Genomic DNA, 57,671 nt, shown 5'->3' with positions numbered 1-57,671 from the left:
TACATCGACATCTACCAGCGTGCGGGCAAGTATCCCTTGCCGTCGCCCACGGGGCTGGGCCACGAAGCCGCCGGCGTGGTCGAGGCCGTGGGCGAGGGCGTGACCGGCCTGCGCGAAGGCGACCGCGTGGTCTACATGCATGCCGGCATCGGCGCCTATGCCGACCGGCGCAACGTGCCGGCCGACAAGCTGGTCAAGTTGCCCGACGGCATTGACGACGTCACGGCGGCGGCAGTCTTCTTCAAGGCAATGACAGCGCAATACCTCGTCAGGAAGACGCATCGCGTGGCGGCCGGCGACATCGTGCTGGTGCATGCCGCCGCGGGTGGCGTGGGGCAGATTCTCAGCAGCTGGGCCAAGGCGCTCGGCGCCACGGTGATCGGCACCGCGGGCTCGCCGGCAAAATGCGAAGTCGCGCTGGCGGCAGGGTGCGATATCGCCATCGACTATTCGCAGCCGGACTGGGTGCGCCAGGTGATTGACGCCAGCGGCGGACGCAAGGCGCGCGTGGTCTACGACTCCGTGGGCAAGCACACCTTCATGGGTTCGCTGGACTGCGCGGCGCCGTTCGGACTGGTGGCGCTGTATGGCGCGGCCTCGGGGCCGGCGCCGGCCATCGAGCCCGAACTGCTCAACAAGAAGGGCTGCCTGTTCCTGACGCGGCCGTCGGTGTTCCCGCACAACGCCGATGCGCAGACCTTCCGCGCCAACGCGGCGGACGTATTCCAGGCCATCGGGCAGGGTGCGATCCGGGCAGCCGTCGGCGCGCGGTATCCGCTTGGGCAGGTGGCCGAAGCGCACCGTGCAGCGGAGGCGCGTGCTACCACCGGCGCTATCGTATTGCTGCCCTGATATTCGTGTCACGGCAGCAAGAAGGCCCCGACTCGCGGGGCCTTCTTGCTGCCGGCGGCCACGGCCGCCGGCGATTCCACTGCTATTTCTTCTTGTCGAACTCGAACTGCGGTGCGGCGGGTTCGCTCTCGGCCGGTGCTGCCGGCAACTCCAGCGTGCCACTGCCAGGACTGCGGGCAGGCAATGGCGCCGAGGCTGGCCCGCTACTCTCACCGCCCAGCGGGATCGTGACCTCCGCCGCGTTGGTATGGTGCAGCGACCCCTTGTCGAGGAACATCGTCACCATGCCCGGCCAGAACATCACCAGCGCCACCATGATCATCTGCAGGCCGACCCAGGGCAGCGCGCCCCAGTAGATGTCGGAGCTCTTCACTTCCTTGGGCGCGATGCCACGCAGGTAGAACAGCGCGAAACCGAAGGGCGGGTGCATGAAGGAGGTCTGCATGTTCACGCACAGCATCACGCCGAACCACACCAGCGCCGCGGTGGCCGCCGCTTCCGGGTTGCCGCCCATCGAGTCGGCGACGACCGGGGCCAGTACCTTGACCGCAACCGGCGCCAGCATCGGCACCACGATGAATGCGATCTCGAAGAAGTCCAGGAAGAAGGCCAGGAAGAAGATGAACAGGTTGACCACCAGGAGGAAGCCGATCCAGCCACCGGGCAGCGAGGTGAACATATGCTCCACCCAGGCGCCGCCGTCCACGCCCTGGAACACCACGGAGAAGCAGGTGGAGCCGATCAGGATGAACACCACCATGGCCGTGATGCGCGCCGTGGACTGGTAGGCATCGATGATCAGCGCGCGCAGCGCGCTTAGTTGTCCGGCACGCAGCAGCAGCCAGGCAATCACCAGGTAGACCACCGCCAGCGGGATGCGGAAGGCGTGCGAGCCAAAGGCGACGGTGCCGACGATGATGGCCACGCCGGTGGCGGCAAGGCCGATGCGGTAGATGGTGCGGTCGAGCTTGCCGAAACCGGGGTCGCGCAGCACCGCCAGCACCAGCGCGCCGACCGCGCCCATGGCGCCGGATTCGGTCGGCGTGGCGATGCCCAGCATGATCGTGCCCAGCACCAGGAAGATCAGCACCGCGCAGGGGATGATGCCGCGCAGGCATTTGCGCCACAGGGGCCAGCCGCGCAGCGTGCGTTCTTCCACCGGCACTGGCGGCAGCCAGTCAGGCTTGATGCGGGTCAGCACGAAGGTGTAGAGCGCGAACAGCGCGATCTGGATCACCGACGGGCCCCAGGCGCCAAGGTACATGCTGCCCACGTCGGCGCTGCCCATCGGGGTCTTGAGCTGGTCGGCCAGCACCACCAGCACCAGCGACGGCGGCACCAGCTGCGTGATGGTGCCCGACGCCGCCAGCACGCCGGTGGCGTACTTCATGTTGTAGCGGTAGCGCATCATCACCGGCAGCGAGATCATTGCCATGGCGATCACCTGGGCCGCCACGGTGCCGGTAATGGCTCCGAGGATAAAGCCCACGATGATGACCGAGTAGCCCAGGCCGCCGCGCACCGGGCCGAACAACTGGCCCATGGAGTCGAGCATATCCTCGGCCAGCCCGCACTTCTCCAGGATCGCCCCCATGAAGGTGAAGAACGGGATGGCCAGCAGCAGCTCGTTGGCCAGCACGCTGCCGAACACGCGGCTCGGCACCGCCTGCAGGAAGCTGACCGGGAAGTAACCAAACTGGATGGACAGGATGCCGAAGGCAAGACCCACGGCCGACAGCGAAAATGCGACCGGGAAACCGATCAGCATGAATACCACCAGGCCGCCGAACATCAGCGGCGGCATATATTCCAATGGAATCATTGCACCGGCCTCTCGTATTTCGATTCGATGCGCACCAGGCCCTTGAGGGCGGCAACGCGCTTGATCAGCTCGGATACGCCCTGCAAGGCAAGCAGGCCGAAGCCGAGGGGCACCACCAGCTTGATCGGGTAACGCGGCAGACCGCCGGAATTACCGGATTGCTCGAGGATGCGCCACGAGGGCAGGAACAGCGATTCCCACGACAGCCACATGAACAGCACGCAGGAAGGCAGCAGGAAGAAAATAATGCCGAAGATATCGATCCAGTGTTGCGCGCGCTCCGATACGTTGCCGTAGATCAGGTCCACGCGCACATGCTCGTTGCGCTGGAAGGTATAGGAGGCGCCGAACATCACCGCGATGGCGAACATATACCACTGCAGTTCAAGCGGCCAGTTGTCACTAAGGTTGAAGCCGTAACGCAGCAGGGCGTTGCCTGCGCTGATCAGGCACGACAGCAGGATCATGATGTTTGCAAGCCTGCCCGTGTGCTGATTCAACCTGTCGATCTGTCGTGACAGACCAAGCAAGTAATACATGGGTTGTCTCCCCTGTTTTTGCGGCAATTAGTTTATCTGTAACAATATGCTTCGGCGCTTGGGGCTAATACCTACCGCATTGCGCAAAAATAGAACCAGATAAAAAAAAGCCACCGGGCATGCGCCCTGGCGGCTTTTTTTCAAAGCATTACTTACGTGAAACTTACATTGGCATGCTGCGCTGCAGTGTCGCCAGTGCGTCCGCTTAAAGCGTCGCGCGTACAGCGGCAATGGCTGCGCGAACCTGCGCCGGCGCGGTGCCGCCGATGTGGTTGCGTGCCGCGACCGAGCCTTCCAGCGTCAGCACCTCGTGCACGTCGTCGCCGATCAGCGCCGCCTTGTCGCCCAGGCCGGTGACTTCGCGCAGCTCGGTCACGGTGAGGTCGGCCAGGTCGCAGCGGCGGTCGTCGCAGGCGCGCACCGCGTGGGCCACGGCTTCGTGGGCATCGCGGAAGGGCAGGCCGCGCTTGACCAGGTAGTCGGCCAGGTCCGTGGCGGTGGCGTAGCCCTGCAGCGCGGCGGCGCGCATGGCTTCCGGCTTGACGGAGATGCCCGGCACCATGTCGGCGAAGATGCGCAGCGTGTCGGCCACGGTGTCCACCGTGTCGAACAGCGGCTCCTTGTCTTCCTGGTTATCCTTGTTGTAGGCCAGCGGCTGGCCTTTCATCAGGGTCAGCAGGCCGATCAGGTGGCCGTTGACGCGGCCGGTCTTGCCGCGCGCCAGCTCGGGCACGTCCGGGTTCTTCTTCTGCGGCATGATCGAGCTGCCGGTGCAGAAGCGGTCGGCGATGTCGATAAAGCCCACGCGCGGGCTCATCCAGATCACCAGCTCCTCGGAGAAGCGCGAGATGTGGGTCATCACCAGCGCGGCGGCGGCGCAGAACTCGATGGCGAAGTCGCGGTCGGAGACGGCGTCCAGCGAGTTGCGGCATACGCCGTCGAAACCGAGCTGCTGCGCGACGAATTCACGGTCGATCGGGTAGCTGGTGCCGGCCAGCGCGGCGGCGCCCAGCGGCAGGCGGTTGACGCGGCGGCGGCAGTCGGCCATGCGCTCTGCGTCGCGCGTGAACATTTCCACGTAAGCCAGCAGATGGTGGCCGAAGGTGACCGGCTGGGCCACCTGCAGGTGGGTGAAGCCCGGCAGGATGGTGTCGGCGTTCTTCTCGGCCAGGTCCAGCAGCGCGCCGCGCAGCGCGCCCAGCAGGCCGATGATGGTATCGATTTCGCTGCGCAGCCACAGGCGGATATCGGTGGCGACCTGGTCGTTGCGCGAGCGGCCGGTGTGCAGGCGCTTGCCGGCGTCGCCGACCAGGGCGGTCAGGCGCGCTTCGATATTCAGGTGGACGTCTTCCAGGTCGAGCTTCCACTCGAAGTTGCCCGCCTCGATCTCGCCGCGGATCTGCGTCATGCCGCGCTCGATCTCGGCGCGGTCGGCTTCGGCGATGATCCCTTGCTTGGCCAGCATGGCGGCGTGCGCCAGAGAGCCCTGGATATCGAACAGGGCCAGGCGCTTGTCGAAGAACACCGAAGCGGTGTAGCGCTTCACCAGGTCGGACATCGGTTCGGAGAAGCGGGCGGACCAGGCTTCGCCTTTCTTGGCAAGTTGGGAGGTCATGGGCGGTAAGGCTGGGTTGGCTCGCAAGCCGGCGGCAGGCCGCGGGGCAAACGAGAAAAATCGGCGAAACCGGGATTATATCGCTGCCGGGCGTCTCCCAGCCTTGCCTAAAGCGTGTTGTCGATGACGCGGCCCTTGAATACCACGGGCCCGGTCGGCCCGTTGGGGTCGGGCGAGCCACCCGGCGGCTCCACGCTGATGGCCAGCGCCGGCACCTTGCCCACCGCCTGCGCCACCGCGAGGCGCAATTGCCGCTGGTGTCCGAGCACGCCGAGGGATTGCGGCTTGCCACCGTCCGGCAAGGCCCAGAGCTGCAATACCTGCTCGTCGCTCAGCGGCAGGTGATCCAGGCGGCGCAACGTCAGCGAATGCGAGCGGGCATCCCACGTCACAAGCACGGCGGCTTCGGCGCGGTCGTCGTTCAGCACGGCCACGGCGTTGACCAGGGGCGTGGTATCCAGCTGGCGCGCCATGCGCATATTGAGCCCGATCGCCACCGCGGCCACGGCAGCCGTCGCCAGGGTGACGCCGCGCCAGAAGCCTGGCACGTTCCACAGGCGCCGCCACCAGTGCTCCGGTATGCCAGCCTTGGCGGCCGCGTCGGGCATGGGCTGCCAGCCCAGCCGCTGCTCGATGCCGCACCACACCTTGTCGACCGGTTCGGCGGCGGGCTGCAGCTCCGCGATGCCGGACAGCCGCGCCTGCCAGTGCCCGATCGCGTCGCGGATGGCGGGTTCCTGCCGCGCCAGTTGCTCGAGCCGGCGGCGCGCGCCGCCGCGCAACACGCCCAGCGCGTACTGCGCGGCGAGGCGGTCGATCAGGTCGGGGTGGCGGCTGAGATTCATGACAGGCTTTCCAGGCACATGCGCAGCCGTTCCAGGCCGCGCCGTATCCATGACTTGATGGTGCCCAGCGGTACCTGCAACTGTTCGGACAGTTCGCTATGGCTCATGTCCTTCAGGTAGGCCAGCGAGATCGCCTGCCGTTGCGGCTGCTCCAGCCGTTGCAGGCACTGGTTCAACGCCCGCGCTTCCTGGCTGGCGAGCGCCAGTTCGGCCGGGCCGGCCGCATCGTCGGCCATCCACTCGCCCAGGCTGTCGTCCAGTTCCACGGTCTGGCTGGCGCGCGCTGCCGCCTGCCGGCGCAGGCAGTCCAGCGCCCGGTTGCGTACGATGGCCGTCATCCAGGTCATCGGGGCAGCCAGGTGCGGCCGGTAATCGCCGGCGTGATGCCAGATGCTGACGAAACTCTCTTGCACTACGTCCTCGGCCCAGTCATGTCTGTTGGTGATACGCAGCGCGAGGCCAAACAGTTTCGTGGCTGTTTCGTCGTAGAGCTGGCGCAGGGCTTGCCGGTCGCCCAGTGCCGCGGCTTGCAGCAAGGCAGCGAGCCGGTCGGCATCGGCCGGCCTGGGGGCAAAGGACGCGTTGGCGGAGGAGGACACCGTGGGGGATCCCTGGTGAAAAGAGGCAAGTGACGTTTCCGGATTATAGGCACGGCTTGCCGGCGGCATGGCATCGATCGCACCGGTTGTTGCATCCGATCGCGATGCCAGTGCGTAGAAGTGAAAGGCGCCGGCATTTCAACGGATTGCCCTTCGATAACGCAACGCAATCGAGGCGCCACTTCACCCCAAGACAGGAGAACACCATGGAACGCATGCAGTCGATGACCGAGGCGGCGAAGCGCCAGGCAAGCGAGGACACGGAGAGCCGCATCCTTGTTGCGCCGGATGCGCGCCGGCGCGGCCTGCTCAAAGTCCCCGGCCTATTTGCGCTTGGATCGCTGGCGGTGATGAGCCTGGGCGAGTCGATGCCCGCCTGGGCACAGGCCCAGTCCGGCAGCACCAAGGACGATATCGCCATTCTGAATGTAGCCCTCGGGCTGGAATACCAGGCCATCGCGGCTTATCAGGTCGGCGCGGAGAGCGGCCTGCTGCAAAAGCCGGTGCTGGATACCGCGGTCAAGTTCCAGACGCACCACAAGGCGCACGCGCAAGTGCTGGCGGGCACCGTGTCCAAGCTGGGCGGCAGCCCGGTGATGGCGAAGAAGCCGGCCGAGTACAGCTTCCCGACCGACCAGCTCAAGACGCAGGCCGATGTGCTGCGCTTTGCCGCCGGGCTGGAAAAAGGTGCCACCGCGGCTTATCTGGGCGTGCTGCCAAATTTCCATAACCGCGAGCTGACCAAGGCCGCGGGCAGCATCCTGGGCGATGAGGCGATGCATTGGGCGGTGCTGCTGTCCGTGCTCGGCGAAGATCCGGTGCCGGGCGCGTTCGTTGGCTGAGCCGCAGGCGGGGGGTGTGGGCTCGCTTGCCGCCCTGGCCGGGAGATAAGCTGCTGTAAGGCAAGCCATGCTCTGCGCCGTCCGGCCTGCGGGCCGGACGGGTTCTCCCGCCATGGTGCCAGTCACCATGGCGGGACTTTTTTGCAACGCCAGGGCGTCGCCTTGCTTCAGCCGCTGTTGCGCAGGCCCGCGGCCACGCCGTTGATGGTCAGGTGGATGCCGCGCCGCACGCGGATGTCGTCGCCATCCTTGCCCGAGCGGTAGCGCTTGAGCAATTCAACCTGCAAGTGGTTGAGCGGGTCCAGGTAGGCGAAGCGGTTCTTGATCGAGCGGGCCAGCAGCGGGTTGTCGGCCAGGCGCTCATGACGGCCGGTGATCAGCGCCAGCATCTCGCAGGTCAGGTGCCACTCGGCGCTGATGCGCGCGAACACGCTCTTGCGCAGCGCGGGATCCTCGCAAAGCTGCGCGTAGCGCGAGGCCACGGCCAGGTCGGTCTTGGCCAGCACCATGTCCATATTGGACAGCAGCGTGGAGAAGAACGGCCAGCTCTTGACCATGCGGCGCAGCGTGGCGACGGCCGCCTTGTGCGCCTTCTCGTCCAGCGCCTCGTCCAGCAGCGCCTTGACCGCGCTGCCGAAACCGTACCAGCCCGGCAGCAGCAGGCGGCACTGGCCCCAGGAAAAGCCCCAGGGAATCGCGCGCAGGTCTTCGATGCGGCGCTGCTTCTTGTCCATCAGCTTGCGCGAAGCCGGACGCGAACCCAGGTTCAGGTCGGCGATCTCGGTGATCGGCGTGGTGGCGAAGAAGTAGTCCTTGAAGCCCGGGGTCTCGTAGACGAGGGCGCGATAGGAGCTGAAAGCGCGATCGGAGAGCTGTTGCATCACCGCTTCGAACGTGACGAGGTCCTTGGGCGCGTTCTGCGTCGGCAGCAGGGAGGCTTCCAGCGTGGCGGCGATCACCGTTTCCAGGTTGCGCCGGCCGATCTCGGCGTTGGCGAACTTGCTGTTGATGATCTCGCCCTGCTCGGTCAGGCGGATCTGCCCGTTGACCGTGCCAGGCGGCTGCGAGAGGATGGCCTGGTAGGTCGGGCCACCGCCACGGCCGACGGTGCCGCCGCGGCCGTGGAACAGGCGCAGCTTGACGCGCCGCGCCTCGAACACCTGCACCAGCGCCAGCTCGGCCTTGTACAGCTCCCAGTTGGAGGTGAGGAAGCCGCCGTCCTTGTTGGAGTCGGAGTAGCCCAGCATCACTTCCTGCTCGCCGCCGTGATGGGCGATCACCGAGGCGAAGCCCGGCAACTCCAGCAGCGACTGCATGATGCCGGCGGCGTTGCGCAGATCCTCGATGGTCTCGAACAGCGGGATCACCATCAGTTCCGGGCGTGCCGGGTCGGTCTTGCTGCCCAGCGTGCCGCGCAGCATGCCGGCTTCCTTCTGCAGCAGCATCACTTCGACCAGGTCCGACAGCGTCTCGGTGTGCGAGATGATGTAGTTGCGGGCCACGCGCGCGCCGTAGCGGGCGCGTAGCTCGCGGGCCATGTTCAGGATGGCCAGCTCGCTGCGGGTCTGCTCGGAATAGGTATGCCAGGGCAGGGTCAGCAGGCGCGGCTGGCGCAGCTCGGCCAGCAGCAGCTCCAGCTTGCGCGCTTCCGTCAGGGCGGCATAGTTGGCCTCCACACCAGCGGCGGCGAACAGTTCCGTGATCACGGCCTCGTGCACGTCGGACACCTGGCGCATGTCGATCGACGCCAGGTGGAAGCCGAACACGGCGATGGCCTTGGCCAGCGCGTCGATGCGGGTGCGTGCCAGCGCCTCGCCGTGGTGGGCGCGCAGCGAGTCGATCACGACCTGCACGTCGGCGCCGAAGGACTGCGCGTCGGCATAGGGCGCGGCGTCGGCCACCGGGTGGCGCGGCGCGGCCTGCCCGGTGACGGCCAGGCAGGTTGCCGCCAGGCGCGCATAGATGCCGATCAGGGCGCGGCGGTACGGCTCGTCGGCGCGGTGCTCGGAATGGTCGGGCGAGGCTTCGGCCAGCGCCAGCAGTGCCGGGCTCGCTTCCACCATCAGGCTCGACATCGACAGCTCCGCGCCCAGCACGTGGACTTCGTCCAGGTACCACTCCAGGATCAGCGCGGACTGCTTGCTGGCAGCCTGCTCCAGCGTGTCGGCGGTGACGTTGGGGTTGCCGTCGCGGTCGCCGCCGATCCACGAGCCCATCTGGAAGAAGGGCGCGAGCTGGGTCGAGGCGGCCGGCGCGGCCTTGTTCTTGCGCGTGGCGGGGAACACCGCGGCGATGTCCTCTTCCAGTTCGCTCATCAGCTGCGGGATGCCGCGCAGGAAACAGGTACGGTAGTAGGACAGTGCGTTCTCGATCTCGTCAACCACCATCAGCCGCGTATTGCGCAGCATGCGGGTCTGCCACAGCGTGGTGACGCGGGCGCGCAGCAGTGCGGTGTTGTGGTCGCGCTCGCGCGCGGTCATCGGCAGATCGCGCTCGGCCAGCAGGCGGGCGATCTCGCGCTCGGCGTCGAGAATACTCTTGCGCTGGACTTCGGTCGGGTGGGCGGTCAGCACCGGCACGATCAGCGCTTCGTCGAAGAACTTGCGCAGCGTCTTGCCGGTCACGCCGGCCGCGTCGATGGCCTGCAGCGCGTGCGCCAGGCTGCCCGGCTGCGGCGGCGAGCCGGCCAGTGCGTGCACGCGCCGGCGGCGGTTGTGGTGCTGGTCCTCGGCGATATTGGCCAGGTGCGAGAAATAGCTGAAGGCACGCACCACCGAGTTGGTCTGGTCGCGCGACAGGCGCTTGAGCAGCCGGTCCAGCTCGGCGCCGGCGGCGCGGTCGTTCTCGCGGCGAAAGCGCACGGCGGTCTGGCGGATGGTCTCGACCACCTCGAAGGCGGCGTCGCCTTCCTGCTCGCGCAGGCACTCACCCAGCAAGCGGCCCAGGAAGCGGATGTCCTCGCGCAGGGGGACGTCCTTGTCACTGGCGCGCCGCGCCGGGGCGCTTGCCGCAGGCTTCGCGACGGCGGTGCGCTTGCGGCCGGCGGTCTTGGCAGATGGAGTGGCTGGGGTACTTGCGGGAACCAAAGCGGAAGCTACTACGGTATCGGGGGCGTCTGCCCGGCTGGCGGTTGGCTTACGCCGGCCGGCGGGGCGCGCAGCTTGCTGCGTCATGCAATCTCCTGTCGTCTCTTATTTAATGTGTGCTGTCTATTGGCCCGGAGCCGCTTGGGGTGCGTGCTAACATTCGCGGATGCAAGCATCCGTTCCCCCGTCTTCCTCCAGCGCCGCACCGCGCAAGCTAGTCATCGCCTCCCGCGAAAGCCGTCTGGCTATGTGGCAGGCCGAGCATGTGCGTGCTGCGTTGCAACAATACTATCCCGCGTGCGATGTGTCCATTCTCGGAATGACTACGCGCGGAGATCAGATTCTAGACCGTACCTTGTCCAAAGTCGGCGGCAAGGGCCTGTTCGTAAAGGAACTCGAGATCGCGATGGCCGAAGGCCGCGCCGACCTCGCCGTGCACTCCCTGAAAGATGTGCCGATGGAGTTACCTGAAGGCTTTGCCCTGGCCGCCATCATGGAACGCGAGGATCCGCGCGACGCGCTGGTTTCGGCCCGCTTCGGCTCGCTCGAAGCCATGCCAGCGGGTACCGTGGTCGGCACTTCCAGCCTGCGCCGCGAGGCCGCGCTGCGCACCCGCTACCCGCATCTTGTGATCCAGCCGCTGCGTGGCAATCTCGACACCCGGCTCGGCAAGCTCGATCGCGGCGATTATGGGGCCATCATCCTGGCCGCCGCCGGCCTCAAGCGCCTGGGCCTGGGCGATCGCATCCGCGCCGTGCTCGATCCCGTCAGTTCGCTGCCGGCCGCCGGGCAGGGGGCACTTGGCATCGAGATTCCGGCCGGGCGTCCCGAGCTGGCCGCCTGGCTGGCGCCACTCAACCATGCGCCCAGCGCGCTGGCCGTTACCGCCGAGCGCGCCGTGTCGCGCATGCTGGGCGGTTCCTGCCAGGTGCCGTTGGCAGCCCACGCAAGCTGGGATGGCGCAACGCTGAAGATCGAGGCCTTCGTGGCGTTGCCCGACGGCAGCCGCTGCGTGCGGGCCCGGTCCGAAGCGGTGGTCGAGGGTGCCGATGCACCCCACCAGGCGGAAGCGCTCGGCAAGGCCGTCGCCCAGGATCTGCTGGGACAAGGCGCAGCCGAGATCCTGGCGACGCTGGCGGATCCCGCCTCCCATCAAGCTCCTCCTGCCTGAGACCGGCCCATGCCCCGCCCGACTGTCGTTGTAACACGACCCGCCGGGCAGTCCCGGCAACTCACCGAGGCCTTGTCGGCCGCGGGCCTGGACGTGCTTGGCTTTCCCCTGCTGGCGATCGGCCCCGCGGCCGACGATGCACCCTTGCGCGCGGCGCTGGCGCAACTGGCGGACTTTGCGCTGGTGGTCTTCGTCAGCCCCAATGCGGTGGCTTTCGCGCTCGACGCGCTGGCCCAGATTCAGGACAAGCCCGTACCGCAATGGCCTGAATCCGTGCCGGTGGCCGTGGTCGGCCCAGCCAGCGTGGCCGCACTGGCCGAGCGTGGCATTGCCGCGCCTGCCTGCCGGGTGATCGCGCCCGCCGGCTGCACGACCGGCCATGAGGCCGACAACGGTGATGCCGCCAATGGTGGCGAAGGCGCCGAAGCCCGCTTCGATTCCGAGGCGCTGTGGCAGCAACTCGAGGCCCAGCTTGACGCCGGCGCCCTGCAAGGGCGCCAGGTCTTGATCATCCGTGGCAACGGGGGACGCGACTGGCTGGCCGAACGCCTGCGCGGCGCGGGCGCCGAGGTGCGCGCGGTCGAGGCCTACCAGCGCTCCGTCCCCACGCCCGGCAGCATGCAATGGCAGGCCGTGCGCGACGGCCTCAAGCCGGGCGCGCCGCCGCAGGCGTGGCTGCTGACCAGTTCCGAGGCGGTGCGCAATCTCGATGAAATGGCGCGCCAGGCACTGAGCCCGCAAGAACTGGCTTGCCTGCGCCAGGTGCAGTGCATCGCGCCCCATGCGAGAATCGCCGAACAGGCCCAGGCCCTGGGGTTCTCGCACCTGCTGCGCGCGGCGCCGGGGGACGATGGTCTGCTGGCGGCTTGCCGCCAGTGGGCGCAGGCGCATGCCGGTCCGCCGGAGCCGATGCCCGCGCCACCGGTCGCCCCGGCGCCAGTCCCGGCCGTGGCACCGCCGCCGGTGCTTGCGCCGGACCCGCAAATCAATCCACCGCCCGCAACGTCAACGAAGGTCGATCGCGTGACGCAAGACAATACCGCTCCTCCCGCCTCCAGTCCGCCCCCCGCGGCTGGCGCCCCGCTGCCCGTCCGCGGCACGCCTCGCATCAACCCGTGGTGGGTGCTGCTGCTCCTGTTGATCCTCGCCATTGGTGGCGGGTTCTGGTGGTTGCAGCAGCGCGTCGACCACCTGACCCAGGAGTTGGCGCGGCGCCAGCAGAGCAACGATGCGCTGGTGCAGGAAACCCGCGTGCTGTCGCGCAATGCGCAGGAAACCGTGAAGGAGTTGCAGGCCAAGGTTGGCGCGCTGGACGGGCAGGTGGGCGAGGCGCGCGACAAGCAAGCCGCGCTGGAGCAGGTCTACCAGGACCTGATGCGCAACCGTGACGATTGGGAGATCGCGGAGATCCAGCAACTGCTGACCAACGCGGGCCAGCAACTGCAGCTGACAGGCAATGTGCAGGTCGCGCTGGCGGCGCTGCAAAGCGCCGATACGCGCCTGGCGCGCACTGACAAGCCGCAATACAATCTGCTGCGCCGGGCCATCGCACGCGATGTGGCGCGCATGAAAGCCGTGCCGGATACCGACCTGACTGGCGCCGCCATCAAGCTCGACGAAGCCATCAACCAGATCGACACGCTGCCACTGCTGTCGAGCGAGCGCATGCTCGAGCGCAGCGAAGCCGATGCGCGCAAATCGGACGCAAAGGCGGAGGTGGCCGAAAAAGCGGAAAAAACCGATAAGGCCGATACGGCCGCAAAGCCAGCCACCGGCAAGGGCGCCAGGAATGCCGCCAAGGCCGAGCCGGCACCGGCCGGCAACACGGTCGGCAAATGGTTTGGCGGCCTGTGGGCCAGCGTGCGCGACGAGTTGATGCAGGTTATCCGCATCCGGCGCGTGGACGATGCCCAGGCCTTGCTGCTGACCGGCGACCAGGGCTGGTTCCTGCGCGAGAACGTCAAGCTGCGCCTGCTCAATGCGAGGCTGGCGCTGCTGTCGCGCAACGAACCGGTGTTCCGCAATGACCTGGCGGCCGCGCAAGCCATGCTGGGGCGCTATTTCGACACCAAGTCGCGCCGCGTTCAGGCCGCGCTGACCCTGCTCAAGCAGGCCCAGGCTGGTGCCGTCACGGTGCAGTTGCCGACCATGGCGGAAAGCCTCGGCGCGCTGCAGGCGCTCAAGAAGGAGTAGCGCATGCGGCTTCTTTTCTGGGTGGCTATCCTGTTTGGCGGCGCGGTCGGGCTGGCGCTATTCACGCAATTCAACCAAAGCAACGTGGTCCTGTTCTACCCGCCTTACCGGGTCGAACTCTCGCTGAACCTGGCACTGGCGCTGCTGCTGCTGACGTTCTTCGTGGTCTGGACCATCCTCACCACCGTGCGGCACCTGTCCGAGATGCCGGCGCGCGCCGCCGCGTATCGCGAGCGCAGCCGCATGAACCGGGCGCAGGCCGCCTTGCGCGAGGCGATCGAGAACCTCTTCGCCGGCCGTTTCGCCCGCGCCGAACGCACCGCGCGTGAAGCCCAGGCCTGGCCCGAGCAGGCCCAGACCGCGGCGCTGATCGGCGCGCGCGCGGCACACCGCATGCAGGAAACCGAGCGGCGCGATGCCTGGATGGCGCAGGTGACCGATCCCGAGCGCGAACAGGCGCGGCTGGTGTCGATGGCCGAGTTGTTGGTCGACGCGCGCGATGCCGACGGCGCGCTGGAAACCATCGCCCAACTGCAGGCGCAGGGCGCGCGCCAGATCCACGTGCAGCGTATCGCGCTGCGGGCTCACCAGCACCTGAAGAACTGGACCGAAGTCCTGCGCCTGGCGCGCTCGCTGGAAAAGCGCAATGCGCTGCATCCGGTGCTGGCGCTGCGTCTCAAGCAGATGGCCTGCGAAGCCCTGTTGGAAGAGCGCCGCCACGACGGCGACGCGCTGCATGATTTCTGGCGCTCGTTATCGACCGACGAACGGCGTGCGGCCCGCATCGCCGAACCCGCGGCGCGCTATTTCGCTGCGCTGGGCCGGCAGGATGAGGCGCGCAAGATTGTGGAGGATGCGCTCAAGGCCAACTGGGATAGCCGGCTGGTATTGCGCTACGCGGAGTGCGCCGAGCCGGGACGTGCGCTGCCGCAGATCCAGCAGGCGGAGAAATGGCTGGCGCAGCATCCGGTTGATGCGGACCTTTACTTCACGCTGGGTGTGCTTTGCCTTGGAGAGAAGCTGTGGGGCAAGGCGCAGTCGAGTTTTGAGCGGGCCTTGCGCTATGCGGATGTGGATTCGCAGCGCCGGCTGCGGGTCCGGGCGCATCTGGCGCTGGCCAAGATGTTTGAGGAAACCGAGCGGCCCGACGAGGCGCAGAAGCACTATCGGGAGAGTGCGATTCTGGCGGCGTGAGGGTTGGGTTGGGGGTGTTCCTCCCCTCTCCCTGAGGGGAGAGGGAGAGACCGCCGTCGTCATGGCAGATGGTTTTGGCCCAGCCAGTCGGCTTCGTTCCGCGTCGCGGGTTTTTCAGGCCGTCCCAATCCTGGCCTTTTCCTTCACCACCGCATACCGCGCCAATGTCTCCTTCCGGGCAACGTCATGCTGGACGATGGGCCGCGGGTAGTGTTCCCCGAGCCTGACACCGGCCGCCAGCAGCACGTCCTCCGAAGCCGTCCACGGCGCATGTATGTACTTGTCCGGCAATCGCGCCAGTTGCGGCAGGTACTTCCGGATGAACCGTCCCTGCGGATCGAACTTTTCCGATTGCGTGGTCGGGTTGAAGATCCGGAAGTAGGGCTGGGCATCGCAGCCCGTGGACGCGGCCCATTGCCAGCCGCCGTTGTTCGCCGAGAAATCGAAGTCGTTCAGCTGGTCGGCAAAGTACTGCTCCCCTCGCCGCCAGTCCACACCCAGATCCTTGACCAGGAAACTCGCCGCCACCATCCGCAGCCGGTTGTGCATGTAACCGCTTTGCCGGATCTGCAGCATGGCCGCATCCACCAGCGGATAGCCGGTCCGCGCGTCGCACCAGGCCTGGAAATAGCGCTCGCCGGTCTCGCCGCCGAGCCAGCGGATGGCGTCATAGGGTGCGTGGAAGGCATGGCCCGCGGCAACGCGCGGATGGTGGTGCAGGATCATGAAATAAAAATCCCGCCAGATCAGTTCCGATAGCCAGGTAGCGGCGCCCGCGCTTTCCGCGCCGCCGCGCAGCGTGGCAGCGTGGGCGGCGCGGGCCAGCGTCCGGATCGACAGGGTGCCAAAGCGCAGGTGGACCGACAGGTAGCTCGGGCCGCGCAGGGCGGGGAAGTCGCGCCGGCGCGCGTAGTCGCCCATGCGGCCGCAGAACTCGTCGAATAGCGCGTGGGCGCCGGCGCTGCCGGCGGGCATGGCGATCTCGGCGAGGTTGGAGGGAGCGAATCCCAGTGACGCCAGTGCAGGCAGCGGCCGCGCATACGGCCGGGGTACGGGAGCCAGCGTTTTCAGATATGGCTCGACCGGATAGGGCTTGAGGTCGAACGGCAGCAGCGCCTTGAGCCAGGCGTTCTTATAGGGCGTGAATACCGAGAACGGCTTGCCCTGGCCGGTCAGGATCTCATCCCGCTCGAAGATCACCTGGTCCTTGAAGGTGAAGAAGGCGCAGGACTGGTCCGCGAGCGTTTGCCGCACCTCGGCATCGCGGGCCTGCGCGGCGGGTTCGTAGTCGTGGTTGGCGAACACGGCTTCGGCGCCCAGTTCGGCCGCCAGCGCGGGAACGGCCTTGCGCGCGTGGTCGTGCAGCACGATCAGGCCGCCGCCAGCGGCGCGCAGGGCGGCATCGAGGGGTGCCAGCGAGGCGAGGATGAATGCCACCCGGCGGTCGGCGGCCAGGCCGCGTGCCAGCAGCGGATCCAGGATCTCGCGGTCGAATACGAACACGCACCATACCTGGCGGCAGTGCTTGAGGGCATAATGCAGCGCCGCGTGATCGTCGGCGCGCAGGTCGCGCCGGAACCAGGCCAGCCCGCGCGCGAACCGCCGGTCGATCCGGTAGGGCTGGCGCATATCGGCGGTGGGCGAGGGCAAGATCGGACGCTCCGGAAACGGGTGGAAGAAGCCTGTTACCCTACCATACCGGCAGGGGTGCGCCGCACCGCGGACAGCCCCCCGGCAAACCGGGCAGAGGCGCCGTTCCGGCGGCGCCGCACCAGTAATCCAGAATTCAGATATCAAGAAGCAAGCCATGGCCATGACACTCGACCGCATCCTTCAATCCCAGGGCTTCGGGACCCGCCGCTATTGCGGCGACCTGATCGGCGCCGGCCTGGTGGAGGTCGACGGCGTCCTGTGCGAGGATCCGGCCGCAAAGTTCGAAGTCGACGGACTGCGCCTGACCGTGGACGGCGAGGAGTGGATCGGCCACACCAAGGCCTATCTGCTGCTGAACAAGCCGGTGGGCTACGAATGCTCGCAACGGCCGCGCCACCATCCCAGCGTGTATAACCTGCTGCCGGTGCCGTTGCGCCAGCGCGAGGTGCAGGCGGTGGGGCGGCTGGACCAGGACACCACCGGCCTGCTGCTGCTGTCGGACGACGGCCAGTTCATCCATGCCCAGACTTCGCCCAAGAAGAAGGTACCCAAGGTCTACGAAGTGACAACAGCCGAGCCGGTCACCCAGGCGCAGGTCGATGCCCTGCTGGCGGGCGTGAAGCTGGACGACGAACCCGTGTCGATCGCTGCCGCCGCCTGCGAGGCCACCAGCGAGCGCAGCCTGCGCCTCAGCCTGACCGAAGGCAAATACCATCAGGTCAAGCGGATGGTGGCCGCGGCCGGCAACCATGTGGAAGCCCTGCACCGCAGCGCCATCGGCGGGCTCGTGCTGGAGCCGACGCTGGCGCTGGGCGAGTGGCGCTGGCTCACGCAGGAAGACCTGGCCGCGCTCACGCGCAAGGAGTAGGGAACAGGGCCGGCAGGAAAGCGCACCGGGAAGCGTCGGGATGCTGCAATGCGGCATCCGCGAATCTTTTCCGGAAGGATGGCAACGATTTGATAAAATGCAGGGATGGCGACGCTGGAAGCCCCAATCAATCTCACCAATCAGTTCCTGATTGCCATGCCCGGCATGGCAGACCCGACTTTTTCGGGTTCCGTCGTCTACTTGTGCGAGCACAATGACCGCGGCGCGCTGGGCCTGGTGATCAATCGGCCTATCGATATCGATATGGCCACCTTGTTCGACAAGATCGACCTCAAGCTGGAGATCCAGCCGGTGGCGCAGCAGCCCGTCTACTTCGGCGGGCCGGTGCAGACCGAGCGGGGCTTCGTGCTGCACGATCCGGTCGGCATCTACGTCTCGTCCCTGGCCGTGCCGGGCGGACTGGAGATGACCACCTCAAAGGACGTGCTGGAGGCCGTGGCCAACGGCAGCGGCCCGCACCGCTTCCTGCTCACGCTCGGCTATGCCGGCTGGGGCGCGGGGCAGCTCGAGGAAGAACTCAGCCGCAACGGCTGGCTGACTGTCCAGGCCGATCCCGAAATCATCTTCAGCGTGCCGCCCGAGGAACGCTTTGCCGCCGCCATCCGCCTGCTGGGCATCGATTTCACCATGCTCTCGGGCGAGGCCGGGCATGCCTGAGGCGGGGGCGGCGCCAGCGCCGCGCCCGCTGCCCACCGACGGCACCGTCCTGGCATTCGATTACGGCGAAAAAAAGATCGGCGTCGCGCTTGGCAACTTTGTCACGCGCGAGGCCCGTGCGCTTGTCATCATCCCCAACATCACCGTGGAAGGCCGCTTCGAGGCCGTGACCGCGCTCGTCAAGGAATGGGCGCCGGTGCAACTGGTGGTGGGCATGCCGGTCAACCCGGACGGCACCGAGCAGCCATCGATGCGGCTCGCGCGCCGCTTTGGCAATCAGCTGCACGGCCGCTTCGGGCTGCCGGTGGAGTGGGTGGACGAGCGCTACACGTCGATCGCCGCCGAGATGGCCGGCGCCCGCAAGGGCGCGCTCGACGCCGAAGCCGCCAGCATCATCCTGCAACAGTACTTCGACCAGCATCCGCTATGACCCAGACTTCCTCTCCCGACGCCGAGGCGCTCTACCATGCGCTGCGTGACCAGGTGCAGGCCGCGCTGCCCGCCGCCGAACGCGCGCAATGGTCGGTAGCCGGCATCTACTCCGGCGGCGCCTGGATTGCCGAGCGGCTCGCCGCGGACCTGCAACTGGCGGCCCACGGCGTCATTAACGTCGCCTTCCACCGCGACGACTATGCCAAGAAGGGCCTGCATAGCCAGGCCCAGCCGACCACGCTGCCCTTCGACGTGCAGGACCGCAAGATCCTGCTGATCGACGATGTGCTGGCCACCGGCCGCACCATCCGCGCCGCCGTCAACGAATTGTTCGACTATGGCCGCCCCGCGCGCGTGGCGCTGGCGGTACTGGTCGATCGCGGCGGGCGCGAGCTGCCGGCGGCCGCCGATTTCGTCGCCGCGCACGTCGACCTGCCGCCCGGGACCACGCTGGTCCTGTCGCACGAGGGTACCGGCGCGGACATGCGCTTTGCCTTTGCCAACGAGGCCACCGGCAACTAAGCCTGCCCAGCCAGACACGCGCCCGGCGCCCCGGTAACGGGGCGCCAGAAACACACGCTCCAGACCAGTCAATCGCCACCGCCCGGCCCTTTCTACCTGCCATGATCAAGACGTTCCGCAACCCGCAACTGACCAAGAACGGCGAGCTCAAGCATTTGCTTTCGATCGAGGGCTTGTCGCGCGAGATGGTCGCGCACATCCTCGACACTGCCAGCCAGTTCGTCTCGCTGTCCGACTCGGACCGCGATGTGAAGAAGGTGCCGCTGTTGCGCGGCAAAAGCGTGTTCAACCTGTTCTTCGAGAACTCCACACGCACCCGCACCACCTTCGAGATCGCCGCCAAGCGGCTATCGGCGGACGTGCTGAACCTGAACATCAACGCCTCGTCCACCAGCAAGGGCGAATCGCTGCTCGACACCATCAACAACCTGTCGGCGATGTCGGCCGACATGTTCGTGGTGCGCCACGCCAGTTCCGGCGCACCCTACCTGATCGCCGAGCATGTCGCGCCGCATGTGCATGTCATCAACGCCGGCGACGGCCGTCACGCGCACCCCACGCAGGGGCTGCTCGACATGTACACCATCCGCCATTACAAGAAGGACTTCACCAACCTGACGGTCGCGATCGTGGGAGACATCCTGCACTCCCGCGTGGCGCGCTCCGACATCCATGCGCTGACCACGCTGGGCGTGCCTGAAGTGCGCGCCATCGGCCCGCGCACGCTGCTGCCCTCGGGGCTGGAGCAGATGGGTGTGCGCGTCTTCCACAATATGGAAGAGGGGCTCAAGGGCGTGGACGTGGTGATCATGCTGCGCCTGCAGAACGAGCGCATGAGCGGGGCGCTGCTGCCGTCGGCGCAGGAGTACTTCAAGGCCTACGGCCTGACGCCGGAGCGCCTGGCGCGGGCGAAGCCCGACGCCATCGTGATGCACCCGGGCCCGATGAACCGCGGCGTGGAGATCGACTCCGCCGTGGCGGACGGCCCGCAATCCGTGATTCTCAACCAGGTGACCTTCGGCATTGCGGTACGCATGGCCGTGATGGGCATCGTGGCCGGAAACCACGACTGATAGCGAGCGCCCGGCCGACAAGGTCCAGGCAAGCCAGAACAACCGAATACAAGCCAAGCAAGCGACACGATATGAAGATCCACATCAAGGGCGGCCGCCTGATCGACCCGGCCGCGAACGTCGATGCGCAGCAAGACCTTTACATCGCCGCCGGCAAGGTCGTCGGCGTGGGCAGCGCGCCGGCGGATTTCCATGCCAACAAGACCATCGACGCGACCGGGCTGATCGTCTGCCCCGGCCTGGTCGACCTCTCCGCGCGCCTGCGCGAGCCCGGCTATGAATACAAGGCCACGCTGGAATCCGAAGTGGCGGCAGCCACCGCCGGCGGCGTGACCAGCCTGGTCTGCCCGCCCGATACCGACCCCGTGCTCGACGAGCCCGGCCTGGTCGAAATGCTCAAGTACCGCGCCCGCACGCTCAACCAGACCCACGTCTACCCGCTGGGCGCGCTGACGCTGGGCCTGAAGGGCGAGACGCTGACCGAGATGTCGCAACTGACCGAGGCCGGCTGCATCGGCTTCTCGCAGGCCGAGGCGCCGATCCGGAATACCCAGGTGCTGCTGCGCGCGCTGCAGTACGCGCAGACCTTCGGCTTCTCGGTATGGCTGCGCCCGGAAGATCCCTACCTCGGGGGCGGCGTGGCCGCCAGCGGCGCGGTGGCATCGCGCCTGGGCCTGTCCGGCATGTCGGTGATTGCCGAGACAGTGCGCCTGCACACCATCTTCGAGCTGATGCGCAGCAGTGGCGCGCGCGTGCACCTGTGCCGGCTGTCCTCGGCCGCCGGCATCGAACTGGTGCGCCAGGCCAAGCGCGAAGGCCTCGCGGTGAGTTGCGACGTCAACATCCATCACGTGTCGCTGACCGACATGGATATCGGCTACTTCAACTCGCAGATGCGCTTCTCGCCGCCGCTGCGCAGCGCGCGTGATCGCGACGCCATCGTGGCAGGTCTTGCCGACGGCACCATCGACGCCCTGTGCTCGGACCACACCCCGGTGGACGACGATGAAAAACTGCTGCCCTTCGCCGAGGCCTCCCCCGGCGCCACCGGGCTGGAGCTGCTGCTGCCACTGACGCTGCGCTGGGCCGAGGAGCACAAGGTCCCGCTGTCCAAGGCGCTGGCCCGCATCACCGCCGAACCGGCCCGCGTGCTGGGCCTGGCGGCCGGCACGCTGAGCGCGGGCAGCGCTGCCGATATCTGCATCTTCCATCCCGAGCAGGAGTGGAAGGTCGAGCGGCGCGCTCTCAAGAGCCAGGGCAAGAATTCGCCGTGGCTGGGCTACGAGATGCGCGGCCGCGTGCGTGCCACGCTGGTCGGCGGCCACGTCGTCTACGAACTGCACTGAGCGTCATGCCGGGCCGAGTGGACACGGGCAAGACGATTCACGCAGGCCCGCCGGCGGGGATTGCATGATCTGGCTACGGAAAACCGCTTTGATCCTGCACCTGCTGCGCGGCCTGGTCACCTGCGCCGTGCTGTTCCCGTGGCTGGGTGTCGAGTCGCGCCAGTGGCATATCCGGCGCTGGTCGCGCCGGCTGCTGGGGATCTGCGGGATCACGGTCGAGGTGCAGGGGCTGCAGCCTGGGCAGGCGCCGCCGCATGGCGCCATGGTGGTTTGCAACCACATTTCGTGGCTGGACATCTACGTCATCAACAGCTGGCAGCCCGTGCGCTTCGTGGCCAAATCGGAGATCCGCGACTGGCCCGTGATCGGCTGGCTGTGCGCGCAGACCGGCACCATCTTTATCGAACGTGCGCGCAAGCGCGATGCGCACCGCGTACTGCATGCGATTACCGACGTGATGCTGCAGGGCGACCTGGTTTGCGTGTTTCCCGAGGGGACGACCACGGATGGCGCCAGCGTGCTGCCCTTCCACGCCAACCTGATGCAGGCGCCGATCTCGGGTGGGCTGCCCGTGCAGCCGGTCGGGTTGGCCTACCTGGATGCCGCGACCGGCCAGCCGACCACCGCACCGGCATATATCGGCGACCTGACCCTGCTGCAGACACTTGACGCCATCTTGCGGGCGCCGCCGATCATCGCCAGGCTGTGCTTCGCGCCAGCCCTGACCGCCACCAGCGCCAGCCGGCGCGAGCTGGCCGAGGCCGCCCGGGAAGTGGTAACCCACCTGAGTCAGGGTGCGCAACAACATGCCGCCGAGCTGGCGGGGCAGGTCAATGGCGGCGCTGGCAACAAACGTGCCTTCGGTGAAGTGGGTGAGGGGGCGGGTTCACCCGAGCCGGCTGCCACGCCGTAAGCCAGCCCGTGCGCGGCCGCTGGCTCAGGCGAGCGGATCGCAGTATTGCGGGCAGTCCACCTGGATCAGCGAGCGCTGCGCCGGATCCGTCGCCAGCCGCGCCGCCGTGAGCTTGCCGCCCCAGACGCAGCCCGTGTCCAGCGCCATGAGGTTGGGGCGCATCACCAGCCCAAGCGTGGACCAGTGTCCGCAAACCACGGTGGTGTCTTCGGTCAGGCGGCCGGGGACGTCGAACCAGGGCATATGGCCCGTGGGCGTGCCGCCGGGACCTTCCTTGCTCTTCAGGTCCATCACCCCTTCCGCGCTGCAGAAGCGCAGGCGGGTGAGGGCATTGACCACGACGCGGTGACGTTCGATGCCGCGCAGGCCTGCATCCCATCGAACTGCCGCGTTCCCGAAGATGTCGGCCAGGAAAGCCTTCCAGTTGGGACCGCGCAGCGCTTGCTCCACTTCGGACGCCAGCTCCATGGTCTGCTCGGCCGTCCACTGCGGCAGTACGCCGGCGTGCACAAGCAGGAAACCGTTTTCACGGATGGCCAATGGGCGGTGCCTTAGCCATGTGAGCAATTCATCGCAATCCGGGGCTTCAAGAATGTCGTCCAGGGTGTCGCTGCGGCCGCGCTTGCGTACACCGGCGGCCACGGCCAGCAGGTGGATATCATGATTGCCGAGCACGGATTCGGCGCGCTCGCCAAGCTGACGGACCAGGCGCAGCGTGCGCGCCGAGGCCGGGCCGCGGTTGACCAGGTCGCCTACGAAGCGGAGCTGGCTGTCGGCCGGCAAGCGCTGAAAAAGGAGTTCGTCAAGCGAACCCGCGCAACCCTGGAGGTCGCCTACAGCAAAATGATGCGTATTGTTCACAAAAATAAATTGCCTGAATGATCACACATGTAAACTGATCCGAATTGGCAACATTGTGCGGAAATTTTCGATGGGACGTTACAACAGGCTACAAAAAGATGCCTGTTCCGGGTAAGGCCCTGCCCCCGGTCGGATAGAATACCGCCACTTCTGCAGGTACTTAAGATCCCGCCGTCCCCACAATGGACCAAGGCGGGCGCTCGGCATTGGTCGGGTCCTCGAAATATATCGATAGGCAGGGAGCACAACTTTTGTCTCATATTCTTGTTACGGGCGGTGCGGGGTTCATCGGTGCCAACTTTGTTCTGAACTGGTTCGGCACCGGGGCTACCGACGGCATTGTCAATGTCGACAAGCTCACCTACGCAGGCAACCGCAAGACGCTTGCCTCGCTGGATGGCGACGCTCGCCATGTCTTCTCGCAGACGGATATCTGCGACCGCGCCGCGCTCGACCAGTTGCTGACGACCTACAAGCCCCGTGCCGTGGTGCATTTTGCCGCCGAGAGCCATGTCGACCGCTCCATCTATGGTCCCGGCGAGTTCATCCAGACCAATATTGTCGGCACCTTCACCCTGCTCGAAGCCGTGCGCGCCTACTGGAGCGCGCTCGATGACGAAGCCAGGGCATCCTTCCGCTTCCTGCACGTCTCCACCGACGAGGTCTTCGGTTCCCTCGAAGCCGGCGATCCGCAATTCTCCGAGACCACGGCCTACGCGCCCAACAGCCCCTATTCGGCATCGAAGGCTGCATCCGACCATCTGGTACGGGCCTACCACCACACGTATGGCTTGCCGGTTCTCACCACGAACTGCTCCAACAACTACGGGCCCTATCATTTCCCCGAAAAGTTGATCCCGTTGATCATCGCCAATGCGCTCGGCGGCAAGCCCTTGCCGGTTTATGGCGATGGCCTGAACGTGCGCGACTGGCTGTATGTGGGCGACCACTGCGCTGCCATCCGCGAAGTGCTGGCGCGAGGCCGCTTGGGCGAGACGTACAACGTGGGCGGCTGGAACGAGAAGACCAATCTCGACGTGGTCCACACCCTTTGCGACCTGCTCGACGAACTGCGCCCGAAGGCGGCCGGTTCCTACCGGGATCAGATCACCTTCGTCAAGGACCGTCCGGGCCATGATCGGCGCTATGCCATCGATGCGCGCAAACTGGAGCGCGAACTCGGCTGGAAGCCGGCCGAGACATTCGAGACCGGCATGCGCAAGACCGTACAGTGGTATCTGGACAATCAGGGCTGGGTGCAAGATGTGATGTCCGGTGAATACCGGAACTGGGTGGCAAAACAATATGCCGCATAAGGCGCAAAATATTCCTACCCTTCTTGTAACAGGAAGCAACGGCCAGGTCGGATTCGAACTCCGCCGGAGCCTTGCGCCGCTTGGCAATGTGATCGCACTGGATCGTGCCGCTTGCGATTTCTCGCGTCCGGACACGCTACGCCAGCTGATTCGGCAGTACCGGCCCGATGTGATCGTCAATCCTGCCGCCTATACCGCGGTGGACAAGGCCGAGACGGACGCCGACGCCGCGTTTGCTGTCAATGGCGCCGCGGCCGGCGTGCTGGCCGAGGAGGCAAAGGCGCTTGGCAGCTTGCTGGTGCACTATTCGACCGACTATGTGTTCGATGGCCGCAAGGCGGGCCCCTATGTCGAGCTGGATGCGGTTGACCCGCAATCCATCTACGGCAAGAGCAAGCTGGCCGGCGAGCAGGCTATCGCGGCGTCCGGTGCCACTGCGCTGGTGCTCCGCACCTGCTGGGTGGCGGGCGCCCATGGCGGCAACTTCGCCAAGACCATGCTCAAGCTGGGCCGCGAGCGCGATAGCCTGCGTGTGATTGCCGACCAGTTCGGCGCGCCGACCACGGCAGCGCTGATTGCCGACGTGACCGCGCAGATCATTGCCCGCCACTGGCTGGCGGGCGATCGCGCCGCCTTCCCGGCCGGCATCTATCACCTGGCGGCCGGCGGCGAGACCACCTGGCACGCCTATGCTACTGAAGTGTTGCGCTATGCGGCATCCAAGGGCGTAGCATTAAAGGCGGATCCCGAGAGCATTGTGCCGATTCCGGCTAGTGAGTATCCACTACCAGCTCCTCGGCCCGCCAATTCGCGTCTTGACACGAGCAAGCTGCGCGAGACCTTCGACATCCATCTTCCGGATTGGCAGCAGGGAATACATTTCCTGCTCGACCAGATCCTTTCCTGATCTCAGCACCATGCGCAAAGGCATCATCCTGGCCGGGGGTTCCGGCACGCGGCTTTATCCGATCACACGCTCGGTCTCCAAGCAATTGCTGCCGGTGTACGACAAGCCGATGATCTACTATCCCTTGTCCACGCTCATGTTGGCAGGGATTCGTGACATCCTTGTGATCTCCACGCCGGAAGATACGCCACGCTTCGCCGACATGCTCGGCGACGGCAGCAAATGGGGCATCAACCTCCAGTACGCGGTCCAGCCGTCGCCGGACGGCCTGGCACAGGCCTTTATCATCGGCCGCGACTTTATCGGCAACGATCCCTCCACGCTGATCCTGGGCGATAACATCTTCCATGGCCACGACCTGGTGGGCCAGCTTGGCCGGGCCGGCGGCCAGGACGCGGGCGCCACAGTGTTCGCTTATCACGTGCACGATCCGGAGCGGTACGGCGTAGTCGAATTCGACGACAACTTCCGTGCGCTATCGCTCGAAGAAAAGCCGCTGAAGCCGCGTTCAAATTATGCCGTTACCGGGCTTTACTTTTATGATCGGCAGGTCTGCGACATCGCGGCCGATATCAAGCCGTCAGCCCGGGGTGAGCTCGAGATCACTGACGTCAACAAGCGCTATCTCGAAATGGCGCAGCTCGACGTGGAGATCATGGGCCGCGGCTATGCGTGGCTCGATACCGGCACGCATGACTCGCTGCTGGAAGCGGCCAGTTTTATCGCCACGCTGCAAAACCGGCAGGGCCTGATGGTTGCCTGTCCGGAAGAGATCGCGTATCGCAGCAAATGGATCGATGCCGAGCAGGTGGCGGCGCTGGCCAAGCCGCTGTCCAAAAACGCTTATGGACAGTACCTGCAGCGCATTGTCTCGGAAGCGATCAAGTAAGCAAGACCATGAACCTGACAGTCATCCCTACAGATATCCCTGAGGTGCTCATCCTCGAACCCAAAGTGTTCGGCGACGACCGAGGATTCTTTTTTGAAAGCTTCAATGCCAAGGCGTTTGAAGCCGCGACCGGGCTCAAGCGCGAGTTCGTGCAGGACAATCACTCGCGCTCCGCGCGCAATGTGCTGCGTGGGCTGCATTACCAGATCCAGCATCCGCAGGGCAAGCTGGTGCGCGTGACGTCGGGCGAAGTGTTCGATGTGGTGGTTGACCTGCGCCGCGGCTCGCCCACTTTTGGCAAATCGACCGGTTTGACGCTTTCCGCCGAGAACAAGCGCCAACTGTGGGTTCCCGAAGGGTTTGCCCACGGTTTCCTGGTGACGTCCGAGTCCGCCGAGTTCCTCTACAAGACTACCGACTACTGGTACCCGGAACACGAGCGCAGCCTGGCCTGGAACGATCCTGCCCTCGGGATCGAATGGCCGCTCGACGGCGAGCCTATGCTCGCCGCGAAAGATGCCGCCGGAAAGTCGCTGGCAGATGCCGAGGTATTCGAATGACCGGTGCCCACAGCGGCGGCTTTCGCCGCCGGACTCCGGGCGGTAGCAAGCAAGGATTTCCCGCATGAAGGAAAAGCCAAGCATGCACCCGCTGGTCGTGATTCAGTCCCTTCTTGCGAACCGCAGCATCATCACTCAGTTTGTCAAACGCGAAGTCGCCGGTCGCTACAAAGGCTCGTTCCTTGGCCTGCTGTGGACCTTCATCAATCCGCTGCTGATGCTGTTGATCTACACCTTCGTCTTCGGCGTGGTGTTCAAGTCGCGCTGGCGCCCTACATCGACTGATCACCTTGAATTTGCCGTGGTGATGTTCGCCGGCGTGCTGGTTCATGGCCTGATCGCGGAATGCCTGCAGCGCGCGCCTACCCTGGTGGTGAGCAATCCCAACTTCGTCAAGAAGGTGGTGTTTCCGCTCGAGACGCTGCCGTGGATCGCCATCGGCTCGGCGCTGTTCCATACGCTGGTGGCATCGGTGATCCTGATGGGCGCGATCTTCATCTGGCAGGGGCATCTGCCGCTGACGGTCGTGCTTGTGCCGGTCATCCTGCTTCCCTTTGTGATCCTGATCGCTGGCCTGGTGTGGCTGCTGGCCTCGCTTGGCGTGTATCTACGCGATCTTGGGCAGGTGATGGGGATCGTTACGTCGCTGCTGATGTTCATGGCACCGGTGTTCTATCCGCTGCAATCGGTGCCGGAGCGCCTGCGGCCATTTCTTTACCTGAATCCCATTACGTTTATCGTCGAGCAGGTTCGCAATGCCGCGATCTGGGGAACCAGCATCGACTGGCTCGGCTGGTTGCTTTACCTGGTGATCGGCTATTGCGTGGCATGGGCCGGGCTGGTGTGGTTCCAGAAGACGCGCAAGGGGTTCTCCGATGTCCTCTAATCCCGTGAATAATGCCGTGATTCGCGTCGGCAACCTGGGCAAGCGCTATGAAATCTACGCGCAGCCCAAGGATCGTCTCAAGCAGATGGTGATGCCGCGCCTCAAGCGCATGGTCGGCATGCACCCGCCGGAGTACTTTCGTGAGTTCTGGGCGCTGCGCGACGTGAGTTTCGATGTCCAGCAGGGTGAAACCGTTGCCATCATCGGCCAAAATGGCTCGGGCAAGTCGACGCTGCTGCAGCTGGTATGCGGCACGCTATTCCCCACCATGGGCGAGGTCAGCGTCAACGGCCGGATTGCCGCGCTGCTCGAACTTGGTGCCGGTTTCAACCCCGAGTTTACCGGCGAGGAGAACGTCTATCTGAGCGGTCTGCTGTACGGGATCGAAGAAGGCGAACTGGCCAAACGCTTCGATTCCATCGTCGCCTTCGCCGAAATCGGCGACTTCATCAACCAGCCGGTAAAGACTTACTCCAGCGGCATGTATGTGCGTCTGGCGTTTGCAATTGCCGCACACGTCGATGCCGATGTGCTGGTGGTGGACGAAGCGCTTTCGGTGGGCGACGTGCGCTTTACCCAGAAGTGCATGCGTTTCCTGCGAGAGTTCCAGAAGAAGGGCACGCTGCTGTTTGTCAGCCACGACGTTGGCGCGGTGACCAGCCTTTGCTCGCGGGCAATCTGGCTGGACCATGGCGTGCTGAAGATGGATGGCAACGCCAAGGAGACGGTCGAGGCTTATCTGGCAGAGCAGCATGCGCAAGATCGGGGCGCGCTGGGTGTCTCCGTCAAAGTGGCAGCGGCCAAGGAAAAGAAGCCCCGGAAGACGGCCGAACTCGATGTGGTGGACAGCCGGTGGGAAACGCTACGCGCCCAGGGTGCTGGAACACGCATCGAGGTGTTCGAGTTTGACCCGGAGCAGGCGGACAGCGAGTTCGGGGCGCGCGGCGCTTCCATCGTTGATGCCACGCTGCTGGACGAGCAGGGCCAGGAACTCAAGCTGGTCCATGGCGGCGAACTAGTTGAGTTGCGCATCTCCGCAGAACTGCATGCGGCGCTGGATGGCCTGATCTTCGGCTTCTACCTGAAGGACCGGCTGGGCCAGCGGCTGTTTGGCGACAACACCTTCCTGGCCACGCTGGACGATACGGTGTCCGGCGATGCCGGCAAGCGCTATTGCGCCAGCTTTCGTTTCCGCATGCCGACGTTGCCCGTGGGAGCGTACTCCGTGGATGCGGCAATCGCGTCCGGCACGCAAAATGATCATACACAGCAGCATTGGGTCCACGATGCCCTGACCCTGCGCGCGGTCGACAGCTCCATGCGACATGGACTGGTGGGCATCCCGATGCTCGATATTGCTATTTCTGAGGAAGGATAGTCCGTGCTTAACTTTACCGGCGAACGATTCGTTCCCACCGAAGAAGGAGCGATCCGCTACGAGCACATGCACCGTTACAGCTGGTCGCTGGAGATCGCTGCTGGCAAGGATGTGCTCGATATCGCCTGCGGCGAGGGCTATGGCTCCGCACTGATGGCCACGCGTGCCAAGTCCGTTATCGGCGTCGACATTTCCGACGACGCAGTGGCGCATGCCCGCTCGCGCTATCAGCAGCACCAGAACCTGCGTTTTGAAGCTGGCAGCGCCACGGCGATCCCGTTGCCTGACGCCAGCGTGGATGTGGTGGTGTCGTTCGAGACCATCGAGCATCTGCATGGGCATGAGGAAATGATCGCGCAGATTCGCCGGGTGCTTCGTCCCGACGGCATCCTGGTGATCTCGTCGCCTAACAAGAAGGTCTATTCCGACGATCGCGGTTACCACAACGAGTATCACGTCAAGGAGCTCTATTTCGAGGAGCTTGACGCCTTGCTGCGCTCGCATTTTCCCAAGGTCAGCTATTACGGCCAGCGGCTCGCCACGAGTTCGATGCTGCTGCCACTGGACGGCCAGCAAGACGGGTATCAGGCGCTGACGCTGCGCGACGATAAGGTTCGGCAAGCCACTGTGCCCGCCGACGACATGATGTATTTCGTCGCCATCTGCTCCGCATCGGATGTGGCGCTGCCCGTCGGCCCGGCGTCCATCTTCTTCGAAGAGGGCGTGGATCTCTATGCCGAGCGAGAAGAGGTGGCGGCCTGGGCCGGACGCTTGAGCGTTGAAGAGGCTGAGGTGCGACAGCGCCTTGGCGATCTGCAGAGCGAGTTCGACGAGCGTTCTGCCTGGGCGCTGTCGCTCGACAAGGAAGTGGAAGCGCTTCGAGCGACTGTCGAAAACCAGCGCGAGACAATTGAAAGTCTGCGAATTTCGCAGCGTCTTCGCAGGATATTTCGCCGTACTGTGCGCTCGACGCCAGCCAAGGCGGCGGTGCCTGGTTTCACACCTGCAGCAAGCCCGCCGCCGGGCGCGGTACCTCCTGTTCCGGTTGCGGAAACAGGTACATCAGCCTATCTGAGGCATCAGCTCAAGCAGGTGGAAGTCGAACGGGATCATCTTCTCGGTGCACTCATGGCCCGCGAGAATGAACTCAAGGCCATGCTGAGTTCGCACTCCTGGAAAGTGACCGGCCCGTTGCGCACTGCCGCAAGGCTGGGGCGCGGCGAGTTCAATACCGTCTTTGACAGCGTGCGCCCATCCTTGCTGAAGGCCGGGCGCACGCTGTATTTGCGTGCGCCCGTGTCGAAGAAGTGGAAGGACCGTTGCGTGAACGTTGCTTACCGCGTCGCCGGTCCCCTTTTCAAGGGGATGGTGCACTACGAGGTATGGCGCCGCCACCGAGAGGGCATGGCGCTGACACCGGTCGGGCTGGGTCCCGTTGCAGCCGAGGAAGTCGACGAAGTGCTTGCCAGCCTGAAGCTCGATGAGGTAGCGGAGCCTGTCGTCTCGGTGATCATCCCGACGTACGGCAATATCGGCCATACCCTGTCGTGCGTGCGCTCCATCTGCGCGCACATGCCGAGCGTGCCGATCGAGGTCATCGTTGCCGAAGATGTCTCCGGCGACGAGGAAATCCTGCGCATGCAGGCAATTCCTGGCCTGCGTTTCGTGATGAACGAGAAGAACCTCGGCTTTATCCGTTCATGCAATCACGCTGCCAGCCTGGCTCGCGGGAAGTATGTCTACTTCCTCAACAACGACACGGAAGTTACCCCGGGATGGCTCGATACCATGCTGGCGCTGTTCGCCAGTGAGCCGGGCTGCGGCATGGTCGGCTCCAAGCTGGTGTACCCGGACGGCCGCATGCAGGAAGCCGGCGGCATCATGTGGCGCGATGGCTCGGCCTGGAACTTCGGCAGGCTGGATGACCCCACCCGTAGCGTCTACAACTACGTCAAGGACGCCGACTACTGCTCGGGCGCGTCGCTGCTGATCCCGACGGCGTTGTTCCGTGAGTTGAATGGCTTCGACGAAGTCTATGTCCCAGCCTATTGTGAAGATTCGGACCTGGCATTCCGCGTTCGTGCCATGGGCAAGCGCGTGCTCTACCAGCCGAAGTCGGTAATTATTCACTATGAAGGCATCTCGCACGGAACGGATACGGGCGGGGGCATCAAGGCTTACCAGGTGGAGAACCAGAAGAAGTTCCGCGAGCGCTGGCGCGAAGTGCTGGACCGCGAGCATTTCGATAACGGTACTAATGTCTTCCGTGCCCATGAACGTTCCGCTGGCAAGAAGACCATCCTTGTGATCGATCACTACGCGCCGCAGCCGGATCGCGATGCCGGTTCGCGCTCGATGTGGTGCTTCCTGCGTGTTCTCAAGGGGATGGGGTTAAATGTGAAGTTCTGGCCTCAAAACCTCTGGTACGATCCCGAATATGTTTCGATCTTGCAGCAGGCGGGGATCGAAGTTTTCTATGGTGGTGAATTCCAGAATAACTTCGCTGACTGGATCGCCGAGCATGGATCGCAACTCGACTATGTGCTGCTGAGCCGTCCGTCTGTCGCCAAGGAATTCCTGCCCGCAATACGTGCGAACAGCCGTGCCAAGATACTGTTTTATGGCCATGACCTGCACTATGCGCGCTTGCTCAACGAGCACGAGATGACCGGCTCCGAGACGCTGCGCAAGGAGGCCGCCATCATGCGCGAGATGGAACTGGCGCTGTGGAAGGAAGTGGATGCGGTCTATTATCCGTCGCCCACCGAGACACAGGCTGTGCTGGAATTGGTGCCGGAGGCGAAGGGACGCACAGTGCCGCCGTACTTCTTCGATGTTTCCCCGGCCGACCTGGTCAAGCCGACCCCGCAGGGCCGCAGCGGCATTCTTTTCGTGGCTGGCTTTGGCCACCCGCCGAATGTCGACGCCGCGAAGTGGCTTGTGCAAGATATCATGCCGCTGATACGTGCCCGCGTCCCTGGCACTCACCTCTGGCTGGTCGGATCGAATCCGACCCCGGAAGTGCAGAGGCTGGCAACAGATGACATTACCGTAACCGGCTACGTGACGGACCCACAGCTACTGGAGTTCTACCGTACGGCGCGTGTCGCCATTGTTCCCCTGCGCTTCGGTGCGGGTGTAAAGAGCAAGGTGGTGGAGGCGATGAACTATGGCCTGCCGCTAGTGACCACGTCTGTCGGCGCTCAGGGCCTTGATGGCCTGGAGGACACTGTACCCGTCTCGGACGATCCGCATCGTCTGGCACAGGAGGTTGTGACGCTGCTGGAAAATGACGATCGCTGGCAAGAGGTGGCGGAAAGGGCAAAGGCCTACATTTCAGGGACGTTCTCGCCGCAAGCAATGGAAAACGTCTTCCGGCTCGATATCGACCCGCATCCCGCCATCCCTACAATCGCTGGATAAGCTCAACCATGACGCAGTTCTCTCTTGTTCGCGCCCGCGCACCGCTCCGTCTCGGCCTTGCCGGAGGCGGCACCGACGTTTCTCCCTACTCCGACGATTTCGGTGGCCTGGTGCTTAACGTCACGATCGACAAGTTTGCTTACGCCACCATTGCGCCGCGGGACGACGATCAGGTCGAACTGATCGCCGCCGATAGCAAGCGTTCGTGGGTGGGACCCTGCACGCCGGTGCTCCAGCGTGTCGACGGGCTTGATCTGCATGTGGGCGTCTACAATCGCATCGTCAAGGATTTCAATCGGGGTCAACCGCTGCCGATTTCCATCACGACGCATTCAGAGGCGCCCCCCGGCTCCGGCCTCGGTTCCTCGTCGACCATGGTCGTTGCACTGGTGCATGCCTTCTGCGAGCTCTTGTCGCTGCCGCTGGGCGAGTACGAAATCGCCCATCTTGCATACGAGATCGAGCGGGTGGACCTCGACATGGCAGGTGGCAAGCAGGACCAGTACGCGGCGGCGTTCGGCGGCCTGAATTTCATGGAGTTCTATGGCGACCGGGTCATCGTCAATCCGCTTCGCATCAAGGCCAATATCAAGGCCGAACTGGAATCTTCGCTGGTGTTGTTCTACACCGGCGTCTCCCGTGAGTCGGCAAAGATCATCGCCCAGCAGACCGCCCACGTGAAGAGCGGCGAGCAAAAGTCGCTGAATGCGCTTCATGCGGTGAAGGAAGAAGCGATCCGCATGAAAGAAGCCATTCTCAAGGGAGATTTCGACGGATTCGCCGATTCGATGCGCACCGGCTGGGAATCGAAGAAAAAGATGGCCGACAGCATTACCAACGCTTCGATCGACGAAGTCTATGACGCAGCGATCGCGGCCGGTGCGCTGGCCGGCAAGGTATCCGGCGCCGGCGGCGGCGGCTTCATGATGTTCTTTGTCGATCCGGCTCGCCGGCCAGACGTGATGCGGACCCTGGCAGGTTTCAACGGCCAGGTGTTTACCTGTAATTTCACCGAGAGCGGTGCTCAATCCTGGAGGAAGGCGTGAGGGGATTCATTGAACAGGAAATCGACAAGGCGATCGATATTTTTTCGAAAATCAGGGCTGACGAGGTACTGATTTCGCGCGCCGAGCAATGCGCTGTCCGGATTTGCAAAGCGCTCAGGCGCGGCAACAAGGTACTGCTGGCTGGCAACGGCGGCAGTGCCGCGGATGCCCAGCATATTGCCGGGGAGTTCGTCAGCCGTTTCAACTACGACCGGCCCGGATTGTGCGCGTTTGCCTTGACCGTGGACTCGTCGGTGATGACGGCGATCGGCAACGATTACGGCTACGAAAAGCTCTTTGCCCGCCAGGTGCAAGCCGTTGGCGCCAAGGGCGATGTGTTCTGGGCCTATTCGACATCGGGCAAGTCGCCCAATGTCCTGCTTGCCATGGAAGAGGCGCGCAAGGCCGGACTGCTGGTGATCGGATTCACCGGCGAGCGGGGCTGGGCAAAGCCCGAGCTCTGCGATATCTCCATTGAGGTTCCCTCCGCCGTGACCCCCAAGATCCAGGAAGGGCATCTGTTGCTTGGCCACATCATCTGCGGCCTGGTTGAAGCCGAAATGTTTCCCCGCAAATGAAGCCCGCATTGATCCTCGCGGGTGGACTCGGCACCCGTTTGCGCCCCGTGGTGGGTGACCTGCCCAAGCCGATGGCCGATGTCGCCGGAAAACCCTTCCTGTGGTGGCTGCTCAAGCAACTCGAGAATCAGGGCTTGCGCGATGCCTATTTGTCGGTGGGTTACCGGCACGAACAAGTGCGCGCGGGCATGGGCGATGTCTTTGGCGATATGCGCCTGCATTACGTCATCGAAGAAGAGCCCCTCGGCACCGGCGGCGCGATTTTGAAGGCCGTTGCGGAAATGCCGGGCGACGATGTCCTGGTGTTCAACGGCGATACGCTGGCGGTCGTCGACCTCGCGGCCTTTATCGCGGATGCGGAAGCCACGGGCGCGGACGTCGCGCTGGCGGCAGCGAGCGTGCCGGATGCCACGCGCTACGGGACCGTGGAGATCGATGACGCAAGGCGCATTCGTGCCTTTATCGAGAAGGGCCGTAGCGGCCCTGGCCTGATCAACGCAGGTGTTTATCACCTGCGCAAGGCCGCGCTGACCGGCTGCGCCGGATTGCCGCAGCGTTTCTCGTTCGAGCAGGACTTCCTGGGCCGCTATATCGACCAGATTCACCTTTCCGCTTTCCCAGGGGTAAGCGACTTTATCGATATCGGCGTGCCCGATGACTACCAGGCGGCGCAGACAAAAGTGCCTGCGCTGATCGCGGGGCAGTAATGGCGGTACCGGCATTATTCCTGGACCGGGACGGCGTCATCAATGTCGATACAGGCTACGTGCATCGGCCGGAAGACTGCGTGTTCGTCAGCGGCATCTTCGACCTGGTAAAGCGGGCCAACGCGGCCGGCATGCTGGTATTCGTCGTGACCAACCAGGCAGGCATCGCGCGCGGCTATTACGACGAAGCGCAATTCCAGGCGTTCACCGACTGGATGCTGCAACGGTTCGAAGCGCAGGGTGCTCATATCGACAAGGTCTACCATTGTCCGCATCACCCGGTCTCTGGTTTGGGCGAGTACCTGCGGGCCTGCGACTGCCGCAAGCCCGCGCCTGGCATGCTGCTGGCCGCGCGGGATGCCTATGGGGTGGACATGAGCCGCTCGGCTATGGTTGGCGACACGCCCACGGATATGCAGGCCGCAGCCGCGGCCGGCATCGGGCAGCGCTGGTTCTTCCGCCATGAAGGCGGTGCGCCATCGGCGGGCGTTGCTGAAGTCAGTTGCACGGTGGTTGGCGCGCTGGACGAGATCGACCCCGCCATCGCGCTGTTCCAGAAGGCGTGATGTTTCGAAACACCTGGGTGCGCGAGTTTCGCTTGCGGCCAATTGAGGGGAAGTCGCGCTAGGCGAAAGGGTACGTGCTCGCACCGGGCGCACCTTCGCGCGATGCGCGCGTACTACTGAATGCAGATCACCTTCTCCATCGTCAGCCATGGACAATCCGCGTTGTTGCCGCCATTGCTGGAACAACTGCAGACGCTGTCGGCAACTATGCCGATGCAGGTCATCGTCACCGAGAACATACCGGACAGCCGGCCTGCGCTGCGCGATTGCCCAGGTTGCCCGATCTTGTGGAAAGTGAACAGCCAGCCCAAGGGCTTTGGCGCCAACCACAATGCGGCGTTCCGCGATTGCCGGACGCCGTTGTTCATGGTGCTGAATCCCGACGTGCGATTCCCGCCGGATACGGGGCTGGATGCGCTGGTGGCTCAGATCACCGAGCATCCCGGCGTGGCGGGGCCGCGTGTCCTGTCGCCCGATGGTCGCGTGGAGGACAGCGCCCGACGCGTGCCCGGCCTCTTGCGCCTGGTGCTGCGGCGGCTGCGTGGCGTGTCCGAACCGGACTACGGGGTCGGAGTGCCAGTGCAGCAGGTCGACTGGATAGCCGGTATGTGCATGTTGTTCGACAGTGCCAGCTTCAAGGCTGTCCGCGGCTTTGATGAACGTTACCACTTGTATTGCGAGGATATCGACGTCTGTCTGCGGCTGCACCGGCTTGGGCGCAGCGTTGCTTGGGTACAATCTGCGCGGGTGATCCACGATGCGCAGCGGCAAAGCCATCGGGATCGCCGCTACCTCAACTGGCACGTCAAAAGCCTGGCTCGCCTGATGACTTCGGCAAGCTACTGGAGCTTCCGGCTTCTTCCGGCGCGCAGGCAACCGTAGAGAACACTATGTTCGATTTCTTCTGGGTACCCCTGATGGTGGCATTGGCCAGCGCGATGGCGACGCTGACGCTGCGGCCGCTGGCCGAGCGCGGCGGGCTGCTCGACCGGCCGGGCGGCCGCAAGCGCCACGACGGCGATGTGCCGCTGGTGGGCGGCATCGCCATCACCTTCGCGGTCTGGGTGGGTGCCATCATGTTCATGCGCGAGCAAGGGCACTACGTCGCCTTGCTGGGCGGCCTGACCGTGCTGGCAGTGGTCGGCGTGGTCGATGACCTGCGCGGCATGACGCCGTTGACCAAGCTCGGGTTCCAGATATTCGCCGCCATCCTGATGACTTCGTGGGGCGGTGTGTTCCTCATGTCGCTGGGCGACCTCATGGGCAAGCGGGAGATCGAACTGGCCAACTGGGGGATTCCGCTGACTTTGTTCGCCGTGGTCGCGGTGATCAATGCCATGAACATGATGGACGGGCTCGACGGGCTGGCGGGCGGACTTGCATTCATCATATTTGCCTGGCTGGCCTATCTCTCCGGTGAGGTTGGCAGCAATTCGGCGCAGCGCCTGTGCGTAGTGCTGTGCGGCGCGCTGGTCGGCTTCCTGTTCTTCAATATGCCTAATCCCCTGCGAGGGCGGAAACGTGTCTTTCTCGGGGACGCCGGCAGCCTGATGCTGGGCTTCGGCATAGTCTGGTTTGCCGTGGAACTGTCGCAGCCCGGCTATAACGCGGGCAAGCACGTTCCACCGGTATTGATGCTGTGGGTTGCCGGGTTCCTGCTGATCGACTTGCTGGCCGTAGTGACGCGACGCATGATTTCGGGCCGCAATCCACTCTCGGCGGATCGCACGCACTTGCACCATGTGCTGATCCGCATGGACCTCTCCCCTGTGTTGGTGGTGTGGATCATCCTGGCCAGCAATGCGATGCTGGGGTTGATTGGCGTGGCCGCCTGGAAAGCAGGCGTACCGGACCACTGGTTGTTCTTCGGCTTCCTTGTGGTAGCGGTGACGCACCTGATGGTGATGCGAAACGCCGCACGATTCCTGCGGCGGGGCAGGCGGATGGTGGCGCGGCGCAGGCGGGCGGGATAGCACGAATGCTTCGCCTCATCGAAATGTGTGGCAAAACGCACTCAACCCCTGCGGAAAAGCGGCTTCGATAGACGGTCGAAGGGCACGGAGGGAGTGAAATGTTCAATGGCCTCGATACAGACCCCTGCAGCGAAGTTCTCTCCGGCGTTTCTGATATCAAATTTGCGTGATAGTTTGGGTGCAGCGAGCGCTATTCGGCACAGCGCGGGGAATAATTCGAATCCGTAGAAATTTCGTGGTTCCTGGTAGCAATAATGCCAAGGCATGCAGCAGGTACCCGGGGCCTGAGCCTACATCAACGAATTTTTTGATGGGGCGCCTGCAGTAGAGGAAAGTCTCGTGGACCCGTAGGGGCCTACTCCCAGGCGGCCTGTAGCTCAACGCTTCGGCATTCGTGCTTGTAATTTTGAACAATTCCGGCTTCGATCCGCGTCAGAAATCCACTGCCTGCAGAAATGATTTCGCAGGACTTACAGGGGGGAAACAATTGACATTATCAATTGTGGCGTAGTGGGGGCTGCCGCCAGCATGTCACGCCGGGCATATCGATTCCACCCGAGTATGTGGGCAATTGCGGAGAATATGTTTCGGCTTCATGCTGTCATCTCCGACTGTCAAGCGATGATCGAACGATTATGAGACTGTTTATGTTCCCGATGGTGTCATCGGCGGCGCGGCCGAATCTGTTCAGACCTAAGAGGGTAGGGTGGCACGCTCGAGCAAAGTGCTTTGATGGTCAGAAGATACGTTAGAATTGCAGGTTGGCCTGTGTGGGCAGGGGGCTGTCGGGAAAGGGCCTTGGCGCGCGTGGCGCAAGTGTGATGTCCCCTCCATCCGAGCGACTCTCACATACAAAGGACGGATTGGGCGGCTCCTGCATGGAGGCGCCGTCATGGAGAAGCAGGATGAGTGTGATCAAGCAGGGGGCTTCATATGGGGTCATTGGGGGTGTTCAACTGGGAGTGGACTGGCTCTGCTTCTTTTTGTTGACCTCTTTCGGCTTCGGTGCCGTGATGGGCAATATTGCCGGTCGGGTAGTGGGCGCATTGCTGGGGTTCTGGCTGAACGGGAAGAAGACCTTCTCCGCGCAAATTGGCAGCGAATTGGGATTCCGGCATTTCTTCAGATACATCGTGCTGTGGTCGGGCACTGCGATTGCAAGCACTATAGTTATTGCTTCCGTGGATCGGCTGCAGGGACTTCAGTTGGCGTGGCTGGTCAAGCCTTTTGCTGACGGAATACTGGCCATGGCCGGTTTCCTTGTATCCAGATATTGGATCTATCGCTGAATTAAGTTGTGAGTTTTTCGGAATGAGTGATAAAAATATTAATTTTGCCGACGAGGGTCTCGATATAGCGGTCGTTATTCCTTGTTTTAAGGTAAAGAAGTTCATTCTGTCGGTTATTGAACGCGTTGATGGGCTTGTGTCGGCTATCTATGTCGTGGATGATGCGTGCCCGGAGGGTTCCGGTGACTATGTCAAGGAGCACTGCAAAGACCCTCGCGTGACCGTCGTCAAGCACGAAAGGAACAAAGGCGTCGGCGGTGCCGTCATGACGGGCTATCGTGCGGCGATTGCGGATGGTGCCAGGGTAATCGTCAAGATTGACGGTGATGGGCAGATGGACCCGGCATTGCTGCCTGAATTCGTGATGCCGATTCTCGGTGGCGAGGCGGACTACACCAAGGGCAATCGATTCTACGATCTCTCCAATATCAGTCGCATGCCGGCAATGCGCCTGTTTGGCAACGCAGGATTGTCGTTCCTGGCAAAGGTATCGACCGGATACTGGAATATTTTCGATCCAACCAACGGCTATACCGCGATTCATGCCGATGTGGCAGCGAAGCTGCCATTCGACAAGATCAGTGAGCGGTATTTCTTCGAGACCGACATCCTGTTCCGGCTTGGTACATATCGTGCCGTGGTGGTCGATGTGCCGATGGATGCCGTGTACGGCGATGAAGTGAGCAACCTCAAGATATCCCGCATCCTGGGCGAGTTCCTGCGCAAGCATCTGCGGAATATTGGTAAGCGACTCTTCTACAACTATTTTCTTCGCGATGTCTCGCTGGCTTCGCTGGAGTTGGTATTCGGACTGCTTGTCTTCTGCTTCGGCTTGGTATTTGGCATTTACCATTGGCATCATTCGACGATAGCGGGAACGGCAACCCCAGTGGGTACGCTGATGATCGTTGCACTATCGTTGCTGTTTGGCTTGCAGCTTTTGCTGGCATTCGTCGGATATGACATCGCCAGTGTTCCACGGCGCCCCATCCACCGCTTGTTCACGATTCGCAGGGGCCTGCGCAAGCGCGTCGAGATAGCCACGAACGCGGACCGCGTAGTCGTCGACGAATAGCCGCTGCCGCGCGACGCGCTGCGCTGTTGCCGCGGCCTTTTTCCAGCGGGCGCCGCCAGCAGGAAAAAGGCCGCAATTCTGCCTATCCCGATTGCCTGCTGCCAAGCTGCGCTGGATCCACCAGCGTGACCAGCGGGGGCCGAGATCCATCTTTCGCACATCATTGACATGATTTCTGCCGCTCGCCTTCCGTCAGCCAGGCTATTGCTTTGGTTGGGCCCCATCCTGATCGCTGCCGGATTTGCTACTACCGCCGTGAGCAAGGAGTGGCAGGGCAACCGCATTGCGGAACTCGCGATGATCGCCGGCGTTGTCCTGGCATGTGCGGTCGTGCCCGCGATACTGAAACGCTGTTCGGCGAGTACGGCGCTGGCAGCGATTGCATTCGTACTGCTATGCACGCATGTCGGGTTTGGTCCGATGGCTGCCACGATCCTCTTTTGTGGTGCGGCCATCGGCGTCGGTTCCGTCTTTGTGCCAACCATGGGGCGTCGGCGCTGGGCTCTCAGCCTGCTGATCGGCATGGTGATATTGGGTGGCGCCACAGGCTGGGTATTGCCCTTTCCCATTCACAAGCCGTTGATCTACGTAGTCGGGCTGCTTGGGATCTGGGTGCTCCGCTATCGTGTGATCGCCCGCGCCGCGCGCGACGCGTTCGTTGGCTGGAAGGCCGCCGTGCGCGCGGCTCCCTTTGCTTCCGTGTTTGCCATTCTCGTCCTGACCGTTGCCTCGACCAGCTTGTGGCTGCCCACGGTGCAGTACGACGATCTGGTGTTGCACCTGTCTCTGACGGACCAGCTCCGCCAGCTCGGCTACTACAGGATGGACGCGGCCACGCAAGTGTGGGCCATGACGCCCTGGGTGGCCGACGTTGTTCAGGCCATGGTGGCGGTCGTCGCAGATCAGGAAGCGCGTGGTGCGGTCAATGCGGTCTGGCTGGTCTTGTCCGTATATTTCCTGTGGGACATCGGTCGTAGCCTTGGTCTTTCCAGCAGGTTGAGATGGCTCTCGGTGGCCGCCTTTGCCAGCCAGCCGCTAATCCTTCCGTTGCTCGGCAGCATGCAGGCGGAAAGCTCGCTGACGGCCACCACTGCCGCCTGCGTAGCTGCGGTGCTGCATATCAAGACGGGCACTAGCCGCAGCCGCTCGGTAGCCGCAATTGTGCTTCTGTGTGCGGCATTGATGGCGTTCAAGGCAACACAGATACTCCTGGTCGTGCCGTTGGTGATCTGGACGCTCTGGGGAAGGCAGGTCGGACGCGATCTCATCGTTGTTGCGAAACTGTTTCCCGTTGTGCTCCTGATTGCCGGGTCGAGCTATTTCTATGGCGCACTCGTCACGGGTAATCCGGTGCTTCCGGTGTTCAACGATGTGTTTCGTTCGCCGTACTTTGACCTGGTGCGATTCAATGATGGCCGGTGGCACGATGGTGTGCGTATGTCCATGCCCTGGGACCTGGCATTCCATAGCGCCCGCTTCATGGAGGCTTATGACGGCGCGGCGGGATTCCTCTTCCTCGGCCTGTTGGGTGGAACCGCGCTGGCGGCGTGCTCGCGCAAACTGTTGCCGGCGCTTCTTGTTATCGTCGTGACTTTGCTCGCGACCTACATGAATATCCAGTACCTGCGATATGTGTTTCCCACACTGACCATACTGGTGCCATTGTCCCTCGCCGGATTCCAGCGGGCGGGCATTGGCGACAAGTCCTTGGTCGCTATCGTTGGTGCCATGGTCTTGCTTAATCTTTCCTACTTTCCCAGTAGCTCCTATCACTTTCGCGAGCGCATTCTCTGGGACAAATTCTGGCTGATCACGGGCACGAGCCAGCTAGAGCAAAGCTACGCTCCCGAGAAGGCACTGGCGGATTACCTGTTGCAGCACGGTGGCGCGAATGCAAGCGTCATCCTCACGGACCGCGAGCGGCCCTTCATTGCCCCGTTCGCGGGAAGAGCATTCACGGTAGCCTGGTATGACCCTTCGATGCTGGCGGCGTCCCGCAATGCGGACGAGGACGCCAGTGGAGCGCGCTGGCGAGCGTTGATGCAGGCAACCGGAGTGAGCCATGTGGTCACCGGGCCCAACTCGAGCAGTGTCGTACTGGCGGCAATCAAGGATATGCATGCAATGCCCGTCCTGACTGTTCGAGAAGTGACCTTGTGGGCGATCCCCGGCCGCGACCTGGCTGCCCCGTCAACGCTATTCAGCATTCGTGGTGCCGCGCGTCATCAGATCTGGCCCTTCCGCGGACAATAGGAGAGCCCTCTTGAAAAAGCTCATTTTCATCGCATCGATCGCGGTATTGCTCCTTGCCGGAAGGATGTCCTGGAAGCATCGTGCCCCGGGGCCGGATCAGTTGCCGGGCACCGCGCTGCTGCAATCAGCATTAAAGGCGCCGGCGGCGCCTGGTGTCGATTTTGAGGTCGAACTGCGCACTGCCGCGGACTGCAGCGCATTGAAAACCGGTGCCGTAGCCGACGTGCGATGGCATCTGGGCTCCACGGGGGCGCAAGCGGTCGAGCTTTGGGTTCAGACGGGGGAAGGCACGGCGCAGCTCTGGGAGAGCGGTGGGTCTGACGGCGAGAAGCTGACGGGGCCGTGGACACGGGACGGGCTTGTGTTCGTGCTTGTGGAGCGTGGCACACGAAAGCTGCTTGCGGCGGAACGCATCGATCAAGATCGATGCGTTCCGCAGTGATCTATGGGCAGGAGCTAACTATAGTCCGGCAGGCGACCTGTTCCGAGCGGGAGAGGCTGACCGGGAGGTGGTTAGCTTTCTCGCAAGCCTGATTGATGGCTTTTCCACAAGATGCCAGGAAAACGCTGCGGCAATGATGGTGAGCGGTATGGAGATCGCCAGACCGACCAGGTTATCCATGTCGGGAAACCAGGACGCTACCATCTGTTGAGCAGGGAATGCCCAAAGATACACACCGTATGAGTAGTCGTTCTTCAGCTTGATACGTCGCAGCGTCTTGTCGCCGCAAAGGCAGAGAAGAACATATAGGAACGCCAGATAAAACAGAGGCGTGCCAATTGCCGAGTGCCGGAAAATCACATAGGCGATTGCCAGGGCAATGCCGACTGGCCAGCTGACGACTACGCGGTCACGGAATGCATATAGCAACATGCCCACCATGAAGAACGGCGGTGCATAGAAGGAGTATCCGGTTGGTTTGTTGACGATGCTGCGCAGCAACTCGTAGCTGGATGTATGGCTAGCCAGGTAGGCAATGCCAGCCCCGACAATCGCAAGGAGCGCAACCAGCCGTAGGCGGGATGAATAACCAGAGATCAGGCCTGCAACAATCGCTACCATGTAGCACATCAGCTCAAGCGGCAGCGTCCAGAGCGATCCATTAATTACTGCCTTGATGGCGTTATGTTCAAAAATGTGGGGAAGTGTCCATTGGATGCCCCAGAACAAGCCCGTATTCTTCACGAAGTAGATCTTCGCATCTTCGCTGAGCAGAGCGCTCACGAAGCTGCCGCTCGACAGGATCGGGTACAACACGAATGCGCTCAGGAAAACGCAAGCTAGCAGCGCGGGATAGATGCGGGCGAGCCGAAGCGGGATAAACCGCGCCAGCGACCCTTGTCGCTCATAGCTTGAAGATACCAGCATCCCACTAATCACAAAGAAGGTGTAGACGGCGAGGCTGCCCGAGTACTCCAGGCCAGTGTGCTTCAAGATTGGCTCGATGCGGCCATATGCCGGTTGCAGCCAGAACGAGTGACCAAACATTACGGCCAGGGCGGCACACAATCTGAGGAAATCGAAACTGTTTCCGCCTCTCTCGAGTATGGACGAGAGTTTTGTACCGCGGAGCAGCCAATGCCGGCTTGAGGCGGTCTTTGAGTCTTGCATGATTTAGTTACCGTTGGTTTGCGCAGATTCTATAGCAGCCAGACATGAACTATCCCGCCGCGGCACAGTTCACAAGAGCCGCACCTGGCCTCTCTCGTGTGGCGCGTCTTCGGTGAAGGTCGTCACATTCACAGAATGTGCTCACGATTTGTCTGCTCGCTGCAAGGCATCCAGCGCTTGGTTGAACGCCGGATTTGGCGATGTCGCGGCGTGCTCTATGGCGGCCGCATACTCGGATCGTGCTTCGCCTGCTCGCCCGAGGTCCTCCAGTGCTCTGCCAAGGTAATAATGGCTATAGGGATTCTCGGGGATCAACTCGACACTGCGGCGTAGGCAAAACTCCGCTCGATCCGGCGCCTTGTACGAGAGAAATATCGTTCCGCACTTAAGGAAGCGGAAGCCTGCGGCATCCTCCGCGTCTGTCGCCTTGGTTGACGAAACGATGTCGACAAGATCCGGGTATCGGATCAGATCCAGTCCACTGGCACCGAACTCAGGTGCGCCCGAGACGCTGCTCAATCCTTCAATTGCCTGAGCGAGGCTGCCGTCGGAGCGGAACAGCCACGCGCGGTTAGCCGCGATGCTCTCCAATTGGTCCGGATTGATCCAGCTTACAAGCCCGTGCTCGGCATTGATGCCTTCGATTGCGGAGACTGATGGTCCGCCGGACGGGCGTACCTCCGGATAGCGCATCACATAGAAGTGAGCGCCGGCAGGCGGATGGAAGGCCAAAAGGGCTTGCCAGTGATCGAAGGGGCTGAACGGACCGTTCAAGCCCGAGACCACGATGGAAGTCGGCCCAGATGGGAGGCGGCCGACCAGATCTTGAAGCGCGGTAACCAGGCGCTGTTGCCGGAGTTGATTGTCCACAATCCAACGTTCCTTGGCGTACACGCCGGTGAAGCAACTGGGACTGTAGATTGCCGCAGCGAGGATGGCCGCAACGAGAAACCGGATGCCTGGCGCGCCACGCCGGAAGACGGCCGCTAAAAGTACCACTGGCGCATAGAGCAGGTACGCGCCGTTCCAAGCGTAGGCCGAATGATGGTGATTTGGGAGAACAGAGTTAGGCAGCCACGCCATCGCCCCGGCCACCGTTAACGCCAACGCCGTCGCGGTCACTGCGCTCATCGCGCCAAAGGCTAGCGCGATGACCGCGACTGACATTACGATGACTGCTGCGCTTGCTAGCGAAATGCCCTCCATTGCATACTGCCACCACTGCGCGAGGATTGAGTCGGGGCGAAGCACTATCTGATAAGGCGAGCCGGCGAAGTCCGCTCCACCAGTAAAAGGCGAGCCGTTGAGCCGGTTGATTGCGAAAGCGACAAAGAACGCGCCGAGCACGATGGCCAGGGGCACGGCCGCTCGCCGGCCGTCGGATTTCACGTGGTAGAGCAGCCAGGCAAATGCAAGGACTGCGGCCGAGGCCGCGTATGTCTCCTTCACCAGAAAGCCCGTCAGGGCCATGAGGAAGACTTGCCAAGCGGGATGACCCTGCACCTTGAGGCTGGTTGCCAGGAGGAGGAGCAGGAACGAGAGCTGGGAGAACATATCCCAGGTCGAGAACTCGTATTGATAGGGATGCGAAGCCAGAAGATAGGCAAAGCTCGCGGCTGCGGCCACAAATGCCGGGGAGAATGCCATGCCCGTTGCGCGTCGCATTAGCATTGCAATGCCGACAAAGTTCGCAACCACGACAGCGAATGACCCCACCACGGCGCCTTGAATGCCAAGCCGCCCGAATACCGAGAACAGAAGCAGGGCCAGCGGCCGGGGCTGGGATAGAATCTGAGGAATACCTCCCTCACTGTGCGCGAGTGCCTGGGCGATGTAGTAGTCGGAGTGATGCGGCCAGAACGGATCGTAAAAGCCGGGGAAAATATACCGCAAGACCAGAGCGTGGACGGCCAGGAACGTGGCCGCTAGTACGATAGCCTCAAATATGGGGGAGCGGAGGGCGCTATTCTCTCGTTGCATATCGTACGTGGCGAGGTGCCTTCGACGGTGACCGGGTGGTTCTTGCCCAGCCTCTCGGCTACCACGAAAGGGGGCAGCCAAAGACGCTAGACGTGGCACTCATGCCAGCGACTGGTTTGTATCTGAGCGGGTTTACCGATCAGTCTTCTTCGTAAAGACAAAGCGAGACATCAACAGGAAAGACAGGCAGGCCAGCGGTGGCGTCAGCAATGCCTGGCTGACGATCGGACCGCCAACCACTGGAACTAGCAGATGGGCCAAGCCAAGATTCAGAAAGTAGAGTGCAAGGTATGAGAGCACGAAGCGTGGAATCCGCTCGCGTGACAGGTCTGAGAATACAAGGCCGCCCGTAGTGACAAAATTAAAGGCGATGCCGGCAATATTGCCGCCGATGAGTGCTGCCCAGGTGGGGAGTCTCAGATAGATGCATGCTGAATAGGCACAAAACCCGAACAGCATGTTCAACACGCCTACCGCCAGGAAGCGCGGGAACCGCCCAAGTTGTCCAAAATGAAATCTCGACACGTCAGCGAGCAGGCTTGAAGCCGACTGCAGCGGTATTGCCGACGTTGACCGAGAGCTTCAGTCCATCGATGCCGAGGGTTCCCAACAGCGATCCCGCTACCTTCTTGAGGCCCGGGCTCAGCGGCGCAAGGCGCGTCCAGTAGCGTAGAGCATATCGGTTGGCGAAGGGCCGGACCGCCACATCGGTATAACCCGTGGTTTCAAACAACGCCTTGATGCTACGTTGCGAGAAGAGTTGCATATGCTCGATGTCGATAATTGGCGACCGTTTCCCCATTAGCCGGTTGACGACGCTTCGGTAATCGTGGGTTACCGTGACAAATGCGCCTCCCGGGCGGAGCAGGTTCATCACGGAACGGGCGATTTCCTGAGGCTCCCTGACATGCTCCAGCGTCATGAAGCAGCAAATCAGATCAAAGGACTCGGCTGCATAGTCTTCCTCGCGGAAGATCCCTTCCTGTATCCAGGGGCGGCGATATGCTGGCGCTGCGGCGATGGCCGCGGAGGAAGGCTCGATGCCCACGGCATGCTCGCATCCGAGGGACTTGAGAGTTTCGAGGAACACGCCGGTACCAGTCCCGATCTCCAGTGCATTCTTGATTGCGCGACCTTTGATGACCGGGCTCACGATCCCCGCATAGGCCAAGGCGGCGTCAGTGGCTTCCTCGCTGCTGTCGTACTCTGCCGCGTGATACACCTCCGCCAGCGCGCTTTGCGATGGCGGGCGGTCCACATACACGAGATCGCATTTGGGGCATTGGACCATCTGATAGCAGAGATATTCCGGGGCTTTGCGCGACGCAAAGCTGAACTCATTCAGCTTGGATGTGTCGATGTGTTCCTCGAAGTACACCTTTGCTGCTTCAGGGCTATTGCCACAGACGGGGCAATGCCTCTGGTGACGGTTTTCCAGTTGCATTTACGTATTCTTGTGAGCGACAGACGAACCGTCCATGACGCGTGGGCGGTTCGGATTGGAGGGGGGCGCAATCGCAGTACGGACCAGCATCACGGCCTCGCTGTTTGCTCTGAAATCTTCCCATTTCGGATCAGCGCGGCGCGAATCAATCGCGGCCTGCCTTTGACCTCAAGCATGATCTTGCCGATATATTCGCCAACCAAGCCGATCCCGAACAGATTCAAGGAGCCGAACATCAGGATGGCGATCAGCATGGTCGTGACACCGCGTGGCGCGATGTCTGGAAACGCAAGACGGAGAATGCCGATGACGAGCGCGGCGAGGACCGAGAGCGTCAGCAGGAGGAGACCCGCTGTCGTCAGCATGGTCAGTGGAACATTGCTGAACGAGAAAATGCCCTTCTTGGCCCAGTCGATATTCTTGGCGAAGGAGTTCGTCGTGTGCCCGAACATGCGCTCGGGCCGAACATAGTCGACACCGGTCTGGCGAAAACCCACGTAGGCGCGCAGGCCGCGCATGAACAAATCCCGCTCCTCGCAGGCCAGGAGCCAATGGACGACTTTCCTGTCGATCAGGGAGAAGTCTCCGGCATCGAGCGGAATCTTTACGTAGCTGAAGGCGGCGAAGACCCGGTAGAACGCTTTGTAGAGCAGGCCCCAGTGCCAAGGCATTTCACGCTGGATGCGCCGGCCGTACACCACGTCAAAGCCGTTCTCCCACTGTGCATAGAATGCCTCGATGAGCTCCGGCGGATCCTGCAGGTCGCCGTCAAGGAGTACCACGGCGTCCTTTGACGCCAGCTCCATGCCGCTGCGGAATCCCATTTGCGAGCCGAAATTCCGGGAGTGAGAGATCCCGATGACATGGGGATCGGCTATCGATATCTCACGAATCACCTCTTCAGACTTGTCCGGGCTGCAGTCATTGACAAAAATGATCTCGTAGTCGATCTCGAGCTTTTGGAAGGTCTCGGTCAGGCGGCGATACATGACCGGGATGGCCGGCTCATCCTTGTAGCAGGCAATGATGGCGGAGACACTACGCCTGCGATTGCGCACAGCCTGCTTGGAGCGCTCGGCAAGCTCAGCCTGGCTCAGCGTTTGCACCCATCCGGCGGTAGCCAGCAAGCCATCGTGCAGTGCGACGCTGGCCTTCCAGCCAAGCTGGTGATGCGCCTTTTCCGCATTCGCGTACCAGTCGGCGAGATCCCACGACCGGCCTTCCATGGAGCCGAACTGAGGCGCCTTCTCTACCTTGAACAGATCCCGCGTCAGTGTGGCCAGTTCACGGATGGTGGTTTTTTGTCCCGAACCAATGTTGAAGCTCTCGCCATATAGCGAGGGATTCATCCTGATAGCTGCACGGATGAACGCTGCGCAGACGTCGTCGACGTGGATGAAATCCCTGGACGTCTCGGGGGCAACGAAAGGGGGAAGGTCACCGGACAGGGCCTTGCGCAGCAGATTTGGAATCAGGCGCGATCCATCCTCAAGCGGGCCGTAGACGGAGTACAGCCGCAGGTTGACGCAGGGGAACTGTTGCTGCTTTCCCATGTATCGCAAGTACTCAGCTACTGCTGCCTTCGACACCGCGTAGTGGCTGTTGGGCTCCGCGAAGGCGTCTTCCTTCGGGGCGGCGCTGTTGTTTCCATACTCGGATGAGCTTCCCGCGTGCACAAATGCGGAAATTCCCTGCTGGGCAAGCAGGCTGACCAGGGTAACGATCGAATTGAAATTCGTCTGGTAGATCAGGGTGGGATCCTGCTCGAACGAATACGCGCCATAGGCAACGCAGTCCATGACAGTCTGCGGTGCGATCAACTCAATTAGATGCTTTACCGCAGCGGGATCATTGACATCTGTGCGCAACAGATTGCTGTCTGGTATGTCCGCGAGACGCCAATAGTTGCCTCCACGGACAACTGCATAGACGTCGCGACGTTCTGCGAAAATCCTCTTGAAGAGATTCGCGCCAACGAAGCCCGCGGCACCGGTAATGACAATGGGACCGCGCAGGGCGCGAATTTCCGAACCTAGATCAAGCATTGGTATATCTTTCGCAATCAGGCGAGATTCAAAATCGAAAGCAGGCTGTGTGCATCGAGTCCGGACGCCTTCCGGAGATACTTTTGGGAGCCATAGCGAGCATAGTGATGGGACTTTGCGCAGAGATGCGTCAATCGTGCTGCCACGCCATGCTTCATGAGATGTAGTGCAAACTCCGACGCGAAGCTCCCCTGCGCGACGTGCTCCTCGGCAATGCAAAGGGTGCCATTGCGTTCGATCTGGGCCATCAGCGCCTTGGGAGCCGGATTCTGGGTCAGCGGCAGTTCGCTCAGTGCCCAAAGGGACGGGCGTACGTGTTCTGGCAATCCGGCAATCGCGTCGATATAGGTGCCGGCCAAAGGCCCCACCGCGACGATCGGCGTTCCCGAGCCCGCTACAAGCTGGCGCCAGGGAGCATACGAAGGAATGGCGTAGTCCTTGGGCGCCTCGCCGCGCCCGAGGCGCAGATAAGATGCAAGCGTGGAGTCACCGGCTCGCGTTACCACCTCAGGGATGTCCTCGTCGAACACTGGCGTGAAGGCCATCATGTTCGGCAGTGTCAGCAAGACGCCGTAGTCTTCAATGGCGTGGTGGGTGGGCCCCATCACGCCATAGCCGTAGCCGCCGCCGTTGCCGATGAGGCGCACAGGAAGCTTGTGGAAACTGATGTCATTCCGGATTTGCTCAAACGGGCGGGCATAGCAGAACGGCGCGATGCTGTAGGCCCATGTGTCCAGCCCCTGGCGGGCCAGCGCGGCTGCTACCGAGATCATGTTTTGTTCGGCGACGCCAGCATTGATGAAGCGCTCCCCCATGGCGGCCTGCAGCGGCTCCAGGGCCATAAAGCCAAGGTCGCCCGTCAGGAAGACCATCTTCGAGTCTTTCGCCACGGCCCTGGAAACCAAGGCATCACACAGTTGCTTTCTCATGGCTTTGTCAGTTCCTCGATCGCTTTCTTATAGTGGTCTTCGTTGAGGGGAAGGTAGTGCCATTCCATGCGATCTTCCATGAAGGAAACACCTTTTCCCTTGGTGGTTTCCAAGATGATGAAATGCGGGCGGCCAGGCCTCTTGTCCAATGCGTTGCGCATCAAGTCCAGGTCGTGACCCGATATCACGTCCAGTTCGATATTGAAGCCGCGTAATCTTTCCCAGAGCGGCGCCATGGATGCGACCTGAGTGGTGTTTCCAAAGCCCTGCAACTGATTGTGGTCAACCAGGACCGTCAGGTTCGAAAGCTGCTGGTGGCTGGCGAAGATAAGCGCTTCCCATGTGGATCCTTCCTGCCATTCCCCGTCTGACGTCATACAGAAGACGCGCCCGGGCGCCTTGTTCAGGCGCAATGCTAGAGCCGTGCCAGCGGCGAGCGACAGGCCGTGGCCGAGGCTGCCCGTTGCGAACATGATGTCCTGGATGCCGCGCGCCGGAGGGTGGCCTGCCAGCAGCGTATCTTCTTTGTGGAAGGTGGCGAGGGCCTCCTCAGGCAGCTTGCCCGCGCTCCACAATGCTACATAAAGCGCACCAGCGGAATGGCCTTTCGAGAGGACGAAATGATCTTCGTCGCCGACGTACTCCTTGAACAGGAGCGACAGCGCGTCGATGGCCGACAGGTTGCCCCCTGTATGGCCCACGCCGCTTTCGTAGTGCATGCGAACGAGGCGCCTGCGAATCTCCAGAAGTAGTTGGGGATCCAGTTTCTTGTCTTGAATCATGAGTGCCCTTGGATAACTTATTCTGCTTGCCTCGGCATGGCCTTGAAGCCCGCGCTCGAATCGTAGGCAAATACGTATGCCGACGGATGGGCCGCTGCTAGGGCGTCGAATGCGTTCCGTTCCTGCTCGCAGTAGACCTGGCGAGGCTTGCCTTCATAGAGCTCGAAGAAACGCCCTTCGATGAAGGTCCATTTGCAGTGATCTTTTGATGCCAGTAGTACCAGCGGAGCACCAACTGGCGCTGCCTTTGCCTCGACGATATCGCGCTTCGCCAGCGTTGCGGCAGTCGACGAATTCATCATGTAGATGTTCGGAAAATACCTCGGCAAGTAAGTATCAACGCTAAACAGGAGCAGGCAGGCAAGGGTGGTCGCAATCGTCGGCAGGATTGTACGATGCCTTGCCATGCCACACGCCCAGGCAAAGGTGAGCAGGAAAAGGCAAAATGGCGCATACAGCCATCGTTGCTCAATGCGAATAGTCAGTGCTGGCGGCAATAAGATGAGAACGAACAAGCCGAAGAGGAATACCGGAATATATAAGCGTTTGGGTTCGTCTCTTCTCGCAATCGAGACGGATCGGACGAATATCAGGACCCAGAGGCCTGTCGCCACGACTGCCGCAAGCAGGGCAGCGCCATCAGAGGCCTTGCCCGAGAGAAATCCGCCGATGATGTCGTGGCCGACCAGAAAGTCAGGGCCATGGTTTATGCCAAGAACGGAAAGGAGGGCCTGCGCAAAATGGTCCACAGTCCTTGGTAAATCGAGGTTGAGGTGGGTAGAACCGGTTCCCACAAAAAACGAACTGCCAAGCAATGTGGTTTTGACGAGGAAATTTAGCGCGGGCGTCAATGCGCTCACAATGGCCGGAAGGTATCTTCCGGCCTGCCCGCCGGGCTGTTTCCTTGCGATGCAGAAGAGCACGACTGCAAGCCACGGCGAGACCGCCAAATACCGTTCATGCGTATACACGGCGAGAATCGAAGCGCACAGCGCCATCCACGGCCAGAGCTTATTGCCTGGTTGCTCTAGCATTCGCAGGATGGCCAGCAGCATAGCCAGGAAGAACGTGAACGCCACGGCTTCCACAGCACCTGTGCCCTGCGTCACCTGGTACAAGGCGAACCGGGAACTCGCGAATACAAGCGTCAGTACGATGCTTGCTGTTCTGTTTCTGTTCGACAAGCCGAACGCGATGAAGTAAAAAAGCGCCGCGTTCAGAGTATGCACAATCCCATTGAAAAGCAGGAATGCATCCAGATTTTCATTTGAAAAGCGGGCCAGCGAGTACCAGATGGTGACAAAAACCGGACGGTACTTTTCGTAGAATATCCCGGTCAATGCTTGCGACCAACTGCTGGCAAAATCGCCACCTGGGCGGGTGGCGAGTATGTTGTAGAGATCGTCGCCATAGAATGCGCTCGGCAACCACGCCGAAAACCGCCAGTAAGTCACACCGACAATAGCAAGCACAACGTACAGCCAGAGGTGCGCAATAGTCCTGTGCCCTCTCACTTCGGTAGTCGAGAAGGCCGGAGCGATGGGATTGCTATCCGGGCGTGGCATTTCTGTCTGGTCCTGTTCTTTGCCACCAACGGGCGGGGAAATACGGGGCGGTGTGATGGCTTTTGGGCGTCGTTTGCCCGCAGCCTCCCGCGAGGGTGGAATTATGTCACATGGCAATCGAAGCTCCCCGATTCCCGTGGCACGGGTTGCAAAGTCGTGGGTGATCCCGAGCACGTGAAGACGGAGTTGAGCGCCGCTTCGCGGCTCAGGTCGTCGGAGGGCGGACCGAGGGGCCGGACAAAATCTGACCGGCTGCACTCTGAAGATACTTAATGTGAGTCATAAGCATCATTTTTGATTCGGGCTGAGCGAAGCCGCCTGGGAATACAGGTCCAGATCCAGGCGATTCTCGCTAAGAATGCGATCGAAGACGGTGTTTCCAAGCAGGGACGCCATGTGTGCGAGGCGGCTCGAAAGGCGAGGGGCTCGGTTATCGCTCCGGTTCAACGCAGTCCCGACGGAAAACTCGATATCGGGGAATGCGAAGCGCAGATTGCGCAGCATTGCGTCGGCCGCCCCCTCGAACCGATCCACAATCCCCACAAACGGCAACTCCCGCAAACGCGCACTGGCCACCAGGTAATCGGCATTGGTCGCCCTTGCGCTGCGCATATCCTTCTCCCGTCCGGCAAGGTGAATGGTCTGGAAATTCCGGAACACCGCAGTTCCCTCGTCGGACAAGCCCCATTCAACGAATCCTTTCAGATCAGTACTTTGCGCAATGCGCACGCTCGGACTCAGGCTGTCCGCCGGCTGCCGGCGTTCAAAGTGATAGACGGACTCGACCCGGTCGATCGGGTGTCGCAGGAACACAATCGGATGGATGCGCAGCCCGGGATGCTCGGGCAATGGCAACCTTGCCTGGTGGCTGGAGACTACATCGAGCTTGGGATTGGCCAGGATGTAGTCAAGTAATTCCTGGCTGGTCAATGTATCCCAGGGATACTTGCCTTCGACCGCGCCGTTTGTCTCGGGGAAAGCAGCGTGGAGCATGGCATCGACCGTGGTGCCTGCGTTCTTGAAAATGTGGTAGTGGACGATGACGTCGCGAACCTTATCTGTCATGGAAATTCGGGATGCGCATAAAAATGCGTCACCAGGCGAAGCAAGGCATTCACCGGGCATGAGGCGCCAGGCAGATGACCTGGCGCGGCGATGTTTTAGTGAACTTGTTCGGCCTGCGGCCGCAGTTGGGACTGCATGCGACTCCGCACCATTCGTACCAGCTTGTCAATGCACTCCGTTGCAGGGGCGGTGGTGGTGTCGATCGTCAGGTCGGGGGCGGTCGGCGGCTCGTAGGGGGCGCTGATACCCGTGAACTGGGCTATCTCTCCGCGTTGAACCTTTGCATAGAGACCTTTGGGATCGCGTGCGCGGCACTGTTCCACATCGGCGCGAACATAGACTTCCATGAAGCGCTCGGTGCCGACGATCTCGCGCGCGGTTTGCCGGTCGAAGGCAGTCGGGGAGATCATCGAGACCAAAACCAGCGCGCCCTGCTCGTTGAGGAGTCGCGCCACCTGCGAGGCCCTGCGCACGTTCTCGTGGCGATCCTCAGCGGAGAATCGCAGATCCTCGCAAAGCCCTGCGCGCAGTTGGTCGCCGTCGATGCGCAGTGCTCGGATTCCAGATCCCTGAAGCCACACTTGGGCGCCGTCAGCTAGTGTCGATTTCCCGGCGCCGCTTAATCCGGTTAACCAGATGGTCAGTGGCCGCGGCTGGCTTTCGATATGGGTGTGCGGCGTGGTGTCGCACACACGGGGGTCGAGAATCAGGGGTCTCATGACAGTGAGGAGAGGCAACCCCGCAGCTCTGTCGGTTGCGTTGGTGTGCTTCTTAGCATTTTTAGGATATTTTTTATACCCTGTGCGGGGGTACCGATCAAGCGAGAAATAGGGGTGAATGTTTCCTCTTATTGACGCTGGAAGCTAGGAAACTTTAGGTCCTCTCATGTCGCATCGACATGCCCGCACTTCATGCCACCTATAAGCGCTCTCCAATTTTCGGCAAGGCGTTCCTGTGAATATCCCCTGGCTTTCTGCCTTGCAGCCTCGCCAAGCTCAGTCGCCACATCCGAGTGTCGAATAACCCGCACCAACGCACGCGCGAGCGCCTCAGCCTCGCCTTCCGGCACCACCAGCGCATCCTGCCCGTCCACCAATAATTCCCGCGGCCCCGTCTCGCAGTCGGTCGACACGATCGGCAGCCCAAACGCCATCGCCTCGATCAGCACCAGGCCAAAGCCTTCATAGCGCGAACTGAGGCAGAAGACAGAGGCTTGCTCGTAAGCAATGGATACATTTGGGAATGCCCCCGGCAGGCTCACGCTGTCGCGCAGGCCGAGCTCGTCACGCAGCGCTTCCAGCGCCGCGCGCTCTCCGCCTTCGCCAGCGATCATCAATTGCCACTCCGGCTCCAGCCGGGACACCGTCGACCACGCGCGCAGCAGCACATCGAAGCCCTTGGCGGCTACCAGCCTACCCACGGCGAGCACGGTCTTGCCCGTCCTGGGCGCGGGTTGCGCAGGCATGGCGAAGGGCAGGGGGTTGGGAATGCAGAATACGGCACTGCGGGGGCGCAGGGCTTCCATCCAGCGTGTCCGGTCCCGCTCAGTCAACACCACGATGGCTTTGCAATAGCGCGCGGCTAAGCGGCGGGCGAACCTGCGTGCCGGCTTGCCGAGGTCCTCGCCGAAGTGGCAATGCTCCCAGGCGATGTGCCGTGTACCCAGCCCAAGCGTCGCGGGCAAGGCGAAGAGCGCGAGCATGGTGTCCACCTGCACCAGCACGTCGATATTGTGTGTCCTGACATGGCGCCGTATGCCTGCCACCGTTGCGGCATACGCACGCTTGAAGGAAGGGCGCTGCGCGAACACCGTTTCATGGGTGACAGCCGGGTGCAGCGCAAAACAGCTGGCAGGGTCCCAAAGACTCAGGATGCTGACGGGGTAGCCTTGCTCGGCGAGCATATTGGCGATGGTGGCGGTCATGCGTTCCGCCCCGGCCATCGCATTCAACGTCCCGGTAAGAAAGCACAGCCTGGGCAGCTCGCCGGTCACGCGCAGGCCTCTTGCACGGCTGGACGGCCTCTTGCGCTTTGTATCCAGATCGCGATGCCAAACAGCACCGAGAGCAGGTTGGCGACGGCGTAGCCGAGAATGGCACCGTACACGCCGAGGCGGGGTATGGCGATGAGGTCGATGACGATGGTGACGATGAACACCAGGGCCCATTTGATCGCCACCAGCCGCGGACGCCGCAGGTAGATCGGCAGCAGGGTCAGACCGACGTCGGCAAAGATCAGCGTCGAGGCAAGCGCGGAGAGTTGCAGCAGGCTGGCCGCAGAGGCGAAGGCGGAGCCATAGAGCAGGTGGATGATCCAGTGCGCGCTCAACGCGATCGCGATGCCGCCGGCAACACCGACGGCCATCATGCCGCCGGAGATCTTGAGGATGTTGCGGCGCGCCTGGGCCAGCGTGGGCTGCGCGTACACATAGATGGGCGCAACGCCAGCCGAGAGGATGGTGGCGACCATGACAAAGTTGTCCAGGATCTGCATGGATGCCGCGTAGGCGCCCAGCTCGCCGAGCGGTACCAGTGGCTTGAGCAGCAACTGGTCGATCCGGCGCGAGCCCATCATCAGCATGAAGCTGGCCCAGAACAGCAGTCCGTTGCTAAACAGCTCGCGGACCATCGCGGGTTCATAGGTCACGCGGGCCCGTGGCGCGCGTGCCAGATAGTAGGTCGTCAGGAATATCGCCATGACGACCGGCTCTAGCGAGAAGGCTAGTGCATAGGAGGGCACGTGGTGGATGCCGAGCGCGAACAGGAGTGCGACGCCCGCCGCCTTTACCGACAGCGAGGCAAGATTGAAGAGCGTGTTCGGGCGGGTCCTTGTATGCGCTTGCAACCACGCCGTGACGATGCCGAAGGGTTCCCTGAGCACCACAGCCAGCCCAATGATCAAAGCCGGTAGCCAGAATTCGATGGTCTGGCCGGTGACGACCAGGAAAGCGCACATCAGCAGATAGCCGAGAATACCGGCCGCCAGCCTGAGCCGGAATGCGTGGACCACCAGCCGATGCTGCGCCAGCGAATTCTGGTTGGCCACCAGGCGCGGGATAACGACTTCGCCACCGCAGATCAGCGCAATCGATGAGGCAATGTAGACCACGGCCTGCGCATACTGGAAATGCGCGAAGCCCTCCGGCCCCAGCCCGCGCGCCAGCATGGCCACGATGCCGATGCCGGCGCCCACCTGCAGGCCCCGTTCGACCAGCATCCATACCAGGTTACTGGCAACCTTGCGTTGCATCAGACGGGCTCCGCACAGGCCGCGGGAGCCATCCGGGCCAGGCTCGCATAGCAGGCCAGCCACTGGCGGGCCACGGCTTCAAGGCTGAAGCGCGACATGATGCGCTCGCGCCGGGCGGCCTGCTCGGCCGCCGCGCCGCGGCCGGCCCCAAGCACTTCGCCGATGGCGGTGGCGAGAGCTGGGGCGTCGCCCCTGGACACGATCGTCCCGCAGTCGCCGAGCAACGCCGCGACGCCGGCGGCGTCGGTGGCGACCACCGGACACCCGCATGCAAGCGCTTCGCCCACAGCCAGGGGCATGCCTTCGATCTCCGAGGAAAGAACAAACAGGTCGGCCGCGTTGAGCAAAGCCGGGACGTCGCGGCGGGTGCCCGCCAGCATGACGCTGCCGCTTAGCTCCTGTTGGCGAATACGTTGCTCCAGGGCGGCGCGTTCAGGCCCCTCGCCGGCGATCAGCAGGCGCGCCTTGACCTCTGTGCTGGCCCGGAAAAGGGCGAATGCGTCGATCAATACGTCTTGCGCCTTTTCAGGCACAAGGCGCCCGACATTGATCAGCAGGCGCGTGTCGTCATCCAAACCAAGTTCCGTCCGCGCAATGTTCCTCGCCACCGGGTCGGGGCGGAACTGGATGGTATCGATGCCATTCGGTATCACGATGATGCGTGCGCCGGGTACGGCACCCGACTTCGCCATCGCTAGGCGGCCTTCCGGGCTGACATGCGTAGTGAGGCTCGCCCAGCGGTCCGTGAGCCGGTAGGCGAGCATGCGCATCCTGCCGCCTTCGCGCGCGCTGTGCGCGGTACAGATGACGGGCGGGCAGGGCGACACTGCGGCAAGGACCCGAGCGATCAGGTTGGCGTGCACCATATGGGCGTGAATGATTTCCGGACGCCACTCTCGCACAAAACTGCGCAGGTGCCAAAATGCCCGAGCCATCGATAGGGGTGTCTTGCGCATGTCGAGCGCCAGCAGTCTGACCGTGGCAGGCAGGTCCACCGCGCATCCCGGTGTCAGGCTGACCACCGCTACGGCATGCCCCAGTGCGACAAAT

Annotated in this window: 50 protein-coding genes (2 of these 50 only partly in view); 29 read left to right on the top strand and 21 right to left on the bottom strand. The window is 62.9% G+C overall.

The genetic code is table 11. The features are described 5' to 3' along the window. On the top strand, positions 1-852 hold the 3' portion of the coding sequence (locus AC1DT6_RS00795; protein ID WP_441624987.1) for a quinone oxidoreductase family protein. The gene continues 129 nt to the left of window position 1, outside the view; 852 of the gene's 981 nt are visible here — the last part of the coding sequence; its start codon lies beyond the left edge, outside the window; the stop codon is at positions 850-852. Between the two features lie 82 nt (positions 853-934). On the opposite strand, the gene AC1DT6_RS00790 is transcribed toward AC1DT6_RS00795, so the two are convergent. From AC1DT6_RS00790 to AC1DT6_RS00770, 5 genes are all read right to left on the bottom strand, one after another. Beyond that, positions 935-2,674, bottom strand: a complete 1,740-nt coding sequence (locus tag AC1DT6_RS00790) for a TRAP transporter large permease (RefSeq protein WP_441624985.1) — start codon at positions 2,672-2,674, stop codon at positions 935-937. After that, positions 2,671-3,213, bottom strand: coding sequence for a TRAP transporter small permease subunit (locus AC1DT6_RS00785; protein ID WP_035863770.1), 543 nt, complete (start codon positions 3,211-3,213; stop codon positions 2,671-2,673). Before AC1DT6_RS00785 ends, AC1DT6_RS00790 begins: the two co-directional genes overlap by 4 nt. Before the next feature lie 205 nt (positions 3,214-3,418). Continuing rightward, on the bottom strand, positions 3,419-4,828 hold the full coding sequence (gene argH / locus AC1DT6_RS00780; protein ID WP_441624983.1) for an argininosuccinate lyase: 1,410 nt from the start codon (positions 4,826-4,828) through the stop codon (positions 3,419-3,421). Between the two features lie 107 nt (positions 4,829-4,935). After that, positions 4,936-5,673 (bottom strand): anti-sigma factor, encoded by a 738-nt coding sequence (locus AC1DT6_RS00775; protein ID WP_441624981.1) that lies wholly within the window; start codon positions 5,671-5,673, stop codon positions 4,936-4,938. Then, positions 5,670-6,341: a sigma-70 family RNA polymerase sigma factor gene (locus AC1DT6_RS00770; RefSeq protein ID WP_441624979.1), complete on the bottom strand. Its 672-nt coding sequence runs from the start codon at positions 6,339-6,341 to the stop codon at positions 5,670-5,672. The genes AC1DT6_RS00775 and AC1DT6_RS00770 overlap by 4 nt, the downstream gene beginning before the upstream one ends. 155 nt (positions 6,342-6,496) lie before the next feature. Here AC1DT6_RS00770 and AC1DT6_RS00765 point away from each other — a divergent pair, with 155 nt between their 5' ends. After that, positions 6,497-7,114 carry a ferritin-like domain-containing protein gene (locus AC1DT6_RS00765; RefSeq protein WP_428177847.1) on the top strand — a complete coding sequence of 206 codons (618 nt, stop codon included), beginning with the start codon at positions 6,497-6,499 and terminating at the stop codon, positions 7,112-7,114. 167 nt (positions 7,115-7,281) lie between these two features. On the opposite strand, the gene ppc is transcribed toward AC1DT6_RS00765, so the two are convergent. Next, positions 7,282-10,287 carry a phosphoenolpyruvate carboxylase gene (gene ppc, locus AC1DT6_RS00760; protein WP_441624977.1) on the bottom strand — a complete coding sequence of 1,002 codons (3,006 nt, stop codon included), beginning with the start codon at positions 10,285-10,287 and terminating at the stop codon, positions 7,282-7,284. 79 nt (positions 10,288-10,366) lie between these two features. Here ppc and hemC point away from each other — a divergent pair, with 79 nt between their 5' ends. From hemC to AC1DT6_RS00745, 3 genes are read left to right on the top strand one after another with little or no spacing between them, the layout of a single operon-like run. After that, positions 10,367-11,371, top strand: coding sequence for a hydroxymethylbilane synthase (gene hemC, locus AC1DT6_RS00755; protein ID WP_441624975.1), 1,005 nt, complete (start codon positions 10,367-10,369; stop codon positions 11,369-11,371). Positions 11,372-11,380: 9 nt separating this feature from the next. Beyond that, entirely contained in the window at positions 11,381-13,564 is a 2,184-nt protein-coding gene (gene hemDX / locus AC1DT6_RS00750) for a fused uroporphyrinogen-III synthase HemD/membrane protein HemX (RefSeq protein WP_441624973.1), read from the top strand. Positions 13,565-13,567: 3 nt separating this feature from the next. Further along, positions 13,568-14,758: a heme biosynthesis protein HemY gene (locus AC1DT6_RS00745; RefSeq protein ID WP_045235965.1), complete on the top strand. Its 1,191-nt coding sequence runs from the start codon at positions 13,568-13,570 to the stop codon at positions 14,756-14,758. A gap of 114 nt (positions 14,759-14,872) precedes the next feature. Here AC1DT6_RS00745 and AC1DT6_RS00740 read toward each other — a convergent pair whose 3' ends face one another. Then, positions 14,873-16,387 (bottom strand): cryptochrome/photolyase family protein, encoded by a 1,515-nt coding sequence (locus AC1DT6_RS00740; RefSeq protein WP_441625020.1) that lies wholly within the window; start codon positions 16,385-16,387, stop codon positions 14,873-14,875. Positions 16,388-16,571: 184 nt separating this feature from the next. Here AC1DT6_RS00740 and AC1DT6_RS00735 point away from each other — a divergent pair, with 184 nt between their 5' ends. From AC1DT6_RS00735 to AC1DT6_RS00705, 7 genes are all read left to right on the top strand, one after another. Next, the gene (locus AC1DT6_RS00735) at positions 16,572-17,279 is read left to right on the top strand and encodes a pseudouridine synthase (protein ID WP_441625018.1); all 708 of its coding nucleotides are present in this window, start codon (positions 16,572-16,574) and stop codon (positions 17,277-17,279) included. A gap of 105 nt (positions 17,280-17,384) precedes the next feature. Next, complete coding sequence (locus tag AC1DT6_RS00730) at positions 17,385-17,957, top strand: YqgE/AlgH family protein (protein ID WP_035863791.1); 573 nt, start codon at positions 17,385-17,387, stop codon at positions 17,955-17,957. Further along, positions 17,950-18,387 carry a Holliday junction resolvase RuvX gene (ruvX, locus tag AC1DT6_RS00725; RefSeq protein WP_441624971.1) on the top strand — a complete coding sequence of 146 codons (438 nt, stop codon included), beginning with the start codon at positions 17,950-17,952 and terminating at the stop codon, positions 18,385-18,387. The genes AC1DT6_RS00730 and ruvX overlap by 8 nt, the downstream gene beginning before the upstream one ends. Further along, on the top strand, positions 18,384-18,911 hold the full coding sequence (pyrR, locus tag AC1DT6_RS00720) for a bifunctional pyr operon transcriptional regulator/uracil phosphoribosyltransferase PyrR (protein ID WP_441624969.1): 528 nt from the start codon (positions 18,384-18,386) through the stop codon (positions 18,909-18,911). The genes ruvX and pyrR overlap by 4 nt, the downstream gene beginning before the upstream one ends. 101 nt (positions 18,912-19,012) lie before the next feature. Next, complete coding sequence (locus AC1DT6_RS00715) at positions 19,013-19,984, top strand: aspartate carbamoyltransferase catalytic subunit (protein ID WP_276286380.1); 972 nt, start codon at positions 19,013-19,015, stop codon at positions 19,982-19,984. 71 nt (positions 19,985-20,055) lie between these two features. Beyond that, on the top strand, positions 20,056-21,330 hold the full coding sequence (locus tag AC1DT6_RS00710; RefSeq protein WP_441624967.1) for a dihydroorotase: 1,275 nt from the start codon (positions 20,056-20,058) through the stop codon (positions 21,328-21,330). A gap of 64 nt (positions 21,331-21,394) precedes the next feature. Continuing rightward, positions 21,395-22,243, top strand: coding sequence for a lysophospholipid acyltransferase family protein (locus AC1DT6_RS00705; protein WP_441624965.1), 849 nt, complete (start codon positions 21,395-21,397; stop codon positions 22,241-22,243). Positions 22,244-22,267: 24 nt separating this feature from the next. On the opposite strand, the gene AC1DT6_RS00700 is transcribed toward AC1DT6_RS00705, so the two are convergent. Further along, a complete protein-coding gene (locus AC1DT6_RS00700; protein ID WP_441624963.1) occupies positions 22,268-23,104 on the bottom strand; it encodes a symmetrical bis(5'-nucleosyl)-tetraphosphatase in 837 nt (278 codons plus the stop codon). A gap of 251 nt (positions 23,105-23,355) precedes the next feature. On the opposite strand from AC1DT6_RS00700, the gene rfbB reads away from it, so the two are divergent. The 17 genes from rfbB (at position 23,356) to AC1DT6_RS00615 (ending at position 42,392) form a co-directional block, all read left to right on the top strand. Further along, a complete protein-coding gene (gene rfbB / locus AC1DT6_RS00695) occupies positions 23,356-24,420 on the top strand; it encodes a dTDP-glucose 4,6-dehydratase (RefSeq protein ID WP_441624961.1) in 1,065 nt (354 codons plus the stop codon). After that, on the top strand, positions 24,410-25,327 hold the full coding sequence (gene rfbD, locus AC1DT6_RS00690; RefSeq protein WP_441624959.1) for a dTDP-4-dehydrorhamnose reductase: 918 nt from the start codon (positions 24,410-24,412) through the stop codon (positions 25,325-25,327). Before rfbB ends, rfbD begins: the two co-directional genes overlap by 11 nt. Positions 25,328-25,337: 10 nt before the next feature. After that, on the top strand, positions 25,338-26,216 hold the full coding sequence (gene rfbA, locus AC1DT6_RS00685; protein ID WP_441624957.1) for a glucose-1-phosphate thymidylyltransferase RfbA: 879 nt from the start codon (positions 25,338-25,340) through the stop codon (positions 26,214-26,216). Between the two features lie 8 nt (positions 26,217-26,224). Continuing rightward, complete coding sequence (gene rfbC / locus AC1DT6_RS00680; RefSeq protein WP_441624955.1) at positions 26,225-26,776, top strand: dTDP-4-dehydrorhamnose 3,5-epimerase; 552 nt, start codon at positions 26,225-26,227, stop codon at positions 26,774-26,776. Between the two features lie 64 nt (positions 26,777-26,840). Further along, positions 26,841-27,662 carry an ABC transporter permease gene (locus AC1DT6_RS00675; RefSeq protein WP_441624953.1) on the top strand — a complete coding sequence of 274 codons (822 nt, stop codon included), beginning with the start codon at positions 26,841-26,843 and terminating at the stop codon, positions 27,660-27,662. Beyond that, a complete protein-coding gene (locus AC1DT6_RS00670; RefSeq protein WP_441624951.1) occupies positions 27,652-29,040 on the top strand; it encodes an ABC transporter ATP-binding protein in 1,389 nt (462 codons plus the stop codon). Before AC1DT6_RS00675 ends, AC1DT6_RS00670 begins: the two co-directional genes overlap by 11 nt. A gap of 3 nt (positions 29,041-29,043) precedes the next feature. Beyond that, positions 29,044-32,463: a glycosyltransferase gene (locus tag AC1DT6_RS00665; protein WP_441624949.1), complete on the top strand. Its 3,420-nt coding sequence runs from the start codon at positions 29,044-29,046 to the stop codon at positions 32,461-32,463. An 8-nt stretch (positions 32,464-32,471) separates the two neighbouring features. Continuing rightward, on the top strand, positions 32,472-33,509 hold the full coding sequence (locus tag AC1DT6_RS00660) for a GHMP family kinase ATP-binding protein (RefSeq protein ID WP_441624947.1): 1,038 nt from the start codon (positions 32,472-32,474) through the stop codon (positions 33,507-33,509). Beyond that, complete coding sequence (locus AC1DT6_RS00655; protein WP_441624945.1) at positions 33,506-34,087, top strand: D-sedoheptulose-7-phosphate isomerase; 582 nt, start codon at positions 33,506-33,508, stop codon at positions 34,085-34,087. The genes AC1DT6_RS00660 and AC1DT6_RS00655 overlap by 4 nt, the downstream gene beginning before the upstream one ends. Next, on the top strand, positions 34,084-34,794 hold the full coding sequence (locus AC1DT6_RS00650) for a nucleotidyltransferase family protein (RefSeq protein WP_441624943.1): 711 nt from the start codon (positions 34,084-34,086) through the stop codon (positions 34,792-34,794). Before AC1DT6_RS00655 ends, AC1DT6_RS00650 begins: the two co-directional genes overlap by 4 nt. After that, positions 34,794-35,360: a D-glycero-beta-D-manno-heptose 1,7-bisphosphate 7-phosphatase gene (gene gmhB / locus AC1DT6_RS00645; RefSeq protein ID WP_441624941.1), complete on the top strand. Its 567-nt coding sequence runs from the start codon at positions 34,794-34,796 to the stop codon at positions 35,358-35,360. Before AC1DT6_RS00650 ends, gmhB begins: the two co-directional genes overlap by 1 nt. A gap of 120 nt (positions 35,361-35,480) precedes the next feature. Then, positions 35,481-36,242, top strand: coding sequence for a glycosyltransferase (locus tag AC1DT6_RS00640; protein ID WP_441624939.1), 762 nt, complete (start codon positions 35,481-35,483; stop codon positions 36,240-36,242). A gap of 8 nt (positions 36,243-36,250) precedes the next feature. Next, entirely contained in the window at positions 36,251-37,333 is a 1,083-nt protein-coding gene (locus AC1DT6_RS00635; RefSeq protein ID WP_441624937.1) for an MraY family glycosyltransferase, read from the top strand. Between the two features lie 905 nt (positions 37,334-38,238). After that, positions 38,239-38,622, top strand: a complete 384-nt coding sequence (locus tag AC1DT6_RS00630; RefSeq protein WP_441624935.1) for a GtrA family protein — start codon at positions 38,239-38,241, stop codon at positions 38,620-38,622. 22 nt (positions 38,623-38,644) lie between these two features. Continuing rightward, the gene (locus tag AC1DT6_RS00625; RefSeq protein ID WP_441624933.1) at positions 38,645-39,697 is read left to right on the top strand and encodes a glycosyltransferase family 2 protein; all 1,053 of its coding nucleotides are present in this window, start codon (positions 38,645-38,647) and stop codon (positions 39,695-39,697) included. Between the two features lie 213 nt (positions 39,698-39,910). Beyond that, positions 39,911-41,950 carry a hypothetical protein gene (locus AC1DT6_RS00620; protein WP_441624931.1) on the top strand — a complete coding sequence of 680 codons (2,040 nt, stop codon included), beginning with the start codon at positions 39,911-39,913 and terminating at the stop codon, positions 41,948-41,950. A 10-nt stretch (positions 41,951-41,960) separates the two neighbouring features. Continuing rightward, the gene (locus tag AC1DT6_RS00615; protein WP_441624929.1) at positions 41,961-42,392 is read left to right on the top strand and encodes a hypothetical protein; all 432 of its coding nucleotides are present in this window, start codon (positions 41,961-41,963) and stop codon (positions 42,390-42,392) included. An 18-nt stretch (positions 42,393-42,410) separates the two neighbouring features. On the opposite strand, the gene AC1DT6_RS00610 is transcribed toward AC1DT6_RS00615, so the two are convergent. The 13 genes from AC1DT6_RS00610 to AC1DT6_RS00550 all read right to left on the bottom strand — a co-directional run. Continuing rightward, entirely contained in the window at positions 42,411-43,562 is a 1,152-nt protein-coding gene (locus AC1DT6_RS00610; protein ID WP_441624927.1) for an acyltransferase family protein, read from the bottom strand. 141 nt (positions 43,563-43,703) lie between these two features. Then, positions 43,704-45,455, bottom strand: a complete 1,752-nt coding sequence (locus AC1DT6_RS00605) for a tetratricopeptide repeat protein (RefSeq protein WP_441624925.1) — start codon at positions 45,453-45,455, stop codon at positions 43,704-43,706. Positions 45,456-45,674: 219 nt separating this feature from the next. After that, positions 45,675-46,067 carry a GtrA family protein gene (locus AC1DT6_RS00600; protein ID WP_441624923.1) on the bottom strand — a complete coding sequence of 131 codons (393 nt, stop codon included), beginning with the start codon at positions 46,065-46,067 and terminating at the stop codon, positions 45,675-45,677. Between the two features lies 1 nt (position 46,068). Continuing rightward, positions 46,069-46,986: a class I SAM-dependent methyltransferase gene (locus AC1DT6_RS00595; RefSeq protein WP_441624921.1), complete on the bottom strand. Its 918-nt coding sequence runs from the start codon at positions 46,984-46,986 to the stop codon at positions 46,069-46,071. An 89-nt stretch (positions 46,987-47,075) separates the two neighbouring features. Beyond that, entirely contained in the window at positions 47,076-49,031 is a 1,956-nt protein-coding gene (locus AC1DT6_RS00590) for an NAD-dependent epimerase/dehydratase family protein (RefSeq protein ID WP_441624919.1), read from the bottom strand. Positions 49,032-49,048: 17 nt separating this feature from the next. Further along, complete coding sequence (locus AC1DT6_RS00585; RefSeq protein ID WP_441624917.1) at positions 49,049-49,960, bottom strand: transketolase family protein; 912 nt, start codon at positions 49,958-49,960, stop codon at positions 49,049-49,051. Beyond that, a complete protein-coding gene (locus tag AC1DT6_RS00580) occupies positions 49,957-50,742 on the bottom strand; it encodes a transketolase (protein ID WP_477114413.1) in 786 nt (261 codons plus the stop codon). The genes AC1DT6_RS00585 and AC1DT6_RS00580 overlap by 4 nt, the downstream gene beginning before the upstream one ends. A gap of 17 nt (positions 50,743-50,759) precedes the next feature. Continuing rightward, positions 50,760-52,307, bottom strand: a complete 1,548-nt coding sequence (locus AC1DT6_RS00575; protein ID WP_441624915.1) for a hypothetical protein — start codon at positions 52,305-52,307, stop codon at positions 50,760-50,762. A gap of 288 nt (positions 52,308-52,595) precedes the next feature. Then, positions 52,596-53,372: a hypothetical protein gene (locus AC1DT6_RS00570; RefSeq protein WP_441624913.1), complete on the bottom strand. Its 777-nt coding sequence runs from the start codon at positions 53,370-53,372 to the stop codon at positions 52,596-52,598. Positions 53,373-53,467: 95 nt separating this feature from the next. Further along, positions 53,468-54,091, bottom strand: a complete 624-nt coding sequence (gene cysC / locus AC1DT6_RS00565; protein ID WP_441624911.1) for an adenylyl-sulfate kinase — start codon at positions 54,089-54,091, stop codon at positions 53,468-53,470. Between the two features lie 164 nt (positions 54,092-54,255). Beyond that, complete coding sequence (locus AC1DT6_RS00560) at positions 54,256-55,314, bottom strand: glycosyltransferase family 4 protein (RefSeq protein WP_441625014.1); 1,059 nt, start codon at positions 55,312-55,314, stop codon at positions 54,256-54,258. A gap of 47 nt (positions 55,315-55,361) precedes the next feature. Next, positions 55,362-56,621, bottom strand: coding sequence for a lipopolysaccharide biosynthesis protein (locus AC1DT6_RS00555; protein ID WP_441624909.1), 1,260 nt, complete (start codon positions 56,619-56,621; stop codon positions 55,362-55,364). Next, on the bottom strand, positions 56,621-57,671 hold the 3' portion of the coding sequence (locus tag AC1DT6_RS00550; RefSeq protein WP_441625012.1) for a glycosyltransferase. The gene runs 74 nt beyond the window's last position; 1,051 of the gene's 1,125 nt are visible here — the last part of the coding sequence; its start codon lies beyond the right edge, outside the window — the gene reads right to left on this strand; its stop codon occupies positions 56,621-56,623. Before AC1DT6_RS00550 ends, AC1DT6_RS00555 begins: the two co-directional genes overlap by 1 nt.

This window comes from Cupriavidus sp. 01L45, from assembly GCF_056399885.1.
This window is presented reverse-complemented; position numbering and strand designations above follow the sequence as displayed.

Bases quoted from the DNA above. Each gene is read 5' to 3' on its own strand.
- AC1DT6_RS00730 (WP_035863791.1), top strand. From the start codon at position 17,385: ATGGCGACGCTGGAAGCCCCAATCAATCTCACCAATCAGTTCCTGATT.
- AC1DT6_RS00560 (WP_441625014.1), bottom strand. From the start codon at position 55,314: ATGGCCGGGGCGGAACGCATGACCGCCACCATCGCCAATATGCTCGCC.
- hemC (WP_441624975.1), top strand. From the start codon at position 10,367: ATGCAAGCATCCGTTCCCCCGTCTTCCTCCAGCGCCGCACCGCGCAAG.
- AC1DT6_RS00710 (WP_441624967.1), top strand. From the start codon at position 20,056: ATGAAGATCCACATCAAGGGCGGCCGCCTGATCGACCCGGCCGCGAAC.
- cysC (WP_441624911.1), bottom strand. From the start codon at position 54,091: ATGAGACCCCTGATTCTCGACCCCCGTGTGTGCGACACCACGCCGCAC.
- AC1DT6_RS00590 (WP_441624919.1), bottom strand. From the start codon at position 49,031: ATGCTTGATCTAGGTTCGGAAATTCGCGCCCTGCGCGGTCCCATTGTC.
- AC1DT6_RS00735 (WP_441625018.1), top strand. From the start codon at position 16,572: ATGACACTCGACCGCATCCTTCAATCCCAGGGCTTCGGGACCCGCCGC.
- rfbC (WP_441624955.1), top strand. From the start codon at position 26,225: ATGAACCTGACAGTCATCCCTACAGATATCCCTGAGGTGCTCATCCTC.
- AC1DT6_RS00555 (WP_441624909.1), bottom strand. From the start codon at position 56,621: ATGCAACGCAAGGTTGCCAGTAACCTGGTATGGATGCTGGTCGAACGG.
- AC1DT6_RS00610 (WP_441624927.1), bottom strand. From the start codon at position 43,562: ATGCAAGACTCAAAGACCGCCTCAAGCCGGCATTGGCTGCTCCGCGGT.
- AC1DT6_RS00705 (WP_441624965.1), top strand. From the start codon at position 21,395: ATGATCTGGCTACGGAAAACCGCTTTGATCCTGCACCTGCTGCGCGGC.
- gmhB (WP_441624941.1), top strand. From the start codon at position 34,794: ATGGCGGTACCGGCATTATTCCTGGACCGGGACGGCGTCATCAATGTC.
- ppc (WP_441624977.1), bottom strand. From the start codon at position 10,287: ATGACGCAGCAAGCTGCGCGCCCCGCCGGCCGGCGTAAGCCAACCGCC.
- AC1DT6_RS00575 (WP_441624915.1), bottom strand. From the start codon at position 52,307: ATGCCACGCCCGGATAGCAATCCCATCGCTCCGGCCTTCTCGACTACC.
- AC1DT6_RS00635 (WP_441624937.1), top strand. From the start codon at position 36,251: ATGTTCGATTTCTTCTGGGTACCCCTGATGGTGGCATTGGCCAGCGCG.
- ruvX (WP_441624971.1), top strand. From the start codon at position 17,950: ATGCCTGAGGCGGGGGCGGCGCCAGCGCCGCGCCCGCTGCCCACCGAC.
- AC1DT6_RS00785 (WP_035863770.1), bottom strand. From the start codon at position 3,213: ATGTATTACTTGCTTGGTCTGTCACGACAGATCGACAGGTTGAATCAG.
- AC1DT6_RS00715 (WP_276286380.1), top strand. From the start codon at position 19,013: ATGATCAAGACGTTCCGCAACCCGCAACTGACCAAGAACGGCGAGCTC.
- argH (WP_441624983.1), bottom strand. From the start codon at position 4,828: ATGACCTCCCAACTTGCCAAGAAAGGCGAAGCCTGGTCCGCCCGCTTC.
- AC1DT6_RS00675 (WP_441624953.1), top strand. From the start codon at position 26,841: ATGAAGGAAAAGCCAAGCATGCACCCGCTGGTCGTGATTCAGTCCCTT.
- AC1DT6_RS00650 (WP_441624943.1), top strand. From the start codon at position 34,084: ATGAAGCCCGCATTGATCCTCGCGGGTGGACTCGGCACCCGTTTGCGC.
- AC1DT6_RS00775 (WP_441624981.1), bottom strand. From the start codon at position 5,673: ATGAATCTCAGCCGCCACCCCGACCTGATCGACCGCCTCGCCGCGCAG.
- AC1DT6_RS00625 (WP_441624933.1), top strand. From the start codon at position 38,645: ATGAGTGATAAAAATATTAATTTTGCCGACGAGGGTCTCGATATAGCG.
- pyrR (WP_441624969.1), top strand. From the start codon at position 18,384: ATGACCCAGACTTCCTCTCCCGACGCCGAGGCGCTCTACCATGCGCTG.
- AC1DT6_RS00595 (WP_441624921.1), bottom strand. From the start codon at position 46,986: ATGCAACTGGAAAACCGTCACCAGAGGCATTGCCCCGTCTGTGGCAAT.
- AC1DT6_RS00745 (WP_045235965.1), top strand. From the start codon at position 13,568: ATGCGGCTTCTTTTCTGGGTGGCTATCCTGTTTGGCGGCGCGGTCGGG.
- AC1DT6_RS00640 (WP_441624939.1), top strand. From the start codon at position 35,481: ATGCAGATCACCTTCTCCATCGTCAGCCATGGACAATCCGCGTTGTTG.
- hemDX (WP_441624973.1), top strand. From the start codon at position 11,381: ATGCCCCGCCCGACTGTCGTTGTAACACGACCCGCCGGGCAGTCCCGG.
- AC1DT6_RS00770 (WP_441624979.1), bottom strand. From the start codon at position 6,341: ATGCCGCCGGCAAGCCGTGCCTATAATCCGGAAACGTCACTTGCCTCT.
- AC1DT6_RS00765 (WP_428177847.1), top strand. From the start codon at position 6,497: ATGACCGAGGCGGCGAAGCGCCAGGCAAGCGAGGACACGGAGAGCCGC.
- AC1DT6_RS00790 (WP_441624985.1), bottom strand. From the start codon at position 2,674: ATGATTCCATTGGAATATATGCCGCCGCTGATGTTCGGCGGCCTGGTG.
- AC1DT6_RS00670 (WP_441624951.1), top strand. From the start codon at position 27,652: ATGTCCTCTAATCCCGTGAATAATGCCGTGATTCGCGTCGGCAACCTG.
- AC1DT6_RS00740 (WP_441625020.1), bottom strand. From the start codon at position 16,387: ATGCGCCAGCCCTACCGGATCGACCGGCGGTTCGCGCGCGGGCTGGCC.
- rfbD (WP_441624959.1), top strand. From the start codon at position 24,410: ATGCCGCATAAGGCGCAAAATATTCCTACCCTTCTTGTAACAGGAAGC.
- AC1DT6_RS00585 (WP_441624917.1), bottom strand. From the start codon at position 49,960: ATGAGAAAGCAACTGTGTGATGCCTTGGTTTCCAGGGCCGTGGCGAAA.
- AC1DT6_RS00580 (WP_477114413.1), bottom strand. From the start codon at position 50,742: ATGATTCAAGACAAGAAACTGGATCCCCAACTACTTCTGGAGATTCGC.
- AC1DT6_RS00660 (WP_441624947.1), top strand. From the start codon at position 32,472: ATGACGCAGTTCTCTCTTGTTCGCGCCCGCGCACCGCTCCGTCTCGGC.
- rfbA (WP_441624957.1), top strand. From the start codon at position 25,338: ATGCGCAAAGGCATCATCCTGGCCGGGGGTTCCGGCACGCGGCTTTAT.
- AC1DT6_RS00570 (WP_441624913.1), bottom strand. From the start codon at position 53,372: ATGACAGATAAGGTTCGCGACGTCATCGTCCACTACCACATTTTCAAG.
- AC1DT6_RS00630 (WP_441624935.1), top strand. From the start codon at position 38,239: ATGAGTGTGATCAAGCAGGGGGCTTCATATGGGGTCATTGGGGGTGTT.